The following is a 43,870-nucleotide window of genomic DNA, read 5'->3' on the forward strand; positions in this document are numbered from 1 at the left end:
TAACGGTAACCTACGGGCAGAATCCGCTCGGCCAGCGCAAAAGTCGGTCGTTGAGGTGAGTCCGGCTTTCCTCAATCAGCCAAGGAAGAACTCCACGTCCTGCGAACGGGCAAACCGCAACGAGTCCCCTTGCTGCGTGTTCTTCACTAGAACGCTTTTCTCTCAATCGGCCACGACCTGCCAGGTATCGTCCGGGTTGAAGCGGTCGATGTATTTGACGATCAGCTCGGTGGTTGGGCCGAGGTCGGTCTCGTAGACGACGCCGTGCTGGTTGACGGCGAAGGTTTTCACGCCGGTTTCGCCGTATTTGGCAGGCCAGGCGATGAGGCCGACGCCGGCGATCATGTTGCCGTTGATGACGTAGTCGTAGCCGCCGCCGGCGATATGGTCGCCCTGGCCGGTCAGGATCTTGTACTTGTAGCCGAAATAGCCTTCGCCCTTGGCCGCGTCCTCGAGCTCGACCGGATCGATATTGCCACCGGCCGGACTCTCGCCGTTGATGTCGTCGGTTGGCCAGTAGAGCCCGTCGGTCGCGCCTTCCGAGCTGATCAGTTTCTGCGCGAACTCCTCCACGCCATCCTCGTCGCGGTCCTGCGATGCATAGTCCTCCTGCGCGTCGACATAGGCGCGCATCGTCCCGATCGCGGTGAGCTCGTTCTCGCCGACATATCGGTTCACGATCTCTTCGAGCCCGGCGTAGGTGTCGAACGCCCACTTGCCGTCCTCGCTCTTGACGATCGGAAAAGCCAGCGGCCACAGCTTGTCGCCGATCTGCAGCGTGCGGCGATCGCCCTCGCCATCGAGGACAAGCTGCTTGGCCACACCCTCCTTGATCGCCGCCAGCGTCTCGTCCGAGTTCTCGTCGGCCTTCAGCTTTTCCGCATCGAGGCCGAGAAGTGCCGCAACCGCACCGTTGCCGGCGTCTTTCAGGGCCTGCTTGAATGCTTCGACCGCTGCTTCCGGCGTGTCGAAGACGGGCGGCTCGGCGGCGGCCGCAAACGCTGTGATCTCCGGCGCTTGCGGCGCGTCCTGCGCGGATGCCGGCTGCGAGACAGCAATGGCGGCTGCAAGCACCACGGCACAGACAGAGCGGTGAAGAATCGCATGCAAAAGTCCCGTGCGACGGGTGGTGCTGAACATTTGTGTCATGATCCTGTCCCTCCCGTTCCGTTAACGCCGACGTCCGCCGCCGCCCCGCTTGATCTGCTTGTGGCCGCCACCTCGGCTGCCGCCCCCCATCGATTGGTGGCCGCGGTTGGAGCTGACCTTGGTCACCTTTCCGCGATCGACGTTGCCAAGCCCCGACGGTTTCTTCGGCCGGTTGTCGACCTTTGCCGCAGGTTTTGGCTTGCCAGGCGGTCGGTTCACCTTGGCCGGCTTCGCCGCCGAGCGGTTGGCGGTAGGCTTGGCCGCAGGCTTCTGGATGTTGGCGGGCTTGGCGGGGCGGGTCACGTTGGCGGGCTTCGCCTTCAGCCCGTCCAGCGTGCTCTTGCGGATGTCTCTCGTTCCGGCCGTCTTGCCCGGCACCCTGTTGGCGAGGCTGTCGTTCTTTTTGATGTCGCGGGCGCGGTCGCGGATGGCGTTGTCGCCCTTCTTCTCGATCCGGTTCTTGATGTTGGTTTGGTCGAACTTGTTGAACTGGTTGCGATCAATGTTGATCTTGTCGCGGTCGATGTTCTTCCAGTCGACGTCGTTGAAGTTGATCTTGCCGTTGAAGTCGCGATTGTTGAAGCAATTGTTGCAGTCGATGTCGATGTCGTTGCCGTTCCAGCGGCCGCCCCACACGCCCCAATCATCCCAGTCGACGGCGGCGGCCCAGATGGCGCCCGTTACCGCCCCGGCGAAGAATGTCGCCCCCGGATACGCATAGTATGGGTAAGGGTCGGGATAATAGCGGATCGGCTCCCAGACGTAATCCGGCTCATAAAACATCTGCGGCGGATATTGCGGGACGTAGATCACTTCGGAGCTCGCCGACTTGATGACGAAATTGTCGTTCTCCTTGACCACCTGGATCTTGTCGTCGGTCTTGATCACGCCCTTGGCGACCGCCTCGTCGCGCAACTGCTGGATGGCGACCAGCACGTCCTTCTGCTGGTAGGCGATGGCATCGCCGAGCGCCTGCGTCCACTCCAGGTCGTCGCTCATCAGCTTTACAAGATCCGGATAGTTGAGCAGCGACACAACCGAACCGTCCCAGCTCCCCTTCGGCTTCAGGCCCTTGTCCTTCTCGTACCGCTCGAGGAAGCGTGCCGCCTCGACGATCTGCAGCGGATATAGCGCAGCCGCGGTGATCACCGCGATCAGCTCGTCCGGGTAGAGGGCAATCCGCGCGACCAGCACCTCCATCTCGTCGGCGCTCAGCGGCTCCGGCGAAGTCGTCGCATCGCCCGAAGCGTCAGCCGCCGCGATCTGTTCTTGTGCAAGGACAGGGTGCGCCGAACCAAACCCGCCAAGCAGCAGCGTCAGCGCCGCCGCACCGACCTTCAACAAGTCATTGCCCGTCATGCTTCGATCCTCCCTGTCTGTCTTTGTCCGGGCAGGCTTTGCGCCGGGCCTCTTTGGCAGTATTTGTCACGTTCTGCGCGCAATGCAGCGGGGCCGCGATAAGAAGGATCAAGGCTCGGACGTGAACACCTTGTTCCAGTCGGCTTTCATATCGACAACTGTCCAGCTCATGATTCCGGCTTCGTCGAGACCCTTGTCCAGGCGTCCGATGGAAGAATCCCTGTCGTAGGCCCATTCGCGATCCGCGTCGGTGTGATGCACATAGAGACAGAAGTGCGGTCCGGGACCGGAACAGGTCCATTGCAGCATCTGCAGATCGCCGTCGGAATTGCCGAAGGCGGCGATGGGCCGCCGGCCGATGTGATGGTGGACACCGACGGGCTTGCCGGCCTTGTCGTCGATAAAGTTGATTTCCGGCAATCGCATGAGCACCGGCGTTCCGTCGCGCATCTCGAACTTGGTCTTGCCGCTGCTGCCGACGACCTGCTCTGGCGGTATGCCATAGACCTTCTCCGTCCATGGACGCATGAAATCGATGCCGCCGCCGGAGACGATGAAAGTCTTGAAACCGTTGGCGCGAAGATAGCTCAACAGTTCCAGCATCGGCTGGTAGACCATCTGCGTATAAAGCCGACCGGTCTTCGGGTGTTTGGCGGTGGTAATCCAGGTGCGGACGATCTGGTCGAATTCCTCCGTTGTCATGCCGGAATGCGTGGTCATGATGATGTCCACAATCGCGGGCTCGCCGCCGGCGAGTGCGGCCTTAACGTCGCCCTTCAGCAGGGAGGCGAAGGGCTCCTTGTCCTTCCATTCCGGATGCTGCGGCGCCATTGCCTTGACCCGATCGAGTGCGAACAGGAGCTGGAAGTACAGCGGCTGCTCGCCCCATAGCGTGCCGTCATTGTCGAAGACGGCGACGCGCTCTGCTTCGGGCACGAAGCCTGCCGCGCCTTCCGCAGTTACACGTTCGACGAAGGCGACGATGGACTGCTTGGCCTTTCCGTCATTCCAAGATGGAAGCTGATCGGCGTTCTGCGCGGTGGCAGAGGCAGCGACCCCCAGTAGCAGGAGGATGGACAGCAGGTAGCGCTTCGCGGTGTAGGCAAGATTGGTCATAGTTTGATGTCTCCTCCAGGTCAGCGCCTTTCGGGAGCGCCGTCATCAAACATGCCTTCGACAAAATCGTCTTTCGTGAGATTTGCCTATTGCCGCTCGGGGCGGAAGGTAATTAACGGTAACCTACGGGCAGAATCCGCTCGGCCAGCGCAAGGGTCGGTCCTTGAGGTTAGTCAGGCTTTCCTTAATGAGCCAAGGGAGAACTCCACGTCCTCCGAACGGATAAACCGCATCGAGACCTGTTGCTTCGTGTTCTTCACCAAATCCGGCACATTTTTTCGAGCCAGGCGCGTTCACGCGCAGCGTCCGTTTCGCATCCGCACGATGCGATGGCTGCAGCGGTCAGTCAGATCATCAAACGGTAGGGAGATCCGGCTTCCGGTGGCGATATTGCGCAATAGCTTTGGTTGGATCGGGAAGACGTTGCGGGTTCTTTGGGGACCGCCTGCCACAAGCGTGTCAATCGACCGTCGGCGGATACAGCTTCGCCAGCAACAGCCCGACTACGTAACTTACATACGGATACTGGCACCATCAAAAAGACTATGCGCATTCTAGCGCATAAGGGATGGCGCTATGGCAGCAAACGGCAAACCTCCTGGCAGGGAGCAGGCATATTCGGCGACGCCCTTCCGCATGCCGAATTTGCCGAAAATTGATGAGCCGTAGAGGACTGGCCAAGACGAATCCAACCGCCTCAAACTTTGCGGCGTCGATGATTGTAGCCAACCGATCAGTTTGACGGCGGGCCTACGCTGTTTGGCTGAAGTGAACCCGGATCACGCTCCCGAATAAGAATCGCCGAGCACTGGATTGGAGAAAAACATGAACCAAGCAATCTTGACGTCCCCCTTTAGATCTCGGCTGCGATCTATCGGAATAGCGGCAGTCTCAATCGGGCTGGCACTTTCCGTTTCGCCGTCGTGGGGTCAGAACGTCATCGACGCCGATGCTGACGGTATCCTTATGGCCATGACAAACCATCTCAAAAGCTTGCAGGCATTCACGGTCGACTATGACACCGATCATGAGATCGTCGACCTGGCCGGCCAGAAGTTGCAGTACAGCGCTTCCGGCTCCGTCCAGGCGTCCCGCGGTGACGGCTTCCACATGACCCGCAAAGGCCCTTTTGCCGAAGTAGAACTCACCTTTGACGGCAAGGTAATCTCTGTCCACGGCAAGGACATGAACGTCTATGCGCAGTTGGACAGTCCTGGGGCGTCGATTGATGAGGCGGTCGAGGAATTCAGGGTGTCGACCGGGCTCGACGTTGCGGGCGCCGATTTTCTAGTCACCGATCCTTATGCCGTTTTGACCGAAGGCGCTACGTCGGGGAGACTGGTCGGCGACGCGTTTGTCGGCGGCGTCGAATGCGATCAACTGGCATTTCGCAATGACGACGTGGATTGGCAGATCTGGATCAGCAAAGGCGCCCAGAAACTACCTGTCAAATATGTGATCACCACCAAATGGGTGACGGGCGCGCCGCAATATTCGTTGCGGTTCAGCAACTGGAAAGCCGGCGAGGTCGATGCCAAGCTGTTTTCGTTCAAGCCTCCAGCCAACGCGAAAAAGCTGGAACAGATAGACTCTGACGAGGTCGGCGAACTTGTCCTGGAGGGCAGCAAATGAACGCGCGGCGCATGTTCCGTAATCGTCTCTCCGTTGCCATTCTTATGACGACGTTTCTAATAACCGATAGCCTGATGGGCGGTTACTTCGTTCCGGCAGGTTCGATCGTTTCCAGCGCGGAAGCGCGCGTCGGCAGACCGCTTACGCCCGGCAGCGTCGCCGGCGTTGCGCGGCGCACAACGCGCCGGGTCGTCCGCCGCTCGACGATATACGTGGCGGCACTCCCCCCTGCCTGCGTTAGAACTAGCATCAACGGCGCTACGGTTTGGCAGTGTGGCGGGACATACTACCAGCCCTATGGCGGCCGTTACGTCGTCATCTACGTGAACTGATCGTAGCCGCCCAAAGCAAGACGGCCGTTCGCAAGGGCAACCGATAATCTCCGCTTGCGAGCGGCGAACACCATAATTGGCATTCGGCAGCAAAATGGGGCGACTATTGTGAGCGACAATCCAACGGTGGACGCGGATATGCCATCGCTCATGACAGGTCTCGAGCAAGTTGCGGGACGCTTTGTGGACGGCTTGCACGCACGTTTCCTGGCTTGGACGGAAGTTCCTGCCGAGTTCAGAAGCTTGCAAGCCCTGCTCGCCGCCTCGTCGTTAGCTTGCAGCCACTCTCCCCGGAGACGTAGCATGCACCCAGAACAGTTGCCCATAAAAGGGTGAGGAGCCGATATGTGCAGCTGCGGCATTCAAAACTCGAGGCGCTCATGAAGAACAAGCTACGGCTCGGGTTCTTGCCAGTTGTCGTCGTGCTCTTGCTAGCGCTCTTGCAGGGAAGTTCGCTAGCTCAACAGCCTTCCCCCGACCTTCCGCCCGAAAAGGCAAAGCAGTTCCTCGAGCTTTTGTCCGATCCGGAACTAAAGGCATGGCTCGAGGGAAAGATTCCAGCGGTCACGGACGAGCCCGGCCTGTCCATTTCCGAGGACATCTTGAGCCTGGAGGCGGGTATTCGTGCCCGTATCGGTGCGCTCGGCGCCGCGATCCCGCGCCTGCCGGAAGAACTGTCGCGCGCCACCGACGTTGTCTCGCGTGACGTGAACTCCGGCAGGCCAGGGCTGGTTATGGGCATCCTGGCGGTCTTGATCGCGGTCGGATTCGGAGCCGAGTGGGCGGTCCGACGGGCGCTCGCCAGGACGAGGAGCGCGGTTGCTCAGAGAGACGCCGGACAGGCGATCCTCTTCGAGACTGTCGCCCTGCTGACTTTTGCGCTCGCCAGCGCCGGTTCGTTCTTGGCATTCGGATGGCCACCCTTACTCCGCAGGATCATTCTGACCCTGCTTCTTGCGTTCATCGCGTTCCGTGTCGTTCGCGCGGCAGCCCGACTGCTGTTTGCGTTTGGCGGTGCGACGAGCGACCCCTCGGACAGGCCGACTCCGCTTTTCGAAAGCGAGGCTTCGATCCGTTTCTGGCGTTGGCGAGTCAGCCTCGTGGCTGGGTTCCTGTTGTTCGGCTGGGCGATCGCCAACCTCATACCTGGCCTGGGTTTCTCTCGAGAGGTTGCAGAGCTCGTCGCCTTCCTGTTCGGACTTGGCATTCTGGCGACTGCAATCGACGTCGTCTGGCAACGGCCCGACGGGCGAGGCTCTCTGGTCAAGCAATCGTTTCTCACCTTGTCCCTGATCGTGCTCTGGGGGGCTTGGGTCGCCGGGCTGCTCGGCGTCCTGTGGCTTGGGATTTTCGCCCTGGTGCTGCCGACAGCCTTGCGCGGGGTCGGCGCCGCGGCAGAGGCCTTGGCCGGCAGGTCGAGGCGCAGCGGCGCGATGGGCGTCGTACTCAACGTGCTCATTGTCAGGGGCGCCAGGGCGGCGGTCATTGCCGCGGCGGTCGCATGGCTCGCCCATATCTGGCGGATCAGGGCCGCGAGCCTCACCTTCAGCGAAACCGACGGCTTCCTGATAACCGGGCTGCTCCACGGCATCATCATTTTGCTGATCGCCGACCTGCTCTGGCAACTGTCGAAGGCCTTGATCGAATATCACACGAACCTCGCGCCGGCGGATGGGAGCAGCGCTGACCAGCTGGCCCGCAGCGGCCGGCTGCGCACGCTGTTGCCGATATTCCGCAACGCCCTTGCCGTGTTCATAGCCGCGGTCACCGTGCTAACGATCCTCGCTGGGCTCGGCGTGCAGATACTCCCGCTGATTGCCGGCGCCGGCATCTTCGGCATCGCCATCGGCTTCGGCTCGCAGACCCTGGTCAAGGACGTGCTGAGCGGCGTGTTCTACATGATGGACGACGCCTTCCGGGTCGGTGAATACATCCAGAGCGGCAGCTACAAAGGCACGGTCGAATCCTTCAGCCTGCGTTCGGTGCGTCTGCGTCATCATCGCGGCCCCATCTATACCGTCCCGTTCGGTGAGCTCGGGGCGGTCCAGAACATGAGCAGGGATTGGGTGATCGACAAGATCACGATCGGCGTGACCTATGATTCCGACGTGGAGCTGGCGCGCAAGCTGATCAAGAAGATAGGCCAGGAACTGGCAGCCGATCCTGAATTTGCGGCCGACACGATCGAGCCGCTCAAGATGCAGGGCATCGACAATTTCGGGGACTATGCGATCGTTCTCAGGATGAAGTTGACGACGAAGCCCGGGACCCAATTCGGCATCAAGCGGCGCGCACTCATGATGATCAAGGCGGCATTCGCGGAAAACGGTATCAAGATCGCGGTTCCCACCGTTCACGTCGAGAGTGGCGGGGAAACTGCCGCCGCTGCTCATCAGGCAACCCAAACCCTGAAAAAGAGCAAGACCCTCTTGGAGGCGGTGAGCGACACGCCATAGAGCTGCGCGCTCGCCGCTGGCTAACTAACGAACTACTTCTTGCAATCCTTTGTGGACGCAGCGAAACCAACGCATTCCTTGCCAGCACTCGATGTCTGGCTGGTCTGGGAACCCGTCAAGGCGCCGATGTGATTGCCCAAATTTTCTCTGCTGTTTTGATCGACAGCTGCAACAGGTGCCGCAATCACCAGCCCTGCCGCGCTGCCCGCCGCGGCCGCCGCACCGGTTGTTGCCTGAATGATCGTGTCGCCCAAGCCTATCCTGTTGTCGGTCAACGTCTGGCCGCCGGCCATACGCGCCCCAATCAGTTGCACGATCTGCGGTGACGACGCGAACTTGCCGTGATGCAAACGATCTCCGGATTTGACTTTCGTCAGATCGATGACGGTTATATTGTTGCTCGCAAGTTCTTCCTTGTATGGAGCTTGTTCCGGATCAATCGATCCGAGCCGGGGGATATTGCCCCAGACTCGCCGCGAAACTTTGAGCGCGCGATCGTCCTGCGAGACAAAGAGGGTGAACTGCGGGTGCTGTTTGCCCATGTCGGCAATCTGAGTGCGAAACACGTCGACGTCGACGTCAGGCGCGGCCAGCATGACGTTCTTGAACTTCGCCGGAAGGCCGCCATTGCGGATGGCCATCTGGCGCAAGCCTTCCAACGCAAGCCAGTTGCCCATCGAATGGGCGAGGATCGAAACTTCCTTGATTTCAGGATCGCGTGCAAGATATTGGAACAGCAGTTCGAGCGCATTTCGCGTGTAGTTGGTGCTTTCACGATCGTAGCCATACGCCAGCGCACTGCCTCGGGAGGGCCATGTGACCAGGATTGGGACGCTCTGCGTGCCCGTATCCTTCGCGATTTGCGCAAAGCGATAGACCGAGTCTTCAAAGCGATTGTTGAACCCGTGAATAAAGACGAGGACGCTGTGATCCGGGCTCTTCCTGACAGAGGCGCTAAGCCAGCCCTTCGCTGTCTGGAGCGTCAATTCTTGAGCCTGCACGACGGCGAAATCAGTCGCCGGGTTTGATGGCAGCTTCTTGGGCCATGCGACCTCTCCAACCTTGCGGACCGATGCCGGAGGGATCGACACCGTAATCTCCGCGAACGAGGGAGCCAGTCCGCGCTCGCCCGTATACATTTGTGCCGGATTGGAGGAACGACTGCGTGTCGTTGTGACCAGCATCTGCACCTTGCTTGAGGAAGGAGAGGTATCGGCCACGGGCAGCAGCACATTCGTCGGGCGGGACGCGCACCCCCACAGCAGGCCAACCAACGCCGACGCCAACAAAACGTTGCTGACACGCCTGACTTTGGGCAGGCTCACAAAACAGTTTCCCAAACTCTTCTCCCGTTTCGAAGCTGTCCCAAAGCGACCTCGGGTCGCGAAAGCCGCCCCCCGGACCGGGAGCGAAACGATCAGCACTGCATTGCTAGCGCGGACATCAGACACGCGACCGTGATCTATTTAAAACCGAAATCTGGCGCCGATGATTGGTCCCTGCATTGCTATGTCGAATACAAATCCGTCGTCGGCGTAGTCTACGGCAAGGTAGCGATAGCCCGCTTCCAGCGTGACCGAATCGCTGTACCGGTATTGAAGCGTGCCCTGCACTTGCCAGTCGATGTCGGCGCCAACACCGAAGCCACCGACATCAACCTCGCCATGGAGTCCGAATCCGTTGCCGAGAGCAACGTCGCCGGCCACACCAATAATGGGGTCGACCCAAGTCTTGCTGCCGCTGGCCTCTCTTATGGCGAGAGGGCCAGTAACGGTCAGATCCGCATCGAGGTGCCAAAGCCGTCCGCCGGCCAGAAGGTCCAGGGTCGCGGTGCCATTGTCGACGACCCGATAGGAGCCGCCGAAGGTCCACACCACCGTGTTCATGTTCGCTTCGGCCGAAAAAAGGGCCAACGGACCGGGCGACGTGCCATCGGCCTCGAGTCCCAGGTAGATGAAGTCAGTGAACAGAGCGTAGCGGCCATTGCGCGCCTCGCCAGCAAACATGACCGGCGGGGGAGACCAATCGATGTGGTCGAAAATCTGGCCGAAATCGACGTCGATATCTACCGACGACAGGCCCCTGACGCCGACCCTGCCCTTCATGCCTGCCATCCAGAAATAGGGCTCTGCGGTGAAGGTCCAGACTGGCGCGGCTTCAGCAGGCGCGGGCGCGGTTTCAGGAAGTTGCGTCGCGGCGTCAGCAGCGATCGCCGGCACCGCAACCAGCGCTGCCGCTGTTCCCGCCGCCGAGGCCATCACGAGAGCTCGGATCATTCCCATATAAAGTCCCCTCTATTTCCGTCCTTCACTACATGCCCAATGCGATCGTATATGCATTCCCGCTGCTCAGCTAATGGATATCGGATTTCGATCGTCTTCATGTCGGACAGCGGTTCATTTCTTCTTGGCTCTACTTCGGGAACAGCAGGGAAATTCCCGTGCGGAATCCGAAGCCGTCGGGTCCGCTATCGGGGCTCACCGCCCAATACCGCACACCCGCGAAGAGGCTGATTGGCTGCTTGTCGATCACTACCAGCTTCGAGACCTGGAAGTTGATCGGGACCGACCATTGATGCGCTTCCCAATTGTAGGCACTCTCGGTATTGAGCGTGAAGGTCCAGGCGTCCTTCGTCGTGTAAGAGACGAAAGGCTGCAGGAAAGTGGAATTTATATCGCTGCGGTCGCTGTCGCCGGCAAATGACCAGATGTGGTTGGCCAGCATGCCGACCGTCCATCCATCGAACTGCTTCAAGACGACGCCGGTCGGTCCCGCTCCCCATTTTTTTCCGCCAAGCAACGCATCAGTCGCAGTGGGCAACAGAAACACTGGGCCGACACCCCAGATGATCCCGTTTGCCGTGGGTTGGGAAGAAGGCGAGAAGAACAGGCTTTGGCTTATGTCGCCGAGCCCGAACTGGTCGCCGGATGGTCCGGCAATGTCGTTCTGCCAGGCAATCGGCAAGATGGTGCGCGATATCAGGTTCCAGTTGTCGTTGAGCGTGATCGGGACGACCGGCTGCACGTTGACATACGCTTTGTCACCATCGTTCGGGCCATAGCCGCGGTCGTAGTTGAACTGGAACGGCACGCTGATCAGCGAGGCGATCGGATTGGATAGCTTCTTGGCGAGATCCTGGGTGTCATCCTGGGCCCACGCGGCCGAGACGACAAGCAGGGCCGGGAGCACGGCTGCCATAGTTTGTAGAGGTCGATTGCCAGACAGAAATTCCAAGCTAGTCTCCGCTTAGTTCTGGCGTGGCGGCCAGGGAATGACACGCGATTTCCGGGTAGCGTCCGCGTGCAGCACGGCTCCGACTTCCCCAACCAACCGATCCACCAGTTCCTGCCATTCGGCTCGTCTAGACTCGCGCAATGCCGGCGGGATCTTGTCAATCCTCGAGAGTGCGAGCTCCGCTTCAGCAAGTTCCTCGCACATGTCCTGAAAGCCCTCACTTCGGTCCATCAGCCGATGGATCGCCAATTCAAATTGCGGGAACCGACGCACCGCCGCCGAGACCGCTCTTTGTCTATCAGCCGGTTCGCCGTGCATCCTCATGGCGCAAATTCGTATTTTCCCGAAACCACCGTAGCCTATCGCATGGAGGCGGCTGCGGAATGTAAGTTACGTGGGCGATAGCGTAATTTCTGGAACAGCCGTGCCGAGCTCGGTCGGCACCAGGCCTGCAAAAACCGCAAGTTCAAACCGCGCTGCCGGTGATGTCGCCTAACGATTGACTCGTTGTCATTCGCTGCTGCATTGCACAAATGGTTGTTCAGACTACTTGGAGGATTGCAATAATTGGCTCGCGCATATAAGTTATTCGGAAGAGGTAACCGGCGAAAAATGAAATATAACTGGGAGTAGTCACCCCAGAACGTCAGGTGAGGGAACCAAGGTGATCCGGGCGGAACCAGCCGCAGGGGGTGGGCATAGGCTTGCCCCAGAGGACTGCCGTGCCCAGCTTGCCCGGATCCTCAACAGCGCGGATTTCGATGCAACCGGTCGCGAGCGCCGCTTCCTCAGCCATGTGGTGGAGGAGACGCTGGCGGGTCGCGGTGATCGTATCAAGGCCTATTCGATCGCAGTCGAGGTGTTCGGCCGCGATATGTCCTTCGACCCACAGACGGATCCGATTGTCCGCATCGAGGCTGGCCACCTCCGGCGCGGGCTCGAGCGTTACTACCTCACTGCCGGACACGACGATCCAATTCTCATCACGATCCCGAAAGGCGGTTACGTTCCAACGTTCTCGGTGCGATCGCCCCCCGAGGCTATTGAGCCGGCCTTGCCGGTTGAGTGGGCAGAGAAAGTCCCGACCCCTCCTCGATGGATGAGGACATCATGGCTGACAGTGGTTCTTGCGGCTACCGTCGCGGCATTGGCTGTTGTGGCATTCGGATTGGCGAGGGGTGGCGTCCGCCCGACTTCGCCTGAGATTCCGCGACTGCTGGTCGAGACGTTTGAGGATCTTTCAGGAACGGAAGCCTCCAGAGCGATTGCGAGCGGATTGACCCAGGAGATTGTCGGGCAACTCTCTAAATTCAAGGACGTCACCGTCGTCCAATCTCCCGAAAATTCGGTCGCGCCGTCGCGCTTTGTTCTTGCGGGAAGCGTCCACCTGTCGGCCGACGCCTTCCGGCTTCGGATCAGGTTCATAAACCGGGCAGACGGCTCCGTGCTGTGGGCGGACAGTTATGATGGAGAGATGAAAGTCGCCGCGCTTCTCGAGACTGAGGCCAATATCGCACAGAAAGTGGCTACGAGCCTGGCCCAGACATATGGCGTGATCTTTCAGGCGGACGCCTCGCTCAACGTCGCGAATCCTCCCGACGATTGGGCTGCCTATTCCTGCACGCTTTCCTTCTACGCATACCGCGCAAAGCTCGAGGAAAGAGCACTTCCAGCGGTGCGTGCGTGCCTGGAGAAGGCTGTTGAGCGCTTCCCGGGCTACGCCACGGGCTGGGGGCTGCTTTCGCAAGCCTATATCGACGAGATTCGATTCCTCTATCCTCCCGACGAAGCCGCGACTTCGGCCTCGATCGCTCGCGCGCTCGCCGCGGCAAGGCGGGCCGTGGCGCTGGACCCGCTCAACATCCGCGGTTTGCAGGCAGAAATGTTCGCGCTCTATTTCAGCAAAGAGATCGAGGCGGCGTTGATCGTGGGCAAACGTGCCTTGATCATCAACCCCAACGATACCGAACTAATGGGCGAGTACGGCTATCGGCTAGCGCTTTCAGGAGGTTGGGACGACGGCTGCCCGTTGGTCGAGGAAGCTCGCTCACGCAATCCGGGTCCCTTAGCCTATTACGAGACCGCGCTTGCCCTTTGCGCCTATTTTCGCGGCGATTATCCGCAGGCCGCCATGTGGATCAGGAAAGCGACGGTTCACGGCAATGCCAACTATCACACCATCGCGGCCGCGATTTTCGGCGAGGGCGGATATGAAGCGGACGCCCGGCGCGAACGTGTCTGGCTTGAAGAAAACGCGCCAGGTTTGATCAAGAACCTCCGGCTGGAGATCGCGAGGCGGATCATTCAACCAGAGGACGTCGATTTCTTCCTCGGTTCGCTCAAAAAGGCCGGGCTCGCATTCAAGGACTTGGCCGGGCAGACGTAAACTCTGCAAGAAGCAGATTGCCGAACGAATTTCACGGCCTCGCCGCCATCATGCGGGCGGAGTAGTCTCATCTCAGCCCGTTTCGATCGGCATTCGCGCTGAACCTCGGCATAGGTCGTACTGTGAGCTAGCTGGATAAACGTCTGAACCGCCACCTTACCACCGAGGCAAATGCCGTGAGTCCCTTCGCCAGTTGAACGACAAAGAAAAACGCGTTCTCCGGATTTCGAAGGTAGGTTGCCGCAAAGCCGAGAAGGGTCAAGTCAAGTCACTAGGGTGCCCACATCAACCTGAATGTCCGCTCTTGAATATTGGCAGTCCGAAGCTGCCGGTCTGCTCCCGGCTCCACAAGCAAACTCCACAATCCATCCGGCCGTGGTGGCCGAAGGAGTTTTTCACAATACGATCCCGCAGCGCATGAGCGACGCGCTTGGAATGCAGGAAGGAAGGTCGGAGCGAAACGAGCGCTGAAACCGAGATAGGTATGGGCGATCCGCTGTTTCTTGGATCGCGAAGCTCGGCTCCGTGATCGCGCGCTATTTGATCTCGCCATCGATAGCAAGCTGCGCGGCTGCGACCTTGTTAAGATCAAGATCGGAGCCCTGGCCGTCGGTCCCGAGATCGGCACACGTGCGATCGTAGTGCAGCAAAACAGGTCGCCCCGCTCAATTTGAACTGATGACTGACGCCCGTGCAGCCGCGTCGCGAAATAATGGTATGTGGCTTCTTGGGCGGTCCGCCGCCCCTTCGTCCACGCACTGGCGCCGGATCGGTTATGCCTGGCTTTCAAGGACCCTGTCTTAGCGTTTGAACCATCCACAAGGAAACGAGCTTTGCCGCCTCGCAGAGCGCCGCGTGTTTTGCGCCACTGACGGTTCGTGAAGCAAGTAGCGCTTCGGCGGGATCAACGCGGTCACGGTGAGGCCCATCGCCGCCAGTCACGGGCGACTGTCCCGGCCCCGTTCCGAGATCGAGCGCACGCTGGCCGGAGGTGGGGAGTGTCCCGGCGACCAGACAATGCGACACCGGCTACAACCCCCTCGGGTTTGGGCCGCGACCTCTGTGGTCCTATTCTTCGGCGCCCAACGAGGACATCCGCACGCGCCGCCTTTCCCGGATGGTTTCAATCCATACGTATCGAGCGGTTGCCGACGCTGCGCGGTCAGGCCGTCATTGATCCGAGCGCGGCCGCTTTTGCCTTCACGCTGCCCTTCGTACGGATCTCTCGGCATCTTGCCAGCAGGGTGGCGATTTCCTTGGATGATAGGCCGGTCGGCGGCGCGGATTTCACCTGAACGTCCTGACCGAGCAGACCGTAGACGATGACGATGTTGTTCTTGTGCCTAAGTTCGGCCTTGCCAGACGCGGCCACGCGCTGTGCAATAGGCAAGGCGACCGAAGCGTTGCCCTCGAGCGCTGCCGCCAGCGCCATATTGATCTGCAGGTCCAGATCATCGGGCTGCAGCCTGAGCGCCGTGGCGAAAGTGCTCTGTGCTTCCTGTGTCTGCCCCGCCATGGTCTGCGCCACGCCGAGCCGATTATAGGCGCGGCTGGTGTTGATGATGGGGGCCGCCTCGCCAAGCGCGCGCAGGCCGGCATTCGTATCCCCCGAGTCGGTCAGCGCGGAGCCAAGGCCAAACATTGCCTGACTGTTGTCGGGCGACTTGACCAGCGCCGCCTTGTACTGGGTCATAGCCTCATCCAGATAACCCGCTCGAAGGTAGGCATCTCCGGCTTTGACATTGGCTGCCGCGCTCGCTTCAGGCAATGCAGCCGCGCGTGCGTAAAGTGCCATGGCGGTATCATGCTCGCCCCGCGATTCGATGTCGCCGGCAAGCCGCACCAGCCGGTCGGCCTGCGACGTCTCGGTATCGGCGGCCGTGGTCTTGCTTGTCGCGCCGGTGGTCTGGCAGCCGGCGAGTGCAAGTGCGCAAAGGACTGCGAAAAGGGCCAGCCGCATTGGTCGCTCCATTCGATCACCACCCGGCGCGACATTCACAATGGGGGTTGGCACAATGGGGGTTGGTTGGGAACTCGACAAGTTGGAGCTCAACGCCGTACGACGACTTGGGCGCCGACGGCAACCCGCTGATAAAGATCGATGACATCCTCATTGGTAAGCCTGATGCAGCCTGACGAATTCGCCTTGCCGACCGTCCAGGGCTGATTGGTGCCATGAATGCGGTAGAGCGTGGAGCCGATATAGAGCGCGCGTGCGCCGAGCGGATTTTCCGGGCCTCCCTCCATCTTCGCCGGAAGAGACCTGCCCTTGCTCGCTTCGCGCTCTATCATCTCGGCGGGCGGACGCCAGTCGGGCCATTCCCTCTTGTCGGAGATACGATCGCGGCCGCTCCAGTTGAATCCCTCGCGTCCCACGCCAATCGCATATTGAAGAGCCTTGCCCTCGCCGAGGATAAGGCGAAGGCGCCGCTCCGACGTGCTGATCAGGATCGTTCCAGTCTTCTCCGGGCCGCCATAGGTCACGACGGTACGCGGTATGGGACTCCAATTGGCGGGCTCCTGCCGGATCGCATCGTCCTCAAGGTCCGACGGCGTCAGCAATATGTCGTGCGTTTCGTCATAGGACCAAGTTCGTGGATCGTAGCCCCCGCTCTCGGCGAGCGCTTCAGCCTGCGCAAGGAACGTCGCCGCGCAAAGGAAAACCATCCACGCCACCCAAGCATGTGCAAGGCCGGGAGCGTGGAACGATATTCGTCGCAACATCTTCGAATTCCTAACTGGCAGCTGCTTTCCGGCGCGGACGATAGTCGACCGCTCCGTCCGAAACGAGTGCCCGGCGCGATCCATTTGGATTTTCCGATCGCACGCGAGAGGGCTAGCTTTGGCTGAGCTATGTCTTCGGCGCGCCAGCGTCGGCGATACCATCGATATGACGGATTGGACTTGTGCCCGAGGTTACAATCAAAGCGGCTACTTCAGCATGCGTGAGGATCGCTCTCGGGGTGATGGTGCTCGTCGGTGCAGCTCTCGAGTCGGCCCGTGCGATCGAGCCCGATTGGCCGGATGGTCCATATAAATATATCGCGATCGATCAGCCGGTGGATGCCGCCCTGATGGAGTTCAGCCACAACCTCGGCATTTCGACAAAGCTGGGCAAAGGCATCAAAGGGCGACTGAATTCGGGCGGGGTGCACGGATCGGCTCGCGAGTTTCTGAATTGGGTGTGCGACCGCTACGGACTGGTCTGGCATTATGACGGATCGACGCTCAACATCGTCACGGAGGCGGAACTGCGCACCGAGATCGTCGAGGTGGACAGCGAAAAGCTGCCCGATCTTGCCGAGCGGCTGAACAGGCTTGGCGTCTCGGACAGCCGCTTTCCCTTGAGGGTTTCCGGAAAGGACCGAGCCGTCACGATTTCGGGACCGCCATCCTACATCGCACTGGTCAAGCAGAGCGTCGGTCTGGGTGGCTCCATGACGGCGAGCAGGGACGTCAATGTCCGGGTCTTTCGCGGTCGAACCGTGGACGTCCAGCCCGTAATATCGGCAAAGCCCTCCGTCGCAACGCAGTAGGGAGCAGGAAAGATGGAAATCGCCTCGACCATGCCCTTGGCCGCAATGGAACTGCTGCCCGACGCGACCGCTGCAGGCCTGGACATCAACATCGCTGCGGCGGCGGGTACCGGATATATGAAGCCCGCGGTCAAGGAAGCTCCCTCGGTCGCGACCAACAAGATGACTGCGCATAAGACGATGTCGACAACGGCAGGATCGGAACCGGCGCAGCTTGCCCAGAATATCCAGAACATGCGGACCGGCAACAATGGCGATGCCGGCAATCCCGCTGCTCCGACGGAAGCCGTAAAGGAATTCCACCTCTACGAATATATGGATGAGTCCGCCAAGCGCGGCGCCGGCGGCGGCGATCCTTCCACCCTGTTCGATTCGACGATGAGGTCGCTCGGCGGGATGGTGGAGTCCGCGCAAGGCGCAATGGGATCTCGTCCATCGGGGAATGCTCAGGCGCCGGCGGAGAATGACGCAGGCGGCAACAGCCCCCCGTCCCGGAAGATGGCCGAGGCGGACATGCAGCACCTGCTTGACCAGTATGTTTCGGCATCGTGGGCTCTTTTCGGCGCGTCGCTCGCAACCAACAGCGTCTCGGCCGCTGCCTCTTCCGTCAACACGCTGATCAAGCAGCAATAGGCAAGCAATGGGGGAGCAGTTGTCGCACCGTTCACGTCGCCTGGCGATCGTCGTTGGCGTGCTGAGCACCTTGCTGTTTTTGCAGGCTTGCTCGGTCGAGCTCTACACGGGGCTCAGTCAGCAACAGGCGAACGAGATCGTCGCCACTCTGGTGCGCAACGGCATCTCCGCCGAGCGCACGCCGGAGAAGGACGGCAAGATGAAGGTGACCGTGGGCGAGGGTAATTTTGCCGAAGCCATGGCGCTCCTCAACGATCACGGCTTGCCCAAGCAGGAGTTCGCCACCCTCGGCGACGTATTCAAGCGCGACGGTCTGGTCTCTTCGCCGGTTGAGGAACGGGCGGCGATGATCTTTGGCCTCAGCCAGGAACTGTCTCGCACGATCTCCGACATCGATGGAGTCCTGACGGCAAGGGTGCATCTGGTCCTGCCCGAAAACGATCCGCTCCGCCAGAAACTCGTACCGTCCTCCGCTTCGGTCTTCATCCGCCATCAAGCGGCGACGTCGATGGAAAACCTCATCCCGCAAGTGAAGATGCTCGTGGCCAACGGTGTCGCCGGCCTCGCCTATGACAATGTCTCCGTGGTTCTGATCCCCGTTGCCGCGCCTCCGGAGCGGCCGGCAACCGCACCACCTCTCGCGTCGTTCTTCGGCTTACAAGTGCATCCCGACAGCCTGACGGCGACGATGTGGATCGTTTATGGCCTCGGCGCCGCTGTCCTTGTCCTTAGCGCCCTGCTGGTCAACCAATTGCTGAACCGAGGCAGGCGACGGGTCTATGCGCTGAACCAGACGACGCTTCCGGCCAGACATTCGGAGGCCAGGTATTCGGAGGCCAAGCATTCGGCAGCCCAACGTTCGGCGGCATGAAGGCGATGATGCCAACGGCCTCGGATCCGCATTGGAACGTTTTCGTCACGAATCCCGCGATCTATGTCGATGCCAGCAGGCTCGCGGCATGCTTCGGTGACGCAATCGCGGTGCCAAGCTGCCAGCTCATGCTGGACACACCGCGGCTGGCCCGGCGCCTCTCCGCCTTGCTTGCCTCGCAATTCAGGCTCGCGCCGCTCGCCGGCGACCTGGAGGGCGAAGACCGCCGTATCGCCCTGGCGCCAAAGGGCGACATTGAGGACATGGCGATGCATGCGGGCGCAATCTGCTGGTCCGCGTCGCTCGCCGGCACCATTGGCAAGGAGGTCGTGAGCGCCATCCATCGCCAGATCGGCGAGGAATTGTTCGACTTTGCCCTGGCCAACCGGGATATTGCGGTTCCGCCCCGCCCGCTGGAGCCTTTGGAAACTCTCACGGTGCGCATGCGCGATGATGGTTGGCGCTGTATCGCCGCATGGTATCGTGCTGTGCCGGAGCCACTATCGGCATGGCTGAAGGTCAAGGTTCCCGTCGGCATTGACCTCGACGCAGAGCCGATGGCGAGCGGCGCCGCGATCGTGCGCCGCGCCAGCGAGGCTCTCCAGCGAGGGCCGGCCCAATGAGAGCAGGTATCGACCTGCCGAAGCGGCCCGGCAAGCGAATCCTGAAAGCGGTCGAGGCGCAAGCCTGGCAAGACGGGTTTGCCTTTCTCGACGCCGCGAAACGCCGAGCGGCAGAGCTGCAGGATGCGGCCCGCAGCGCCTATGGCGACAGCTTTGCCCAGGGCTACCAGCACGGCAAGGCGGAGGGGGCAGCCGATGCCGCTCGTCTCCTGGCCGATGTCGCCGCGAAGGTGGACCGCTATTTCGGCTCGATCGAGAACGACGTCATCGGCCTGGCGAGCGATGTCATCGCGCGCGTGCTTGGCGAGTTCGACGCCGGCGATCTTGTGGCAAAGGCAGCCAGGCAGACGATCTTGGAGATGCGCCGCGGCCGTTACATCGAGGTGACGGTGCACCCGCAGGCGGTCGATGCCGTGCGGGACGAGCTCGAGGCTGTCCGTGCCGAATCGACCTTCCAAGGCACCATCGAAGTCATCGCCGATGCCGATCTGCAACGCGATGGCTGCGTCGTGGCAACCGACATCGCCGTGGTGGATGCCACTATCGGTGTCCAAATCGTAGCGATCGCGGAAGCCATCCGAGATCGTCGGGAGATGGGCGCATGAGCGGGATCGACAGCCGGCTGGCCGACATCGTTCCCAACCTGCGCAGCGGCCTGCGCCATGACGCGGTGCGGCGGCGCACGGGCAGAGTGCGCCAGGTCACCGGCGCCATAATTCACGCAGCCCTTGAAGAAGCGCGGATAGGAGAGATTTGCGATCTGGTCGATCCGAAGACCAAGAGGCGGCTCAAGGCGGAAGTGATTGGACTGCTCGACGAGATGGCGATCCTGCTGCCGCTCGGCGACATCGCCGGCCTGTCGAGTCTCACCGAGGTCATTCCTACTTTCAAAAGTCAGCAAATCCGCATAGGTCCGGCCCTGCTCGGCCGGGTCGTCAGCGCGTTAGGCGAGCCTCTTGACGGCGCGCCGCTCGATGAAGCCGGCATCGCCGGCTTCTATCCCGTCATTGCCGATCCTCCCCCCTCGATGCAGCGCAGCTTGATCTCGGAGCCGATGACGCTCGGCATTCGTGCGCTAGACGGACTCCTGACTTGCGCACGCGGACAGCGCGTCGGCCTGTTCGGGGCACCGGGCGTCGGCAAGTCGATGTTGCTCGCCGACATTGTCCGCGGCACCGAGGCTGACGTTGTGGTGATCGCGCTGGTCGGCGAACGTGGACGGGAAGTGCGCGAATTCGTCGAACGCCAGATGGGCACGGAAGGCCTTGCGCGGTCGGTGATCGTCGCCGCGACATCGGACCGGCCGGCAATCGAACGCGTCAAGGCGGCCCATGCGGCGACCGCCATCGCGGAATATTTCCGCGACCAAGGCAAACACGTCCTTCTTGCCATGGACAACATCACGCGTTTTGCCCGTGCCCAGCGCGAGATCGGCCTGGCCTCCGGTGAACCGCCGACACGGCGCGGCTATCCGTCTTCGCTCTTTGCCGCCTTGCCCCGCCTGCTGGAGCGGGCGGGACCAGGACGCACCGGCTCGATCACGGGCCTCTACAGCGTGCTGATGGAGGGCGACGGGACGATGGACCCGGTGGCGGAAGAGATTCAGGCGCTGCTGGACGGCCATGTCTTCCTGTCGGCAGAACTCGCCCAGCGCAATCATTTTCCGGCGATCGACGTGCTGCGCAGCCGGAGCCGCCTGATGGACACGGTGGTGATGCAGGAGCACCGAGATCATGCGGGGCGTATTCGGGAAATGATGTCGCGCTATGCCGAGGTCGAATTGCTGCTGCGGGTCGGCGAGTATGAGCGCGGCAGCGATGCGGCAACGGACGAGGCGATCGCCAAGAATGACCGGATTAACGCGTTTCTGCGGCAGGGATCGACATCGAGCGCGCAGCTTTCGGAGACACAGCGGCTCATGCGCGAGATTGCTCTGTCATGAACGATGCCAGGTTTCTTGCAGCTGCCCGCTCGATACGAGAAGCGCGGCTACGGCGTGCCGAGGAGCGAGCCAGCCGAAGCCATGCGGCGCACAAGGAAGCCGAGCATGACGTTGCGGAGGCTGTCGGCGCCATCGACGACCATCGGAAGCGCACAGCCGCGGCCGAACGCATGGCAATGAACGCGATGCTCGGACAGAGGCTGAGCGCCGCCAGCATGCAAGACCTCGAAAACAGCTATCTTGCTGCGCAATTCGAGATGGCCGGGCTGGCAGAGGCCAAGCATGCGGCGGAACGGCGCGCTCATGCGCGTTGGATCGAGCTTATGGAAGCGACGAACAGGCTACGTCACGCCCGGCTGGCCCGCGACAAGATCGACGCTCTTGCCGCAGAGATGTCGGCGCGCGGCGCGATCCGCGAAGCCGCGCTCACCGAACTGGTCGCGGAGGAGGACTATAAGCCCGCAGGATGCCCGGCGACGCCATGTTGAAATCCGCGCCATCTTTCCCAGCGGATGCGCACGCAAGTGTCCGAAAGACCGAGCGTCATCAGCATACGAGGTCGTCGCGGGCGGCATCCGAATGGAAGCCATCGGTACTCGACAAGATTTCCTCGCAGGACTTGGCTGCGCTGAACGCATTCTATCGCTGCCGGCCGGCGGTCCGGTTTGAGGCGGGCGGCATCGCTACAGCGGCCACCGTCGATTGGCGCCTGGACGAGGCACCAGCTTGGGAGGCGTCCATTACGATCGCACTCGGCAACGTCAAGGCCTCGCTGCATGTCACCCGAAATCTTCTGGTGGGCATGCTTGCCCGCCAGAACCTCGTGGCCGATCTTGACCGGCTCGACCCTGCACATGTCGCGCTGCTCGTCGAAGCGCTGGTTGCGCAGGAACTCAGCGATTTCGAATATACCTTGAATCGTTCCGTGGAACTGAAGGCCATCAGGTTCGAGCCGGGCCCGACGGCGGACGCGGCGCGATTTCGGTTGACGCTGCATCACGATGACGGCGCCCCGATGGGTCTCCTGCATTTCGACGATGAGGACCTCGCGCTGGATCTCGCCCGGATTCTGGATGCTGCCGCGCAGGGTTTGGCTCCGCAAGCGATCGATCCGCTTTTGTCGCTCCGTATTTGCCGCGGCGCGGTTCGGATCACGCTGGCGGAATTGGAAGACCTCGTCCCCGGCGATGTCGTGGTGGTCGACGACACTCTCGGAGAGTCGGTGTCGGCAATGGTCGAATTAGGCGGCGGTTTGGCTGCGCCGGTCGAATTTGCAGGGTCCGGCGTGCGTTTGCGCGACCGACTGCGAAGGCTCGAAGGTTCAAGATGGGAGTGGATGATGAGTTCGGATCAGAGGCGATCCATCGGCGAGCAGCCCGAAGACCTCGACGTCAGCGACCTGCCGGTGACGCTCGTCTTCGAAGTCGGCCGCGCGACGCTCTCCGTCGAGGAGGTCAGGAAACTCGGCCCCGGCGCAGCTATTTCGCTATCCGGCGCAGAGGCGGAAGGCATCAGCATCATTTCGGGCGGCAAGCGTATTGGACAAGGTGAACTGGTCCAGATCGGCGAAGGCATCGGCATCCGCATCACGCGCATCTTCGCAAATGGTTGAAGGGGCGCCCAGCCTTCTCGTCCTGTTGATCGCCATCGGCACCGTTGGCCTGGTGCCGCTTGCCGTGGTGACGATGACAGGATTCCTGAAAATCTCCGTCGTGCTCTTCCTGATCAGGAATGCGCTGGGCGTGCAGCAGATGCCGCCGAACCTGGTGCTCTACGGCATCGCACTTGTGCTGACGAGCTACATCACAACGCCGCTTCTGAGCGAGATGTCGAATCGGCTCGAGGGCCAGACGAAGTTCGAAACCGTCGAGGACGTCAGAACTGCAGCGGGACTGGTCAGGGAACCGCTGAAGGCGCATCTCATACGTTTCACCGAGCCGAACGAGCGCAAGTTCTTCCTCGAGGGCACAGGCAGGCTTTGGCCGGAGGAAGCGCGCAAGGATGTGCGCGACGACGATCTCGCCATCCTCATCCCGGCCTTCGTCGCATCGGAACTGACCCGCGCCTTCGAAATCGGGTTTTTGTTGTATCTGCCGTTCCTGATCATCGACATCGTCGTGGCCAACGTCCTGATGACGCTCGGCATGATCATGGTCTCCCCGGTGCTGATTTCCATTCCGTTGAAGCTGCTTCTGTTCGTTGCCATCGACGGTTGGTCACGGCTCATGCACGGCCTGATCCTCAGCTATGCCTGACGCCCCGGAAAAAGGAGCGAAGGCATGAACAGCGACATAATACTCGCAAGGGTCCAGGAAGCGTTCATGATCGTGCTGCTGATGTCGGCGCCGGCGATCGTCGTCTCGCTGGTCACCGGCCTGCTGATCGGCCTGATCCAGGCGCTGACCCAGATCCAGGACCAATCGCTGCCGCAGACCATCAAGCTCGTCGTCGTGCTGGTGGTCATCCTGGTCACCGGGCCGTTCATGGCGCATCAAATCGTGGAACAGGCGACCGCCGTTTTCGACGAATTCCCAACCGCGACGCGCTAGAATCATAGGTTTGGTATTGCCTTATTCGAATCCGAAATTCGCGCGACGCTTCCCGATACGATTTTCGGATTCGGGGCGCTAACGCGATGGGATTGGATCTGAGCTGGCTAAAGGAGGCCGAGTTCTACATTCTGGCGGCGGGGTTCTCCATCGCACGCATAATGGGCTTTATCATCATCGTGCCGCTGTTTTCCCGCCTGCGGCTCACTGGCCTGCTGCGCAACGGCGTTGCCATCGCGTTCGCGGTCCCTCTCTATCCGGCGTTGACGGAAGCGCTGCGGGGCGTCGATTTCAATGTGGCCACATTCGTCATCCTCGGCGTGAAGGAGATGCTTATAGGCGTAGTGCTTGGCCTGGTGCTCGGCGTGCCGTTCTGGGCGGCAGAGGCGGCCGGTGACATTGTCGATCTCCAGCGCGGCTCCACCATGGGCTCGCTGATCGACCCGATGATGACCCATGAGACGAGTGCCACGGGCACTCTCTTCGCTATCACGTTGATCGCGCTGTTCCTCGCGGCCGGCGGATTGCAATTCATGCTGACGACGGTATTCGACAGCTACAGACTGTGGCCGATCGAGAGTCTGTTGCCGGTGTTCACCGCCGAATCGGCGAACATTCTCCTCGACCTGCTGACGCGTGTGCTCAGCATGGCGCTCGTCCTGAGCTTTCCGATCGTCGTCGGTCTGCTGCTGTCGGACGTGCTGCTCGGCTTCGTGGCGAAAGCCGCGCCCCATATGAATGTTTTCGCCATGTCGCTGGTGGTCAAGACGCTGGTCTTCAGCCTGCTGCTCGTCATCTACGCCGCCTTTCTCGTTAGCTATATGGGTAAGGAAATGTCGTTCCTGCGCGACGCGGACAGACTGCTCGAGAGCCTTGCCTGCGCGAATTGCAGTCCCGGCGATGGCCGGTAGCGCAGGTGCCATCCCGGCATGCCCTCGCAAACCAAATGGATTTCGTCTCGCGGAAACTCTTCCGTAAGGTCTGCATGTAGGCGTCGAAAACAGCATCGGCGATCTGCACCCGATGACTTAAATCCCAGCGAGGAGTTCAATCATGACGACGGTCCCGTCCGTAGGCAGTAGCAACCCCGAAGCGATGCTCGACAAGATGATTGCCCAGCAGGAACGCATGTTCGCGCTTGAGGTGAAGAAGGACGTCCACAAGATGGAACATGATTTCCAGATGGGCACGTCCAAGGATATGGGCAGCGCCGCCCAGAAGTCCTAACGATCATCATGGCAAGTCGGCGCCGCCGAAAGATCGAGCGGCGCAGACGATCCGGATGCGCGACGGCTGTCGCGCATCCTCTCGAAGCGGCTTGTGCATCTGCTTAGGAGGCGAGGATGGGCGGCGAACCAGGCCTCAAAGCGCGCAATGAATTGAGCACCGCGCGGGCGCATGTGCCCGCGGCGGCAACTGCCGTTGTCCTGCTCGAGGTGACGGATGGACTTCACGCCGGCGCGCAGCTTGCGCTCGACGGCGAGTTCCATTCGATCGGATCGAGTATCGAATCCGATATCGTGCTTCGAGATGAAGGTGTGGTGCCAAGTCATGCGCGGCTGCGCCTCAGCGGCTCTTCAGTCGAAATCGAAGCCTTCGGCGGCGATGTCGTGCTCGAACGCGGTGTGATACCGCGCGGGCACGGCCAGAAGTGTCGGTTGCCGCTCAATGCCAGCATCGGTGACGCGACCGTAAGGATCGCACGTCAGCGGCAAGACACTGAACGTTCCTTTCTCCCGCACGGTTGGGGCTTGGGCCTGCTTGGCCTGGTCGGCGTCTTTATTCTTTCCGTGGTGGCCAACCAGTTTTCCATGGCCGGCGCCAAGGATACCCCGAAAATCCTGACCGCGGCGATTCCGTCAACAGGCGCTGAAGCCGTTGCCGCCGGTTCCGACGCGTCCATCTCCGTAGCGGCGCAAGATTTGACGCGCAAAATCGAGGAGGCCGGCATCGGCCCGCTCGATATACAGGCTGGCGATGGTCGCATTAGCGTCTCTGGGACCGTGCCGAAAGACAAGAGCCAGGCATGGGCGGATGTGCGGGCGTGGTTCGACCGGACGCATGGCACAAAGCTCATGCTGGCATCGGCTGTCATGGTGGCCGGAACTGACGCCGCCCCGCGATTGACTCTTCAGGCCATCTGGTTTGGCAACCGGCCCTACATCATCACGGCCGACGGTGCCCGCTACCATGAAGGCGCGTTCATTGAAAACGGCTGGTCGATCACCAAGATCGGCGACGAAGCCCTGATTTTGGGTAAGGATGGAGCTACCATTTCCTTGAAGTATCCATGAGTCGCCGCATCGAAGGTTCACGACCTGACGCCTCCAAGGTGGATGCGGTTTCGCCGCATGCGCGAACGGGAGCCGTTCGCAGTCAGCAGGTCGAACGACGACGCCTCAGCGCGATCGAGCAGAAGACGGACCAGGCCAGCGAAGCGTGGGAAACTCAGGGCCTCGAGAACGCGGCTTTTCTGTTCGAGGCTGGCCCTTCCGGAGCATCGATCAATGAAGTGCTGGTGCAATATGTGCGCCCGCGCGTTCCCGATCCGGCGATCCTGCGGCGCGCGACATCGATCCTCGAGGATTGCATCACCGACTTGCTTCCGCGTCTCGGTGGCGGCGCGCAGTTACGATCGATGGCGGAAGCGCTGATGCGCGACGAGCTCGACCGACATCTCGAAATACTCAAGAAATTGCATGGAGGGACCGACTTCTGAGTGGCGTACGCGACACCGTGCAGTTGATGCATATGCTGGGATACCTCTACGGCTGCCACGGTCAGGCCAAGCGTGGCGCCGCATACCTGTTTATTGCCGCGCAATTGGCGCCTGAGGACGCGGGGGTGCTGCGCACGCTCGCGCATCTGCTCATTCTCGACGGGGAGCCGGAAAAGGCGCTGGCCACGATCGGAAAGCTGGAAACGATCGACGGCCCGGATCATCCCGGGCTGACGCTTTTGAAAAGCCGCGCCTTGCTGGCTGCCGGCCGCCCCGGCGAGGCGCGGCAATCCTTCCGGTGGTTCCTCGACAACCAGATGCGGAACGGCCATGCTTGAGCGTTTGCTGCCTTTTCTCGTCAAGGTGTCCGGGCGCGGTGACCTGGCGATCGCGGTGCTGATGCTCGTCGCAGTGGCGATGATGCTCATCCCGCTGCCGACCTTTCTGGTCGACATACTGATCACGACGAACATCGCTTTCAGCATGCTTATCCTGATCGTGGCGCTTTACGTGGAGAGCCCGCTGCAATTTTCGGCGATGCCGTCGGTGATTCTGATCGCGACGCTTTTCAGACTGGCGATCACCATAACCACGACCCGGCTTATCCTGCTGCAGGCCGATGCCGGCGATATCGTCACGACATTCGGCGAATTTGTTGTCGGCGGTTCAATCGCGGTCGGCCTGATCGTGTTCCTGATCATCACGATCGCTCAGTTCGTCGTCATCGCCAAAGGTTCCGAGCGTGTCGCCGAGGTGGCTGCGCGCTTCACCCTCGACGCGCTGCCCGGCAAGCAGATGAGCATTGATGCCGAGCTGCGCAACGGCGACATAGACCGCGCCCAGGCACATTACCTGCGCCAGCAACTCGAGCGCGAGAGCCAACTCTATGGCGCGATGGACGGCGCCATGAAATTCGTCAAGGGCGATGTCATGGCAGGCATCATTATCATTCTGATCAATCTCGTCGGCGGCTTCACCGTCGGCATGATGCAGCACGGAATGAGCGCCGCCGAGGCAGCCAGCACCTATACGCTGCTGTCGGTGGGTGATGGGCTGGTGGCGCAGATCCCGGCTCTGCTCGTCGCAGTCTCCGCAGGCGTGATGGTGACGCGGGTTTCCAGCGACCAGAGTGAAGGCGGCGGCCTTGGCAGCCAGGTCTTGTCGCAGCTGACCAGCAACTCACGGGCTCTCGGTCTTGCCGCCATCATCATGTTCGTGCTCGGCTTCGTGCCGGGATTTCCGATCATCATCTTCGCGGGACTTGCGCTCTCCTGCGCGGCTGCGGCCTATCTCGCCCGCAATGGCAGCGAGCCATCCGACGGCCCGCTTCAGCGGATCGGCGATGCGGGCAGCAAGCCGCCGGTCGCACTACAGCGGGACGAGCAGAAGCCGGAGGGGCCTGCAATCGCCTTGCTGTCGTCCTCGCCGCTGGCAATACGATTGGGCTCAGGCCTCGCTACCGACGTGCCCGATGCCGAACTGGAGCGGCGGATCAGTGCCGTCAGACGTGAAATGTTCACCGATCTGGGCATCGGAATCCCGGCAGCCGAGCGCATCGTGGACGATGCGATTCCGGCCCGCCGCGTCCGCTTCGACTTGGAAGGAGCGCCGATCCTAGAAGCGGAAATCCCCACCGGAAAGTTTTTCGTCGACGAAGCTTCTGAGCATGTCGATCTTGCTGACGTACATGTGGATGAGGGGCCGGGCGTTGCCGGCGGCAAGAAGTCCCTGTGGGTCGATGCGGCGGATGCCGCCAGCCTGACACGCGCCAACATCGCGGTCCTGCCGCCTCTCGACATCATCGGCCGCTGGCTCGCCCATGCCCTGCGCCAGTATGCCAGCCACTTCGTGGGCATACAGGAAACCCGAAATCTCCTGTCCGAGGCGGAGTCGGAATATGGCGATCTGGTCCGCCAGGCGCAGGAAACCTTGCCTCTGCAGAAGATCGCCGACGTGCTACGCCGGCTGGTGTCCGAGAATGTGCCGGTGCGCAACGTCCGTCTCATCCTCGAGGCGCTCGTCGAGTCAGGTCAGCGCGAAGGGGATGTCGTGTTACTGACCGAGCACGTGCGGATAGCATTGAGGCGCCAGATCAGCTTTCGGGTCGCGAACCAGGATAATGTCATTCCCGCTTACGTGCTCCAGAGGCCTGCCGAGGACGCGATCAGGAACTCCATCCAGTCGTCGCCCTCCGGCACGCATTTCAATCCGACGGGCAATCAGATCCAGACGCTAGTGGCCCAGCTTCAGAAGGCGCAAGCCCGGACCGAAGACGGCGCGCTACCAGTTGTGCTCACATCCGGGGACGTTCGCCGTCACGTGCGCAGCCTGCTGGTGCATAACGGCATTCTCCTTCCTGTCCTGTCCTATCAGGAACTCGCGCCGGAATTCAACGTGCAGCCGCTGGCGATGTTCGGTGGGACGCAGGAGGCTGCCGGCAATTTTCGAGGATCGCGACCGCTGCCGGCAACGGCGGAGGCCGGCTAAGAACGCGAATATGCCGTGATCGGGGGTCGGTCCGGCCAAGCACAATCCGCCGAGGGGATGGATGAGGGACGTTCGAAATATGATAGACGCGTACCCGGCAATTGACTGCCGAAGGCCTCAGTTTTCCGTGGTGCTGACAGTCCTGGCGGCATGGTTGTTTGCGGTTCAGGCTTCCTTGGCCCAGCAGAGCTCGGAAGGCCTCACGGGCAAATCGGTGGTCAATGTGGCGGTCGGGCACGGGTACTTGCTGCGTTTCAACGTACCGGTCGAGTCCGTGCTGATTGCAGACACCACGATCGCCGACCTGCAAGTTGTTGCTGGCGACGTCGTCTATGTTTACGGCTTGAAGCCGGGCATCACCAACCTCATCGCCGTCACCGGCGACAAGAAGGTCGAAGCGAGCGCGCTGCTGCGCGTGACGATGGATGCGGCTCCGCCGAATGAGGCGAACCAGGCGCTCAACGGCACGACGACAACGGATCTGGCGATCTTCGGCACGCGCATCGTGGCCACGGGACAAGCGGCCGACATGAGTGAGGCCGTCAATGTCGACAATGTCGCCCGCACCTTCTCGCCGCCGGACCAGGAGCCGCTGAACGACACCACGGTCAAAGGTTCACAACAGGTCAACATCCGCGTCCGCTTCGCGGAGGTTTCGCGAAGCGAATTGCAATCCTACGGCATCGACTGGAACGTCGGCTACAAGTCGGGCGGCTTCGAATTCGGCATGCTTCAGAACAATGCGTTCCCAGACAGTGCTGGAGGTAACTTCGAGGCCGGTATTTCCCAGGCTACCGGCTTCAATTTCGAGGTTGTGATCGATGCGCTGAAAAAGAACGGCGTGCTGAAGATACTGGCCGAGCCCAATCTGACTGCGGTGACGGGGCAGACGGCGAGCTTTCTTGCTGGCGGCGAGATACCCATTCCGATCCCGCAGAGCGAGGACACGGTCACCGCCGAGTACAAGCCCTTCGGCGTGTCACTGAATTTTACGCCGACGATCATCGGGAACAACCGTATCGGTCTGCATGTCAAGCCGGAGGTCAGCACGCCTTCGGTTTCCGGCACCTCGGTTTCCGTCGGCGGCTTCAATCTGCCGAGTTTTGTGGTGCGCCGGGTCGACACGACCGTCGAAGTCGCAAGCGGGCAAACCTTCGCCATTGCCGGGTTGTTCCAGCAAACCTTCTCCCGCGACCTGGACAAGATGCCGGTTGCCGGAGACATCCCGGTGCTCGGCGCTCTCTTCCGGTCTGAGCGTTTCCGCAAGGAGGAGACGGAGCTGGTGGTGCTGATCACGCCCTATCTGGTGGAGCCGGTGACAACTCACGATCTGGCAACGCCGATCGACAGGCCGGCGCAGAAGCGCAAGCTCCGCAAGGCACGCAACACCGGGATGATCGTGAAGTGAGGGAGATGATCGTGACCAGACCTTCCTTGTGCCTGATCGTCCTGCTCGGCCTCGGTGTCGTCGGCTGCCAGACCAAGCCGGAGCCGGATTATTCGCCTGGCTACAGCTATGTATCGACCGGCAAGGGTTCCGCGAAAGGCGCCGACGGGTCGGTGCTCGCTCCCGATGCCTGCCTCGGCGAGCCTGCCGATACGGACCCCTCGCTTGCCAGCACGTCGCAGACGATTACACCGCAACTCGGGCCGCATCTGCCGCCGGGTTGTGCGAACGCCTACAATCTGCAGCGCATGGTCGAAAGCCAACGCGACATCCTCGACGGTCGCCGGATGGGACCGTCGAGCGCGGCGCCGGGCGTGCGGGCGGCCAAGCGCTACCTGTACGGCGAGGAAGCAGGCTCACTGGGCGGCGCGAACAATCAGGACCAATCCGACACTGGCAATTGAACCGCCTCTGCAACCGGCGAAGGGCGAGCTTGACGGGAAGCGATAGTGTCCGAGGAATCCGAGGAAAAACGCCTTCCTGCTTCCGAGAAGAAGCTCAGGGACGCGCGCCAGAAAGGCCAGACCTGGCAAGGTCATGATCTCGTTTCGGCGGTCGCGCTGCTTGCCGCGCTTGCCTATCTCAATGTTGCGTGGCCCGGTATAGCCGCCCGTGTAGACAGTCTGCTCGATCTTGTCGTAGAGGCGACGACTCAGCCATTCGAAGCGGGAATCGCACGCGTCAGTGAGGAGTTCGGCTGGGCGGTCCTGCTGACGCTGCTGCCGCTCGCGATCATCGTCGTGGTCGTGACCGTGCTTACGGCTGCGATCGCAATGGGCGGGCCGGTATTCTCCGGCGAGCCGATCACGCCGAAATTCGAGAACATCAACCCCGTCAACGGATTGCAGCGAATCTTCTCGATGCGCAACGTTGTCGAATTCACCAAGGGGCTGGTGAAGCTGCTGCTGTTGTCTATCCTTTTCGTCTTCATCCTGCTGGCGTGGCTCAGGTCGATCGTCGAGGCTCCGGGCTGCGGCGAAACCTGTCTCATTCCGGTCATCCTCGGCATCGTCACGCCGCTTGGATTTGCGGCGGCCATCGCCTTCATCGTCATCGGCCTTGCCGACCTTCCGATTCAGCGTCAGCTGTTCAAGCGCGAGATGCGCATGTCCACGACGGAGTTCAGGCGCGAGCACAAGGATGTCGAAGGCGATCCGATGATACAGCGCGAATTCCAGCGCTTGCGGCGCGAAACGCTGACCGCGCCGAAAAGGAAGCTCGGGATGAAGGACTCGTCCCTGATCGCGGTTGTGGGCGACCGGGCCGTGGGTGTGCGCTATGTCGGCGGCGAAACGCCGATCCCCGTCGTTACGGCCAAAGGGGCCGGCAAGGGCGGAACGACAATCGCGGCCGAGGCGAGGCGTCTTGGCATACCGGTCGTCGAGGATCGCGCACTGCTTGACGCGCTGTTCAAGGGCTCGAGAGCCGGCGATTACATACGTCCTGATACCTATCCGGTTGTCGTGCCGCATCTGCGCCGGCTCGGGCTGGTGTGAAACATCCGCTTCCCTTCGACCTTCATGAACCAACTGGATTTTGCGAGCCGAAGACGCGCCCCTATTGTGCAGCAGGAAAACATCCGTTCGCAGAAATATGGGGTCTTGCCGGTTCGCAGAACTCCATCAGCGGGAATGGAATTCGGAGAGGCTAGGAGATGGTGGAAATCGTCGACGCCGCTGGCCGCGTGACATATCGCGCCGGAAGATACTACGGTTCACCCGACGATCTGGCAAAGCTCGGATTAACCAACCCGACGCCTCCCGTGCCCCCGCCGCAACCCCAACCGCCGCTCGAGCCGAAGACCCCGCCGCTCCTGCTGCAAAACGGTCCACTCGCTCCGCAGCCGGCGTTTTCGTCATTGTTGCAGCAGCCGGGTCTTTCGGAGGGGATTTTCAACGATCTGGCCGCCGGTAAAAGCACCGAACAGGTCGCCCAGGAACGAGGCATGACCCGCGAAGCGGTGGTCTCGACACTGGCTGGAGGCAACCATCCGGTCGTGACGCAGCCGACCAGCGACAATGGCGACGTGCGCACGACCGTCATTCAGGACGCGCAAGGCCGCACGGTAACCGAATACTACGATTTCCAGCACGGAACCTATTACACGACCGTGCAAAAGAATCCGCAGAGGGCGCCCGTTTCCAATCCGGTCCGGGATGAATCGGGCTGGAAGGTGGAACAGACGCATGACTTCCAGACAGGGACAAACACCACGACGCGCGTGGATGATCTCGGTACCGGTGATACGCAGACCGAGACGAGCCTTGCCAATGGAACTCGGGTCGAAACCACCGTCGCCGAAGACGGAACGTCCCACGCCTTGGTGACCGGCCCCGACGGCAAGAAGGTGGAACTCGCGCCCTGGCAGGCTGCTCCCGGCAGGCCGGACGTGGCTTCGCCCCTGGTGCGCCCGCCTGAGCTGCAGGACTTCATTGGTCCGGTGGCGTCGGACAAGATGCTCGCCGTCGGCGGCGACCAGACAATTCCTTCCATCCAGAAGGAATTGGCCGAAGGGCGGTCCATCGACGAGATTGCCGCGACGCGCGGCATCAGCTCCGATCAGGTCGTGGCTGGCATGCGGGCCGCCGGTCTGACGGTGACCGATACGCGAACCAGCGTTGGACATGTCGTCGAGGTGGCCGAACCGCAGGGCGGACAGACGACGACCTATACGCACGACTACGACCACGGTTCGACCAACGTCACCGTCACCAAGCCGAATGGCAACAGCACCAGCGATTCCGTCGACGGCAACGGCGTGAGGACGCATACCGAAACAAACGCCGGGACCGGCGCCCAGACGACGCACGAGGTCGATCCCAGGTCGAATACGACGACCGACATCACCATCGACGGGGACGGGCGCAGGACCGAGATCGTCAAGACGAAAGGCGCGAACGGATCCGAGGAGACGACAACCACCGTCACTTTCAACGGCTATCAGCTGACGACAGCGCCGGACGGCAACAAGACGCTGACCAACACCAGCAACGGCGATCAGCAGACGATAAAGGCGGGGTCCGTGCAGGACTCCTTCGCGACCATGCTGATGGAGGCGACGCCCAACAGCGCCGATCCCGAGATCGCCAGACAGGGACAGGCGCAGAAGGCCTTTGCCGAAAGCCAACTGGCCCAGGCTCGCCTGCCCGACCTTGAGCAGCAGGCAAAGGACGCGACCCAGGCCCGCGTCGACGCGGAGGGCAAATATGGCACCGGAAGGCCGGCACAACCCACGCTCAATCCGCAAGGCCAGGTCATCGACCCGATCGGCGAGCCGCCAGCAGGATCGCCCGGCGAGCTGATCGGCACCCAGCCGCCGCCCGGCATCGCGCAGCCGGGCGCGACGCAGACGCCTATCGCCACGAACGGCGGAACGGCCAACAAATGGGTGCCTATCAACATCAACGGCGCCTGGACATGGGTGCATCCTGAAGTTGCCAGGGCGGCCGCAGCTGAAGCAGCGGCGAACTCCAGGGTCATCGAAACGAACTCGCTCATCACCGCCAGCGAGTCCGATCTGCAGGTCTACGCCGAGACGCCCGAGTTCAATGGCGCGATGAGAGACCTGAGATCGCAGGTGAACGAGGCCCTGGCGCCCCATAACCTGCAGTGGAAACCGTCGACGGCGCCCGGCACGCTGGCGGACGCGCAGCAAGCGCAGACCCTGGCGCACGACGCATATAGCCAGGCCAGCGACGCACGCGGACATTACGACCAGGCGGTGACCTCGCTCGACCAGGCGATCAACCAGCAGGCGGCGATGCCGTTCTATCCCGACGGCACGACGCCGGTGGCCACGGCGGCCGGTTCCAACTACGACTACGACGCCGAAGTCGCCAAGGGAAAACAGGCGAGAGCCGACATCAACAAGCTCTTCTCCGATGTCGACCTGCAAACCAAGGCCGGCGACAAGGCGATAACCGATTTCAACGTCAGCATGACGGGAGCCATCGACGCGCCGCCTGGCACGCTGGCTAAAGGCGCCCAGCCGGTCGAGATCGAGATCGGCGGGCAGAAGCTGCAAGTCGCTCCCGAAGTCGCTGAAGCGTACAACAACTCGGGCGACATCACGGCGCTGTCCAATGGCGACAAGCCGATACGCGTCCAGGTCGACGTGGCGCGGCCGGACGGGACGACCGGCACCGAATGGCGCTGGGTGGCTCCCGACCTTGCACTCCAGTCCATCGGCGCGGCACAGCAATTCCGGCTGAGCGAGGCTTATAACAATTACTTCGGCGCGCTTCAGACCGATGCGGACTTGGGTGTGGAGCTTCAGGACTTCCAGTCCCGCGCTGTGGCCGATTACCGGCAGAGAGTGCCGTATCAGTTCGACCCGGAGGGCTATCAGAACGGCAACGGAGAATACACCGGCAAGCTGCTCGACAGTCAGGTCGTCGTCAAGGACGGCAAGCTGATGCTGCGCAATCGCTACGAGAACGACGTCTTCAGCGGCGAGGACGGCCACGTGCTCGAAGTGGCGCTGGCGGTGAACCCGAATGACACCAACTACACCGACGAGATGCGCGGTCGGCCGCTCAATCAGGAATGGATGGAGTTGGCTGGTCCGTCAAGTGACGGCAATGCTTGCGTAGCCTCTCCCCTGTCGGCTGCGAAGGGCGGCGTCGAAAGTGCCGCGCTCGAACTCAACCAGTTGATCCACAGCGGGGTCACCGAAAACCTCGCGGCGATCGACAAGCAGCTTCCCGGCCTCCGGACCGATTACAACCAACTGGTGCAGACCCACGGAACTGGCACGGTAGCGCCGCCGGAAGGCACGCTGGCCTCCGGCGAAACGCCCGTTTCGATCCAGGTCGGCGGACAGACCATCAAGGTCGCACCGGACGTCGCGGCACAGGTTCAGACGCAGGGGCCGGCCGCGCTGACCGAAAGCGACAAGCCGGTCTACGTCGATATTGAAATCCCGTCCGATGAGGGAACCACGAGCCAGCTGCGCGGCTGGGTGGACCCGGAACTGGCCCTGGCCGGCGTAAGGCTGACGGACGCCGAGACGCAAAGGAGCGAGCTCACGCAAACCAAGGGCATGCTGGACAACAGCATCGCCTACAACCAGATGCGCCTGAGAAATCCGGAGTTGCTGACGGACACGACGGGCACGACGGAAGCGGGATATCTCGAACATGACGAGCAAGGCACGCTCGATGGCATCTACCAGGCGCGATACCAGAACCTGCTCAACGCGGGGTTCAACAATGAATTCGAGGCCCTGGACAATACCGAGTTGTCCCAGACCATCGACCGGACCGCCGGCATCGATCCGAGCACTGAAGACGGACGCGATGCGCGGCAGAAGATCATCGACGAGATTCACGAGACTGGTGGCGAGAACGCCGAGGTTCGTGTCGTGCCGATATTCTATTCCGAGCAAGGCAGCGCCTCGCATCAAACGGCTCTCTATGCCGTAAGGACAGGTGACGGCACGAGATATATCGACGCCGCGGGCCAGAAGTTCGACAGTCTCGAGGATTTCCAGGATAACAATCGCCAGTTTTCTGAAGACGGCAAGCTGATCGTCCCGAAGAACCTCGAGATGACCGCCGGCGAGGACGGCAGGATCTCGCTGGACGTCGTCCAGGCACGCAACGTCTCGACCTGGGACAAGGTCGTCGACCCGGTCGTCGGCATCGTCGGTGGCGTTGCCACCGTCCTGTCCTTCACGCCGCTGGCGCCGGTCGCCGCGCCTATCGCGATCGGCAGCGGCGTGTATCTCGGCACCCGGACGGCCTTCAAGCAGGCGGACTATCTGAGCCATGGCGGCGAATGGGGCGACCGCGAGTCGCTGATGAATATGGGGATGATCGCGGCCACGGCGCTGCCCGTCGGCGGCAGCGCCCTGCGCAGCATCGGCATGGTGCGCGCCGGCATCCCGGCCAGTCGCGCGTTGCCTGGCAGCATCGGCGCGCTGCCCATGAGGTCCGGCTCCGTCACGCTTGCCGGGCGAGAATTCACCTACAATGCGTCGCCCTATGCCACGCAGGTCGCCAACTACACCCGCACGGCAGGCGGGCTGAACATGGCCGCCCACGGAATGGACCTGACGGCCATGGCGGTCGGCGCACCGCTTGTCGTGCAGTCGGGTGTCGACCTTGCGATGCATGGCGGCGACATGTCCGGGCTTGAGCTGGCGAACAGCGTGCTGGGCCTCGGTACCGGCGTGATGGGTACGGCGGCAGGGGTGAGGACCATCGCGGGCTACCGGCCCGGTCATGGCACCGCCAATCCATCCGAGGCGACCGGCCAGCACACGCCGATGCTCGAACCCGATGCCGTCATCCTTCCGGGCGAAAATGGCGGACCTGAGCAGGTTGTCGTGATGGGCACGAGCAGATCGACGCCGGACCTCATCCCGATCGCCGGACGCGGCAACCCCGACGTCATCAGGGTACGCGCCGAAGACGGTCAGATGGTGGATGCCGTGGTCCTCGGCGATCAGCCGGCGAGTGCGGACGCCATCTTCGTGCCCCGGCACGGCGAAGTGCCCCGGCCTCAGGACATGGCGGGCAAGACGCATGTGCTGCTGCGCGATCCCGCGACGGGCGCACCGCTCATCCTGCCATGGCGGGGTGGCGGCAACTCCATTCCGCTGGGTCTCGTCGAAAGCCGGCCGATGCTTCCCGCCGGCCATCAACCCAAGGAAATCGGCCCCGCTCCGCCCACCACCCACACGCTCGAGCAGGTCCGGGGCATGAGGCAGCCGGACAAATGGCAGGCTGGTGAAATTTACGTACAGGAACTCAACGGCTCCGCGGGCCAGGAACACTTTCCCGTGCCGCTCGACCCGAACGGGCCATTCCCCGTCACGCGCCCCGGCGGACGGCATGTCGATGCTCCGGTCCATACCGTCCGTGGCACTGAGGCCATCGAGGTCAAGACCTACAACCTCTGGACGACCATCAGCGGCACCCCGCAGATGAGGGAAGTGCCGCTGACCCGCGATATCCAGGAGCAGATCAACAAGGATGTCGCCCTCAGCAACAGCGTACCGGGCTATGAGCCGCGCTGGGTCTTCCTCGACGCGCCACCTTCCGTGGAGCTGGTGCAGGCGCTCAATGATGCGCGCATCATCGGCAACATATACCGGCATTGGACGCCGGCGGATGCGGCGGGTCCGAGCGCCCAGGCAGCAGCCACCGATCGTGCCTCCCATACCGGTCCGCGAGAGCCTCGTGTGACGCAGGCGGCCGTAGACGGCCAGTCCGGGCCGCGGCTTTTCATTGCCGACGGCGAAGGGAATGTGAGCCGGGCAATATTTGCCGTGGACGGCAACGGCGAAATTACGCCGGTTGCGAGCGACCCGATCGTCGTGCCGGAAGGCTCGACGAGCCAGCATCAATATACGAGCGGCAAGGATCGCACGCCGTTTCCGGCCACCTACCTTGAAACCGGTCCCGACGGCAGCGTCTCGTTGAGGCAGGATGGCTACGAGCCGCAATCGGCCTATCTCGACAAAACGCCCGACGGCAAGCCGCTGTCGCCCGAGCAGATTCAGACTCGGTACCAGCGGGAGTCGGAATATTACTCCCCATTGGAAATGGCCGAACGCTACGGGCCAAATGGCCCCCAGCCGCCGCGTCGATCGCTGCGCGAGATCCTGCCCGACTTCCGCGTGGGCGTCCAAATCCGCGTTCGCTTAAATACCGGCGATTATCTGGGCATCGGCTCGCCCACGATCGGTTCGGTCGGCTTCGGCGTCGGCACGAAAACGGACTTCGGCGCCATCGGATGGTCGATAGTCGACAGTATCAGCCAAAGGAGCCTGACCCCGCTGAAGGATGCCCTCGGCTCGCAGGGCGTCGTTTCCGTGCGTGCGAGGGAGTATCGCAATATCACCGGTCTGCAGGCGGGCCTCTGGCCGGTTTCCAACCAGACGGCATTCCCGGTGCGCGCCAGCGATCTGTTCAAGATCGTGAAGGACGGCATTTTCACCGACAGTTCCGGCTATGACATTCGACCCTCGTTCGCCACCGTCGTCGGGAAAACACCCGATGAGTCCGGTGCCGCGACGGTGATCGAGATGGAATATTCGCCTTCGCTGAAAGGCGAGGAGGTAACGCTCGACCCACACCAGCGCGACTTCTTCGGCGTACCGGCGGACAACAAGGCTGGCCATGTCAGGATCGAGGACACGCTGCCGTTCGACCGTGTCATGACCGAATTCAAGGCCGGCCTCCGCCTGCCCGTGCTGGCGAGCCATGTCGACGCCATCGATGCGCTCCCGCGCTTCGGCTTCGAGAAGCGGCCGGAATCGCCGGTGAAGGACACGCTGAAATCGGGTGATGTCGTTTCCCGCGAAGCCTACGACCAGATCCAGGCGGCACTCGGTTCCACCAATCTGAAGGTCCAGTTCGCGGTCAAGGACCCGCAGGTGGCGGCGCAACTGGTCGAGGCGCTCAACCGCGGCGACGGCGTCGCAACCATCCGCGCGCTCGTCGAATCCGGCCAGATCGATCCGTCGACCGCGATATCCTACGTGGAGAACCCGATCGAGAGCGGCATGCGCCTCTCGGCCGTGCCCGGCAAGACGCCGTACGATTATATCACGCTGCCGACCGGCGAAGTCAGGCGCATCAGCAATCCCGATGCCATGCTCGTGGATGTCATCTTCAACGACAGCAACAGGCTGCCGGGCTTCCTGTCCTTCAATCCGGACAAGTTCGTCACGTCGAAGGGCTATGAAATCAAGGGTAAGGCGAACGAGTGGCGCAACTCGCATCTTCCCGAAGGTCTTCATTCCAAAGGTCCACCGCAATCGCGCTCGATGCAGACGGATGGCAATATCTATGAAAATCTCTACGGCCAGTATGGAACGCCGGCAACACGCTACACCGTCTCCTTTTCGCCTGGAACGCTGCCGCTTGGCCTTTATGGGATCAGCGTAGAAGGCAGGGCGCAATACAAGGCCAACGCGCGAAGCGAGCCGCGCTCGATTGCCAAGGACCGCTACACGACCATGGAACTCCAAGGTGCGGACGGTGAGACCTATGGTCTTTACGCGCCGCAATGGCTTGGGCGTGCCGCGGCCTCGCAGGATGGCACGGCATTCATGATCCCCAAGGGTGCCAAGGCCTCGCTGAAGCGTTTCCTTGACGATCTGGGCGAGCATGCGCGGCCCGATCAGAAGGAGATGATCGAGAATTTCCGAAACGGCGCCGGGTCCAAGATCGTCGATGGCACGTTCCTGCGGCGCGACGATGCGGCGGGCGTGCAGGCGTTTCTCGCCGGCTATGCCGAACGCAAGGGCAATTTAAACCTCTTCCCGCTGGGCGATCACGAGCCCATCCGGCTGGGCTCGCTCGTGCAACCGGAGGTGCAGGCGCCGCCTGCGAGGACGGTGCGGTCCTGGTCGGCCGACGAGATCGGCAATCTGTCGCGCGCCGAGCTCCTCGCCGTCGAACCACGGCACATCGCACAGCTCACCTCCGAACAGCTGGGCGGCCTGACGCCCGGCCAGATGGCGTTCCTTAGCCACGACCAGATCGCGGCATTGCGACCAACGCAATTGCGGGCATTGAGCGCCGATCAGCTCAATGGGATCAGGCCCAGCCGTGTCGCGGCGATTCCGCCTGGGCGCATCGCCGGCATGAACGCGGACCAGATCGCCGCGTTCTCACCGCTTCAGCTAAGGCAATTCACCTCTGCCCAGCGCCAGAAGATCACGCCCGATCAACTGGCCAAGCTCGACCCTCAACAGTTGAACGCCCTCGGATTGGAGACCGGCACCGCCGCGACAGCAAAGTCCGATATACGTTCGGCGATGGTGAACCGCCTGCCGCTGGGCGTCACCATCGGGGCCGGCATGTTTCTACTCGCGGGGGACACGCTCGACGGCGAGTCGTCGGAACTGGCAGGACCGGATGGCCTGAACCCTGGGGCGCCTGACAACCCGCCCGCGACCAACGTTCCCGACCCGAATGACGGTGTGGTCAAGCCCGACGACACGCCTCCCGAGAAACCAGACACGAAGCCGGACAGGACCGAGCAGCAATTTGCCGTGACGTCGGAAATCGGCCTCAGCCTGCGCGAATCGCCGGACGCGCATACCGATCGACTTGGCGTCGTGTGGCCTGATGCCCTGGTGCATGAAACCGGTCCTCGAAAAGCGGATGCCGGCGGCGCTCTATGGGCTCCGGTGCGTGCCTTCGACAGCCAGGGCAATGAGCTTCAGGGATGGGTGCGTGCCGACTATCTCGTCGCCCATCCCGAGGGCGCACAGGATATGTCAGGCCGGTTCAACCCCGAACTCGAGGAACAAGGCTACCAAGCTATCGTCGTCCAGAACAAAGACAGTATGATTGGCCTCGCGATCAACCATCAAAAGAGCATCTCGGCGACGGTGGCGCTCAACCTCGAACACATCGCCGATCCGAGTTTGCTGTTCGCCGGAGACCGCGTTTACCTGCCTCGGTAGAAGCATTTGCGAGCAGGCGAACCTCCTTGCCCACATATTCCGTGCTGTAAAAAAACGTGAATGCACATAAAATTGAGCCGGCCAACTAATATTAGGCTGGGACATCGTCTGGAAGACGTTTTGACTCCAGACGCTTATTATTAAACCGGCTAAGCTGTATTTCTTTTCACGTCCATCAGAACTCGCTTAAGTTGCAATATGCTGTTGCCGCCCCGCGCCGCAATTCATACGGTCGCGTGGGGGCGGAAAGCACAGAACCATGAATGTGAACGTCGTTTCTGATCTTCTTCTTCTGCAATTCGATAAATTGCCTCCTCAATTGAAAACCGCGGCATCTTACGTGCTTGAGCACCCGCGCGACGTGGCGTTGCTGTCCATGCGCAATCAGGCGCGTGCGGCAGGGGTCTCCCACTCGACCATGATGCGGCTGGCTGAATGGCTCGGGCTAGAGGGCTACGAAGCCTTGCGAGCGGTCCATGCCGACAATCTGCGCGATCTCCCGGAAAACGGAGCGCCCGCTTCGCCGATCCAGCTGCCGGCACATCGTGCGAGATTGATGGCCAACCACGTGGCGGCGAGCCTGTCGCAATTGGGCGACCAAAGAAGTGCCGAGCAGCATTCGGCAGCCGCCGCTCTCTTGCAGGATGCAAGCGAAATCTGGTGCGTCGGTTCCAGCTTGGAAAAGGTCGTAGCCGATCATTTGGCCCAGACCCTGGCGGCGCGAGACCTGAATGCCCAATCGATCAATGTGGGGGACGAACTGCCCCTGCCCTATTTGCTGGAAGCCGGCCCAAGCCTGGCGTTGCTCGCCGTAGGGTTGAATTCGGCAGATTTCCGGACTGTGCGGCTGGCAGCGCTGGCATCCAGCCGCGGCGCAAAAGTGATCGCCGTTACCGATTATGAGGAATCCACCCTGGCGCGGATCGCCGACGAAATCGTGCTGGTCGAAGCTCCCATTCCATCGACGTTTCCAAGCATGGTGCCAGCCATCGCCGCCGTGGAGATGATTGTTGCCCGGCTATAAGGCAACATCCAGTCTGGTCTTGCTGGCGGCCTAGCTGGTTCCCGCTATTTCGGCTCCGACGAGACAGACTGCTCGATCAGGGCAGCAAGAATTTCCACGGACGCAATCACCGGCGCCAAGCTCGGAACCCGGTTCTCCGCCTGCGCAATGACGATGACCGCTTGCGCATATTGCTCGATCGGCGATTGCCGCTGGTCGACGATGGCGACGATCTGAACGCCGCGCCGCTTCGCATATCGCGCGACGGCGAGTGTCTGCTTGATGCAAGGCTCCATGCCGATTGCCAGGATGGCGTCCCTGGGCCCGACGTCTTTCAGCGCATGAACGACCAGGGGCTGTGCCGCGTCGAACACAAACGCGGTGCGTCCCAGAGAACGAAGGACTTCCACGAAGTGGCTGGCGACGGCCAGTTGTTGTGGTCCAATTCCGACGGAGATGACGCGCTGGGCCCCAGCAAGAATTTCCGCGGCCCGGACATTGCGCTCGATATTCGGCTGAGCGCCCAGGCGGGCAACCTGCCGGCGGAGCCAATCGGTCGTATTTCCGCAATCGGTGGATACCGGTTCGGACGGGTAGCTGATTTGCTCTGGCGCTTTGGCATTCTGGCGCAACCAAGCGGCAAATATCGTCTTGAGCTCAGTGTAACCGTCAAATCCCAGCCACTCCGCGAAGCGAACCATCGTTGAATGCGACACACCCGCCAGCGAGGCCTGTTCACGCATCGTCTTGAGCGCGACGTCCTTAGGGTGTGCAAGGACAAAGCGGGCCGCCGCCCGAAGCTGGACAGGCAGGAGTTCGAGTTCTGCGGCGAGGTTCTCCAGGATCCGGCTGACTTCGCCGCCATCGTAATTCTGTTCGCTACCTTCCAGCCTGTCGGAAACAATCCGCTTGTCTGGAGTGGCGCTTGCCACGGCCCAGCTCGCCGGCGCGCCGAACGCGGGCTTTCGAGGTCTCTGGTTGGATTTCATGGAACGGAGTGAGGTTTTCGCTTGTATCTTCATATCCTCCAGAGCCGGCCACGAATGCGGGTCAGATGCTCCCCAACTGATACTTGCCGCAAAAACTTCACAGCTTTGCGAAATCTTACAGACGCTATTGGTGCAGGCGGACGATTCGATAAGCCCAATCATGTGCGACACCTTAGTATGACGACGCTGTGAGCCTCTTCGACCTACGCGGGCGTGACGTTGGTAGGACCGATATTTCGGCACCGGCCCCTTCCGCTGTAGCTCCGTCAATGCACTCAGCTCCGGCTCAAAAAAGTCCGCAGATTATCGTCACCCCTTCCAGACGCCCAGAACCGGATGGCGCCGATCCAGATGGCGTCGCTGGGGGCCATGTCCTGATGTCTGCTTTTGACAGGCGGTCAAGATCGGAATGACCGACATGCGGCGCAAAGCTAACATTCAAGCGGAGTCATTGTTTTCGGGTTCGCCAGACCATACGAGAGCTATGGGTTGACGAACCAGCCCGCTAACGTATTGATTTTGTGTAGAAAGCACTGATCCTCCGGGCCTGCCATGTTCACTGTTCTCCGGCGAAGGAGCGCGGCCTTCTCAAATCCGACTTATGCGCGACAGTTGGTTTCTGTGGTGGGTGTTCCCGCAGGCAGGCAATGCGATCACGCGAATACATGTCCGGGTCCGCTAACTGACCAGCGAAAAACGCCGTACTAATTTGCAAAAAAGTACGGTGGTGGTTCGCTAAGTGCTTGAAATGCATGGTGATCCCGACAGGAATCGAACCTGTGACCTACAGATTAGGAATCTGCCGCTCTATCCTACTGAGCTACGGGACCACGCGGCCCGACACATAGCCGCTTCGGATCGTTTCGCCAAGAGGCAGGTTTGGCGCTGTCGTAAGCACATGAGTTGTCCGGATTAGGTAGCACGTGAGTTGTCCGGTTTTATCGCCAGCGAATGGAGGCTGGGGATGAAGCGGGCAGCGTG

At 61.6% G+C, this 43,870-nt stretch carries 34 protein-coding genes, 1 tRNA gene and 1 pseudogene; 26 read left to right on the top strand and 10 right to left on the bottom strand.

Features of this window, described 5'->3' with window-relative positions; genetic code table 11:
* Window positions 1-162 precede the first annotated feature (162 nt).
* From ABID19_RS21505 to ABID19_RS21515, 3 genes are all read right to left on the bottom strand, one after another.
* Window positions 163-1,140, bottom strand: coding sequence for a DUF2950 family protein (locus ABID19_RS21505; protein ID WP_435528762.1), 978 nt, complete (start codon window positions 1,138-1,140; stop codon window positions 163-165).
* A gap of 30 nt (window positions 1,141-1,170) precedes the next feature.
* Window positions 1,171-2,508 carry a DUF3300 domain-containing protein gene (locus ABID19_RS21510; protein ID WP_354492971.1) on the bottom strand — a complete coding sequence of 446 codons (1,338 nt, stop codon included), beginning with the start codon at window positions 2,506-2,508 and terminating at the stop codon, window positions 1,171-1,173.
* A gap of 108 nt (window positions 2,509-2,616) precedes the next feature.
* A complete protein-coding gene (locus tag ABID19_RS21515) occupies window positions 2,617-3,624 on the bottom strand; it encodes an HAD family hydrolase (RefSeq protein WP_354492972.1) in 1,008 nt (335 codons plus the stop codon).
* A gap of 825 nt (window positions 3,625-4,449) precedes the next feature.
* On the opposite strand from ABID19_RS21515, the gene ABID19_RS21520 reads away from it, so the two are divergent.
* The 3 genes from ABID19_RS21520 (at window position 4,450) to ABID19_RS21530 (ending at window position 8,044) form a co-directional block, all read left to right on the top strand.
* Window positions 4,450-5,256 carry a DUF2092 domain-containing protein gene (locus ABID19_RS21520; RefSeq protein ID WP_354492973.1) on the top strand — a complete coding sequence of 269 codons (807 nt, stop codon included), beginning with the start codon at window positions 4,450-4,452 and terminating at the stop codon, window positions 5,254-5,256.
* On the top strand, window positions 5,253-5,588 hold the full coding sequence (locus tag ABID19_RS21525; RefSeq protein WP_435528758.1) for a hypothetical protein: 336 nt from the start codon (window positions 5,253-5,255) through the stop codon (window positions 5,586-5,588). Before ABID19_RS21520 ends, ABID19_RS21525 begins: the two co-directional genes overlap by 4 nt.
* A 380-nt stretch (window positions 5,589-5,968) precedes the next feature.
* Window positions 5,969-8,044 carry a mechanosensitive ion channel family protein gene (locus ABID19_RS21530; RefSeq protein WP_354492974.1) on the top strand — a complete coding sequence of 692 codons (2,076 nt, stop codon included), beginning with the start codon at window positions 5,969-5,971 and terminating at the stop codon, window positions 8,042-8,044.
* A 32-nt stretch (window positions 8,045-8,076) separates the two neighbouring features.
* Here the strand turns inward: ABID19_RS21530 and ABID19_RS21535 are convergent, their stop codons facing one another.
* The 3 genes from ABID19_RS21535 to ABID19_RS21545 form a co-directional block, all read right to left on the bottom strand.
* Window positions 8,077-9,369, bottom strand: a complete 1,293-nt coding sequence (locus ABID19_RS21535) for an alpha/beta hydrolase (protein WP_435528759.1) — start codon at window positions 9,367-9,369, stop codon at window positions 8,077-8,079.
* A 141-nt stretch (window positions 9,370-9,510) separates the two neighbouring features.
* Window positions 9,511-10,302 carry a porin family protein gene (locus ABID19_RS21540; RefSeq protein ID WP_354492975.1) on the bottom strand — a complete coding sequence of 264 codons (792 nt, stop codon included), beginning with the start codon at window positions 10,300-10,302 and terminating at the stop codon, window positions 9,511-9,513.
* A gap of 154 nt (window positions 10,303-10,456) precedes the next feature.
* Complete coding sequence (locus tag ABID19_RS21545) at window positions 10,457-11,242, bottom strand: transporter (protein WP_354492976.1); 786 nt, start codon at window positions 11,240-11,242, stop codon at window positions 10,457-10,459.
* A gap of 700 nt (window positions 11,243-11,942) precedes the next feature.
* On the opposite strand from ABID19_RS21545, the gene ABID19_RS21550 reads away from it, so the two are divergent.
* Together ABID19_RS21550 and ABID19_RS21555 are read left to right on the top strand one after the other, a co-directional pair.
* Window positions 11,943-13,664, top strand: coding sequence for a hypothetical protein (locus tag ABID19_RS21550; protein WP_354492977.1), 1,722 nt, complete (start codon window positions 11,943-11,945; stop codon window positions 13,662-13,664).
* Between the two features lie 467 nt (window positions 13,665-14,131).
* Window positions 14,132-14,363, top strand: a pseudogene (locus ABID19_RS21555) (site-specific integrase); the annotation flags it as partial.
* A gap of 463 nt (window positions 14,364-14,826) precedes the next feature.
* On the opposite strand, the gene ABID19_RS21560 reads toward ABID19_RS21555, so the two are convergent.
* Together ABID19_RS21560 and ABID19_RS21565 are read right to left on the bottom strand one after the other, a co-directional pair.
* A complete protein-coding gene (locus ABID19_RS21560; protein WP_354492978.1) occupies window positions 14,827-15,624 on the bottom strand; it encodes a tetratricopeptide repeat protein in 798 nt (265 codons plus the stop codon).
* An 89-nt stretch (window positions 15,625-15,713) separates the two neighbouring features.
* Window positions 15,714-16,331 carry a L,D-transpeptidase gene (locus ABID19_RS21565; RefSeq protein WP_354492979.1) on the bottom strand — a complete coding sequence of 206 codons (618 nt, stop codon included), beginning with the start codon at window positions 16,329-16,331 and terminating at the stop codon, window positions 15,714-15,716.
* A 278-nt stretch (window positions 16,332-16,609) separates the two neighbouring features.
* Here ABID19_RS21565 and ABID19_RS21570 point away from each other — a divergent pair, with 278 nt between their 5' ends.
* From ABID19_RS21570 to ABID19_RS21670, 21 genes are all read left to right on the top strand, one after another.
* Window positions 16,610-17,200 carry a type III secretion protein gene (locus ABID19_RS21570; protein ID WP_354492980.1) on the top strand — a complete coding sequence of 197 codons (591 nt, stop codon included), beginning with the start codon at window positions 16,610-16,612 and terminating at the stop codon, window positions 17,198-17,200.
* A gap of 12 nt (window positions 17,201-17,212) precedes the next feature.
* Window positions 17,213-17,833, top strand: a complete 621-nt coding sequence (locus ABID19_RS21575; protein ID WP_354492981.1) for a hypothetical protein — start codon at window positions 17,213-17,215, stop codon at window positions 17,831-17,833.
* 19 nt (window positions 17,834-17,852) lie between these two features.
* Entirely contained in the window at window positions 17,853-18,704 is an 852-nt protein-coding gene (gene sctJ, locus ABID19_RS21580) for a type III secretion system inner membrane ring lipoprotein SctJ (RefSeq protein WP_354492982.1), read from the top strand.
* Window positions 18,701-19,327: a SctK family type III secretion system sorting platform protein gene (locus tag ABID19_RS21585; protein WP_354492983.1), complete on the top strand. Its 627-nt coding sequence runs from the start codon at window positions 18,701-18,703 to the stop codon at window positions 19,325-19,327. The genes sctJ and ABID19_RS21585 overlap by 4 nt, the downstream gene beginning before the upstream one ends.
* Window positions 19,324-19,932, top strand: a complete 609-nt coding sequence (sctL, locus tag ABID19_RS21590; RefSeq protein WP_354492984.1) for a type III secretion system stator protein SctL — start codon at window positions 19,324-19,326, stop codon at window positions 19,930-19,932. The genes ABID19_RS21585 and sctL overlap by 4 nt, the downstream gene beginning before the upstream one ends.
* Window positions 19,929-21,269, top strand: a complete 1,341-nt coding sequence (locus ABID19_RS21595; protein WP_354492985.1) for a FliI/YscN family ATPase — start codon at window positions 19,929-19,931, stop codon at window positions 21,267-21,269. Before sctL ends, ABID19_RS21595 begins: the two co-directional genes overlap by 4 nt.
* A complete protein-coding gene (locus tag ABID19_RS21600) occupies window positions 21,266-21,757 on the top strand; it encodes a hypothetical protein (protein ID WP_354492986.1) in 492 nt (163 codons plus the stop codon). Before ABID19_RS21595 ends, ABID19_RS21600 begins: the two co-directional genes overlap by 4 nt.
* Window positions 21,751-22,881: a type III secretion system cytoplasmic ring protein SctQ gene (gene sctQ, locus ABID19_RS21605; protein ID WP_354492987.1), complete on the top strand. Its 1,131-nt coding sequence runs from the start codon at window positions 21,751-21,753 to the stop codon at window positions 22,879-22,881. Before ABID19_RS21600 ends, sctQ begins: the two co-directional genes overlap by 7 nt.
* The gene (sctR, locus tag ABID19_RS21610) at window positions 22,874-23,524 is read left to right on the top strand and encodes a type III secretion system export apparatus subunit SctR (RefSeq protein ID WP_354492988.1); all 651 of its coding nucleotides are present in this window, start codon (window positions 22,874-22,876) and stop codon (window positions 23,522-23,524) included. Before sctQ ends, sctR begins: the two co-directional genes overlap by 8 nt.
* A gap of 24 nt (window positions 23,525-23,548) precedes the next feature.
* Entirely contained in the window at window positions 23,549-23,818 is a 270-nt protein-coding gene (locus tag ABID19_RS21615; RefSeq protein WP_354492989.1) for an EscS/YscS/HrcS family type III secretion system export apparatus protein, read from the top strand.
* An 86-nt stretch (window positions 23,819-23,904) separates the two neighbouring features.
* Window positions 23,905-24,729: a type III secretion system export apparatus subunit SctT gene (sctT, locus tag ABID19_RS21620; RefSeq protein ID WP_354492990.1), complete on the top strand. Its 825-nt coding sequence runs from the start codon at window positions 23,905-23,907 to the stop codon at window positions 24,727-24,729.
* A gap of 142 nt (window positions 24,730-24,871) precedes the next feature.
* A complete protein-coding gene (locus ABID19_RS21625; protein WP_354492991.1) occupies window positions 24,872-25,045 on the top strand; it encodes a hypothetical protein in 174 nt (57 codons plus the stop codon).
* Between the two features lie 116 nt (window positions 25,046-25,161).
* Window positions 25,162-26,112 carry a SctD/MshK family protein gene (locus ABID19_RS21630; protein ID WP_354492992.1) on the top strand — a complete coding sequence of 317 codons (951 nt, stop codon included), beginning with the start codon at window positions 25,162-25,164 and terminating at the stop codon, window positions 26,110-26,112.
* Window positions 26,109-26,537 (top strand): hypothetical protein, encoded by a 429-nt coding sequence (locus tag ABID19_RS21635; protein ID WP_354492993.1) that lies wholly within the window; start codon window positions 26,109-26,111, stop codon window positions 26,535-26,537. Before ABID19_RS21630 ends, ABID19_RS21635 begins: the two co-directional genes overlap by 4 nt.
* Before the next feature lie 26 nt (window positions 26,538-26,563).
* The gene (locus tag ABID19_RS21640; RefSeq protein WP_354493021.1) at window positions 26,564-26,875 is read left to right on the top strand and encodes a tetratricopeptide repeat protein; all 312 of its coding nucleotides are present in this window, start codon (window positions 26,564-26,566) and stop codon (window positions 26,873-26,875) included.
* The gene (gene sctV, locus ABID19_RS21645; RefSeq protein ID WP_354492994.1) at window positions 26,868-29,024 is read left to right on the top strand and encodes a type III secretion system export apparatus subunit SctV; all 2,157 of its coding nucleotides are present in this window, start codon (window positions 26,868-26,870) and stop codon (window positions 29,022-29,024) included. Before ABID19_RS21640 ends, sctV begins: the two co-directional genes overlap by 8 nt.
* Window positions 29,025-29,199: 175 nt before the next feature.
* Window positions 29,200-30,432 carry a type II and III secretion system protein family protein gene (locus ABID19_RS21650; protein ID WP_354492995.1) on the top strand — a complete coding sequence of 411 codons (1,233 nt, stop codon included), beginning with the start codon at window positions 29,200-29,202 and terminating at the stop codon, window positions 30,430-30,432.
* A gap of 5 nt (window positions 30,433-30,437) precedes the next feature.
* Window positions 30,438-30,875 (top strand): hypothetical protein, encoded by a 438-nt coding sequence (locus ABID19_RS21655; RefSeq protein ID WP_354493022.1) that lies wholly within the window; start codon window positions 30,438-30,440, stop codon window positions 30,873-30,875.
* A gap of 45 nt (window positions 30,876-30,920) precedes the next feature.
* A complete protein-coding gene (locus tag ABID19_RS21660) occupies window positions 30,921-31,967 on the top strand; it encodes an EscU/YscU/HrcU family type III secretion system export apparatus switch protein (protein ID WP_354492996.1) in 1,047 nt (348 codons plus the stop codon).
* Window positions 31,968-32,125: 158 nt separating this feature from the next.
* Window positions 32,126-40,897, top strand: a complete 8,772-nt coding sequence (locus ABID19_RS21665) for a hypothetical protein (RefSeq protein ID WP_354492997.1) — start codon at window positions 32,126-32,128, stop codon at window positions 40,895-40,897.
* A 259-nt stretch (window positions 40,898-41,156) separates the two neighbouring features.
* Window positions 41,157-41,921, top strand: coding sequence for a MurR/RpiR family transcriptional regulator (locus tag ABID19_RS21670; RefSeq protein WP_354492998.1), 765 nt, complete (start codon window positions 41,157-41,159; stop codon window positions 41,919-41,921).
* 44 nt (window positions 41,922-41,965) lie between these two features.
* Here the strand turns inward: ABID19_RS21670 and ABID19_RS21675 are convergent, their stop codons facing one another.
* On the bottom strand, window positions 41,966-43,051 hold the full coding sequence (locus ABID19_RS21675) for a MurR/RpiR family transcriptional regulator (protein ID WP_354492999.1): 1,086 nt from the start codon (window positions 43,049-43,051) through the stop codon (window positions 41,966-41,968).
* A 591-nt stretch (window positions 43,052-43,642) separates the two neighbouring features.
* Window positions 43,643-43,719, bottom strand: a tRNA-Arg gene (locus ABID19_RS21680).
* Window positions 43,720-43,870: the final 151 nt, after the last annotated feature.

This window comes from Mesorhizobium robiniae, assembly GCF_040545535.1.
GTDB lineage: Bacteria > Pseudomonadota > Alphaproteobacteria > Rhizobiales > Rhizobiaceae > Mesorhizobium > Mesorhizobium robiniae.

What these genes read in the sequence shown, in the direction of transcription:
- ABID19_RS21525 (WP_435528758.1), top strand. Translation starts at nt 5,253, where the DNA reads ATGAACGCGCGGCGCATGTTCCGTAATCGTCTCTCCGTTGCCATTCTT.
- ABID19_RS21530 (WP_354492974.1), top strand. Translation starts at nt 5,969, where the DNA reads ATGAAGAACAAGCTACGGCTCGGGTTCTTGCCAGTTGTCGTCGTGCTC.
- ABID19_RS21625 (WP_354492991.1), top strand. Translation starts at nt 24,872, where the DNA reads ATGACGACGGTCCCGTCCGTAGGCAGTAGCAACCCCGAAGCGATGCTC.
- ABID19_RS21615 (WP_354492989.1), top strand. Translation starts at nt 23,549, where the DNA reads ATGAACAGCGACATAATACTCGCAAGGGTCCAGGAAGCGTTCATGATC.
- ABID19_RS21635 (WP_354492993.1), top strand. Translation starts at nt 26,109, where the DNA reads ATGAGTCGCCGCATCGAAGGTTCACGACCTGACGCCTCCAAGGTGGAT.
- ABID19_RS21545 (WP_354492976.1), bottom strand. Translation starts at nt 11,242, where the DNA reads ATGGCAGCCGTGCTCCCGGCCCTGCTTGTCGTCTCGGCCGCGTGGGCC.
- ABID19_RS21665 (WP_354492997.1), top strand. Translation starts at nt 32,126, where the DNA reads ATGGTGGAAATCGTCGACGCCGCTGGCCGCGTGACATATCGCGCCGGA.
- ABID19_RS21640 (WP_354493021.1), top strand. Translation starts at nt 26,564, where the DNA reads ATGCATATGCTGGGATACCTCTACGGCTGCCACGGTCAGGCCAAGCGT.
- sctQ (WP_354492987.1), top strand. Translation starts at nt 21,751, where the DNA reads ATGTTGAAATCCGCGCCATCTTTCCCAGCGGATGCGCACGCAAGTGTC.
- sctR (WP_354492988.1), top strand. Translation starts at nt 22,874, where the DNA reads ATGGTTGAAGGGGCGCCCAGCCTTCTCGTCCTGTTGATCGCCATCGGC.
- sctT (WP_354492990.1), top strand. Translation starts at nt 23,905, where the DNA reads ATGGGATTGGATCTGAGCTGGCTAAAGGAGGCCGAGTTCTACATTCTG.
- ABID19_RS21565 (WP_354492979.1), bottom strand. Translation starts at nt 16,331, where the DNA reads ATGGTTTTCCTTTGCGCGGCGACGTTCCTTGCGCAGGCTGAAGCGCTC.
- ABID19_RS21510 (WP_354492971.1), bottom strand. Translation starts at nt 2,508, where the DNA reads ATGACGGGCAATGACTTGTTGAAGGTCGGTGCGGCGGCGCTGACGCTG.
- ABID19_RS21520 (WP_354492973.1), top strand. Translation starts at nt 4,450, where the DNA reads ATGAACCAAGCAATCTTGACGTCCCCCTTTAGATCTCGGCTGCGATCT.
- ABID19_RS21670 (WP_354492998.1), top strand. Translation starts at nt 41,157, where the DNA reads ATGAATGTGAACGTCGTTTCTGATCTTCTTCTTCTGCAATTCGATAAA.
- ABID19_RS21595 (WP_354492985.1), top strand. Translation starts at nt 19,929, where the DNA reads ATGAGCGGGATCGACAGCCGGCTGGCCGACATCGTTCCCAACCTGCGC.
- ABID19_RS21655 (WP_354493022.1), top strand. Translation starts at nt 30,438, where the DNA reads ATGATCGTGACCAGACCTTCCTTGTGCCTGATCGTCCTGCTCGGCCTC.
- ABID19_RS21600 (WP_354492986.1), top strand. Translation starts at nt 21,266, where the DNA reads ATGAACGATGCCAGGTTTCTTGCAGCTGCCCGCTCGATACGAGAAGCG.
- ABID19_RS21540 (WP_354492975.1), bottom strand. Translation starts at nt 10,302, where the DNA reads ATGGCCTCGGCGGCGGGAACAGCGGCAGCGCTGGTTGCGGTGCCGGCG.
- ABID19_RS21505 (WP_435528762.1), bottom strand. Translation starts at nt 1,140, where the DNA reads ATGTTCAGCACCACCCGTCGCACGGGACTTTTGCATGCGATTCTTCAC.
- ABID19_RS21630 (WP_354492992.1), top strand. Translation starts at nt 25,162, where the DNA reads ATGGGCGGCGAACCAGGCCTCAAAGCGCGCAATGAATTGAGCACCGCG.
- ABID19_RS21515 (WP_354492972.1), bottom strand. Translation starts at nt 3,624, where the DNA reads ATGACCAATCTTGCCTACACCGCGAAGCGCTACCTGCTGTCCATCCTC.
- ABID19_RS21675 (WP_354492999.1), bottom strand. Translation starts at nt 43,051, where the DNA reads ATGATTGGGCTTATCGAATCGTCCGCCTGCACCAATAGCGTCTGTAAG.
- sctV (WP_354492994.1), top strand. Translation starts at nt 26,868, where the DNA reads ATGCTTGAGCGTTTGCTGCCTTTTCTCGTCAAGGTGTCCGGGCGCGGT.
- ABID19_RS21585 (WP_354492983.1), top strand. Translation starts at nt 18,701, where the DNA reads ATGAAGGCGATGATGCCAACGGCCTCGGATCCGCATTGGAACGTTTTC.
- ABID19_RS21575 (WP_354492981.1), top strand. Translation starts at nt 17,213, where the DNA reads ATGGAAATCGCCTCGACCATGCCCTTGGCCGCAATGGAACTGCTGCCC.
- sctL (WP_354492984.1), top strand. Translation starts at nt 19,324, where the DNA reads ATGAGAGCAGGTATCGACCTGCCGAAGCGGCCCGGCAAGCGAATCCTG.
- ABID19_RS21560 (WP_354492978.1), bottom strand. Translation starts at nt 15,624, where the DNA reads ATGCGGCTGGCCCTTTTCGCAGTCCTTTGCGCACTTGCACTCGCCGGC.